At 62.6% G+C, this 57,671-nt stretch carries 48 protein-coding genes and 1 riboswitch (1 of these 49 cut by a window edge); of the genes, 24 read left to right on the top strand and 24 right to left on the bottom strand.

Going from position 1 to position 57,671, the window contains the following annotated elements; all coding sequences use genetic code 11:
- The 4 genes from FEZ63_RS08505 to argE form a co-directional block, all read right to left on the bottom strand.
- Window positions 1-664, bottom strand: the 5' portion of a protein-coding gene (locus tag FEZ63_RS08505) for an ABC transporter permease (RefSeq protein WP_150943304.1). It extends 293 nt beyond the left edge of the window; 664 of the gene's 957 nt are visible here — the first part of the coding sequence; its start codon is at window positions 662-664; the stop codon falls past the left edge of the window.
- A gap of 10 nt (window positions 665-674) precedes the next feature.
- Complete coding sequence (locus FEZ63_RS08500) at window positions 675-1,655, bottom strand: ABC transporter permease (protein WP_150943302.1); 981 nt, start codon at window positions 1,653-1,655, stop codon at window positions 675-677.
- Window positions 1,656-1,763: 108 nt separating this feature from the next.
- Window positions 1,764-3,359, bottom strand: a complete 1,596-nt coding sequence (locus FEZ63_RS08495) for an ABC transporter substrate-binding protein (protein WP_150943300.1) — start codon at window positions 3,357-3,359, stop codon at window positions 1,764-1,766.
- 153 nt (window positions 3,360-3,512) lie between these two features.
- Window positions 3,513-4,667, bottom strand: a complete 1,155-nt coding sequence (gene argE, locus FEZ63_RS08490; RefSeq protein WP_150943298.1) for an acetylornithine deacetylase — start codon at window positions 4,665-4,667, stop codon at window positions 3,513-3,515.
- Between the two features lie 144 nt (window positions 4,668-4,811).
- Here argE and FEZ63_RS08485 point away from each other — a divergent pair, with 144 nt between their 5' ends.
- The 3 genes from FEZ63_RS08485 to FEZ63_RS08475 are packed head-to-tail and all read left to right on the top strand — an operon-like array spanning window position 4,812 to window position 6,982.
- Window positions 4,812-5,192 (top strand): RidA family protein, encoded by a 381-nt coding sequence (locus FEZ63_RS08485; RefSeq protein ID WP_150943296.1) that lies wholly within the window; start codon window positions 4,812-4,814, stop codon window positions 5,190-5,192.
- A gap of 33 nt (window positions 5,193-5,225) precedes the next feature.
- On the top strand, window positions 5,226-6,194 hold the full coding sequence (locus FEZ63_RS08480; RefSeq protein ID WP_150943294.1) for a threonine ammonia-lyase: 969 nt from the start codon (window positions 5,226-5,228) through the stop codon (window positions 6,192-6,194).
- A 23-nt stretch (window positions 6,195-6,217) separates the two neighbouring features.
- Window positions 6,218-6,982, top strand: coding sequence for an LOG family protein (locus tag FEZ63_RS08475; protein WP_150943292.1), 765 nt, complete (start codon window positions 6,218-6,220; stop codon window positions 6,980-6,982).
- Window positions 6,983-7,059: 77 nt separating this feature from the next.
- Here the strand turns inward: FEZ63_RS08475 and FEZ63_RS08470 are convergent, their stop codons facing one another.
- The 4 genes from FEZ63_RS08470 to FEZ63_RS08455 form a co-directional block, all read right to left on the bottom strand.
- A complete protein-coding gene (locus FEZ63_RS08470) occupies window positions 7,060-7,836 on the bottom strand; it encodes an SDR family oxidoreductase (RefSeq protein ID WP_150943290.1) in 777 nt (258 codons plus the stop codon).
- A gap of 91 nt (window positions 7,837-7,927) precedes the next feature.
- Window positions 7,928-8,236 (bottom strand): plasmid stabilization protein, encoded by a 309-nt coding sequence (locus FEZ63_RS08465; protein WP_150943287.1) that lies wholly within the window; start codon window positions 8,234-8,236, stop codon window positions 7,928-7,930.
- A gap of 102 nt (window positions 8,237-8,338) precedes the next feature.
- Window positions 8,339-11,107 carry a phosphoenolpyruvate carboxylase gene (gene ppc / locus FEZ63_RS08460; protein ID WP_150943285.1) on the bottom strand — a complete coding sequence of 923 codons (2,769 nt, stop codon included), beginning with the start codon at window positions 11,105-11,107 and terminating at the stop codon, window positions 8,339-8,341.
- Window positions 11,108-11,192: 85 nt separating this feature from the next.
- Window positions 11,193-12,500 carry an Hsp70 family protein gene (locus tag FEZ63_RS08455; protein ID WP_150943283.1) on the bottom strand — a complete coding sequence of 436 codons (1,308 nt, stop codon included), beginning with the start codon at window positions 12,498-12,500 and terminating at the stop codon, window positions 11,193-11,195.
- Window positions 12,501-12,671: 171 nt separating this feature from the next.
- Here FEZ63_RS08455 and FEZ63_RS08450 point away from each other — a divergent pair, with 171 nt between their 5' ends.
- Complete coding sequence (locus FEZ63_RS08450) at window positions 12,672-14,996, top strand: Tex family protein (protein ID WP_201274120.1); 2,325 nt, start codon at window positions 12,672-12,674, stop codon at window positions 14,994-14,996.
- Window positions 14,997-15,001: 5 nt separating this feature from the next.
- On the opposite strand, the gene solA is transcribed toward FEZ63_RS08450, so the two are convergent.
- A complete protein-coding gene (gene solA / locus FEZ63_RS08445) occupies window positions 15,002-16,189 on the bottom strand; it encodes an N-methyl-L-tryptophan oxidase (protein ID WP_150943279.1) in 1,188 nt (395 codons plus the stop codon).
- 100 nt (window positions 16,190-16,289) lie between these two features.
- Window positions 16,290-16,394: riboswitch (TPP riboswitch) on the top strand.
- 68 nt (window positions 16,395-16,462) lie between these two features.
- Between solA and thiB the strand changes: the two genes are divergently transcribed.
- The 10 genes from thiB (at window position 16,463) to nagA (ending at window position 28,602) form a co-directional block, all read left to right on the top strand.
- Window positions 16,463-17,467, top strand: coding sequence for a thiamine ABC transporter substrate binding subunit (thiB, locus tag FEZ63_RS08440; protein WP_150943277.1), 1,005 nt, complete (start codon window positions 16,463-16,465; stop codon window positions 17,465-17,467).
- Window positions 17,468-17,479: 12 nt separating this feature from the next.
- Window positions 17,480-19,048, top strand: a complete 1,569-nt coding sequence (locus FEZ63_RS08435) for an ABC transporter permease subunit (protein ID WP_244622742.1) — start codon at window positions 17,480-17,482, stop codon at window positions 19,046-19,048.
- The gene (locus FEZ63_RS08430; RefSeq protein ID WP_150943273.1) at window positions 19,035-19,733 is read left to right on the top strand and encodes a thiamine ABC transporter ATP-binding protein; all 699 of its coding nucleotides are present in this window, start codon (window positions 19,035-19,037) and stop codon (window positions 19,731-19,733) included. Before FEZ63_RS08435 ends, FEZ63_RS08430 begins: the two co-directional genes overlap by 14 nt.
- Before the next feature lie 175 nt (window positions 19,734-19,908).
- Window positions 19,909-22,209 carry a putative bifunctional diguanylate cyclase/phosphodiesterase gene (locus tag FEZ63_RS08425; protein WP_150943271.1) on the top strand — a complete coding sequence of 767 codons (2,301 nt, stop codon included), beginning with the start codon at window positions 19,909-19,911 and terminating at the stop codon, window positions 22,207-22,209.
- Between the two features lie 159 nt (window positions 22,210-22,368).
- Window positions 22,369-23,196: a chromate resistance protein ChrB domain-containing protein gene (locus tag FEZ63_RS08420; protein ID WP_150943270.1), complete on the top strand. Its 828-nt coding sequence runs from the start codon at window positions 22,369-22,371 to the stop codon at window positions 23,194-23,196.
- Window positions 23,153-24,601, top strand: coding sequence for a chromate efflux transporter (gene chrA, locus FEZ63_RS08415; protein ID WP_150943268.1), 1,449 nt, complete (start codon window positions 23,153-23,155; stop codon window positions 24,599-24,601). Before FEZ63_RS08420 ends, chrA begins: the two co-directional genes overlap by 44 nt.
- A 160-nt stretch (window positions 24,602-24,761) precedes the next feature.
- A complete protein-coding gene (locus FEZ63_RS08410; protein ID WP_150943266.1) occupies window positions 24,762-25,646 on the top strand; it encodes a glucosamine kinase nucleotide-binding domain-containing protein in 885 nt (294 codons plus the stop codon).
- Window positions 25,624-26,424 carry a GntR family transcriptional regulator gene (locus FEZ63_RS08405; protein WP_420846266.1) on the top strand — a complete coding sequence of 267 codons (801 nt, stop codon included), beginning with the start codon at window positions 25,624-25,626 and terminating at the stop codon, window positions 26,422-26,424. Before FEZ63_RS08410 ends, FEZ63_RS08405 begins: the two co-directional genes overlap by 23 nt.
- Window positions 26,414-27,469 carry an SIS domain-containing protein gene (locus tag FEZ63_RS08400; RefSeq protein ID WP_150943264.1) on the top strand — a complete coding sequence of 352 codons (1,056 nt, stop codon included), beginning with the start codon at window positions 26,414-26,416 and terminating at the stop codon, window positions 27,467-27,469. Before FEZ63_RS08405 ends, FEZ63_RS08400 begins: the two co-directional genes overlap by 11 nt.
- A complete protein-coding gene (gene nagA, locus FEZ63_RS08395; protein WP_150943262.1) occupies window positions 27,469-28,602 on the top strand; it encodes an N-acetylglucosamine-6-phosphate deacetylase in 1,134 nt (377 codons plus the stop codon). Before FEZ63_RS08400 ends, nagA begins: the two co-directional genes overlap by 1 nt.
- On the opposite strand, the gene FEZ63_RS08390 is transcribed toward nagA, so the two are convergent.
- From FEZ63_RS08390 to FEZ63_RS08375, 4 genes are all read right to left on the bottom strand, one after another.
- Window positions 28,599-29,048 carry a GNAT family N-acetyltransferase gene (locus tag FEZ63_RS08390; RefSeq protein ID WP_162419707.1) on the bottom strand — a complete coding sequence of 150 codons (450 nt, stop codon included), beginning with the start codon at window positions 29,046-29,048 and terminating at the stop codon, window positions 28,599-28,601. The two genes, nagA and FEZ63_RS08390, sit on opposite strands and share 4 nt — an antisense overlap.
- Window positions 29,045-29,869: an ABC transporter permease gene (locus tag FEZ63_RS08385; protein ID WP_150943260.1), complete on the bottom strand. Its 825-nt coding sequence runs from the start codon at window positions 29,867-29,869 to the stop codon at window positions 29,045-29,047. The genes FEZ63_RS08390 and FEZ63_RS08385 overlap by 4 nt, the downstream gene beginning before the upstream one ends.
- A 5-nt stretch (window positions 29,870-29,874) precedes the next feature.
- Window positions 29,875-30,822 (bottom strand): ABC transporter permease, encoded by a 948-nt coding sequence (locus FEZ63_RS08380; protein WP_150943258.1) that lies wholly within the window; start codon window positions 30,820-30,822, stop codon window positions 29,875-29,877.
- A gap of 66 nt (window positions 30,823-30,888) precedes the next feature.
- Window positions 30,889-32,388, bottom strand: coding sequence for an ABC transporter substrate-binding protein (locus tag FEZ63_RS08375; protein WP_150943256.1), 1,500 nt, complete (start codon window positions 32,386-32,388; stop codon window positions 30,889-30,891).
- Window positions 32,389-32,535: 147 nt separating this feature from the next.
- Between FEZ63_RS08375 and FEZ63_RS08370 the strand changes: the two genes are divergently transcribed.
- The 5 genes from FEZ63_RS08370 (at window position 32,536) to FEZ63_RS08350 (ending at window position 36,921) form a co-directional block, all read left to right on the top strand.
- A complete protein-coding gene (locus FEZ63_RS08370) occupies window positions 32,536-33,555 on the top strand; it encodes a serine hydrolase domain-containing protein (RefSeq protein ID WP_150943254.1) in 1,020 nt (339 codons plus the stop codon).
- An 85-nt stretch (window positions 33,556-33,640) separates the two neighbouring features.
- Window positions 33,641-34,543: an N-acetylmuramic acid 6-phosphate etherase gene (locus FEZ63_RS08365; protein ID WP_150943253.1), complete on the top strand. Its 903-nt coding sequence runs from the start codon at window positions 33,641-33,643 to the stop codon at window positions 34,541-34,543.
- A 45-nt stretch (window positions 34,544-34,588) separates the two neighbouring features.
- Window positions 34,589-35,491, top strand: coding sequence for an N-acetylglucosamine kinase (locus FEZ63_RS08360; RefSeq protein WP_150943250.1), 903 nt, complete (start codon window positions 34,589-34,591; stop codon window positions 35,489-35,491).
- Between the two features lie 157 nt (window positions 35,492-35,648).
- A complete protein-coding gene (locus FEZ63_RS08355) occupies window positions 35,649-36,551 on the top strand; it encodes a sugar kinase (RefSeq protein ID WP_150943248.1) in 903 nt (300 codons plus the stop codon).
- A gap of 22 nt (window positions 36,552-36,573) precedes the next feature.
- The gene (locus tag FEZ63_RS08350; protein WP_150944121.1) at window positions 36,574-36,921 is read left to right on the top strand and encodes a DUF3088 domain-containing protein; all 348 of its coding nucleotides are present in this window, start codon (window positions 36,574-36,576) and stop codon (window positions 36,919-36,921) included.
- Window positions 36,922-36,942: 21 nt separating this feature from the next.
- On the opposite strand, the gene FEZ63_RS08345 is transcribed toward FEZ63_RS08350, so the two are convergent.
- The 11 genes from FEZ63_RS08345 to FEZ63_RS08300 all read right to left on the bottom strand — a co-directional run bounded on the left by FEZ63_RS08345 (window position 36,943) and on the right by FEZ63_RS08300 (window position 51,550).
- Entirely contained in the window at window positions 36,943-38,526 is a 1,584-nt protein-coding gene (locus tag FEZ63_RS08345; RefSeq protein WP_150943246.1) for a peptide chain release factor 3, read from the bottom strand.
- 291 nt (window positions 38,527-38,817) lie between these two features.
- Entirely contained in the window at window positions 38,818-39,933 is a 1,116-nt protein-coding gene (locus FEZ63_RS08340) for a succinylglutamate desuccinylase/aspartoacylase family protein (RefSeq protein WP_150943244.1), read from the bottom strand.
- Window positions 39,934-39,964: 31 nt separating this feature from the next.
- Entirely contained in the window at window positions 39,965-41,014 is a 1,050-nt protein-coding gene (locus FEZ63_RS08335; RefSeq protein ID WP_338042205.1) for a glucokinase, read from the bottom strand.
- Window positions 41,004-42,812 (bottom strand): glycoside hydrolase family 15 protein, encoded by a 1,809-nt coding sequence (locus FEZ63_RS08330; protein WP_150943242.1) that lies wholly within the window; start codon window positions 42,810-42,812, stop codon window positions 41,004-41,006. Before FEZ63_RS08330 ends, FEZ63_RS08335 begins: the two co-directional genes overlap by 11 nt.
- Window positions 42,813-42,816: 4 nt before the next feature.
- Window positions 42,817-43,590: a trehalose-phosphatase gene (gene otsB, locus FEZ63_RS08325; protein ID WP_150943240.1), complete on the bottom strand. Its 774-nt coding sequence runs from the start codon at window positions 43,588-43,590 to the stop codon at window positions 42,817-42,819.
- Window positions 43,591-44,052: 462 nt separating this feature from the next.
- Window positions 44,053-45,372, bottom strand: a complete 1,320-nt coding sequence (locus FEZ63_RS08320) for an HlyD family type I secretion periplasmic adaptor subunit (RefSeq protein ID WP_201274119.1) — start codon at window positions 45,370-45,372, stop codon at window positions 44,053-44,055.
- On the bottom strand, window positions 45,372-47,141 hold the full coding sequence (locus FEZ63_RS08315; protein WP_150943238.1) for a type I secretion system permease/ATPase: 1,770 nt from the start codon (window positions 47,139-47,141) through the stop codon (window positions 45,372-45,374). The genes FEZ63_RS08320 and FEZ63_RS08315 overlap by 1 nt, the downstream gene beginning before the upstream one ends.
- A 527-nt stretch (window positions 47,142-47,668) precedes the next feature.
- Window positions 47,669-47,791, bottom strand: a complete 123-nt coding sequence (locus FEZ63_RS25915) for a hypothetical protein (protein ID WP_275552342.1) — start codon at window positions 47,789-47,791, stop codon at window positions 47,669-47,671.
- Window positions 47,791-48,834, bottom strand: a complete 1,044-nt coding sequence (gene cydB / locus FEZ63_RS08310; RefSeq protein ID WP_150943236.1) for a cytochrome d ubiquinol oxidase subunit II — start codon at window positions 48,832-48,834, stop codon at window positions 47,791-47,793. Before cydB ends, FEZ63_RS25915 begins: the two co-directional genes overlap by 1 nt.
- Window positions 48,835-48,845: 11 nt before the next feature.
- Complete coding sequence (locus tag FEZ63_RS08305) at window positions 48,846-50,261, bottom strand: cytochrome ubiquinol oxidase subunit I (RefSeq protein ID WP_420846269.1); 1,416 nt, start codon at window positions 50,259-50,261, stop codon at window positions 48,846-48,848.
- A 113-nt stretch (window positions 50,262-50,374) separates the two neighbouring features.
- On the bottom strand, window positions 50,375-51,550 hold the full coding sequence (locus FEZ63_RS08300) for a DNA topoisomerase IB (RefSeq protein ID WP_150944115.1): 1,176 nt from the start codon (window positions 51,548-51,550) through the stop codon (window positions 50,375-50,377).
- 124 nt (window positions 51,551-51,674) lie between these two features.
- On the opposite strand from FEZ63_RS08300, the gene FEZ63_RS08295 reads away from it, so the two are divergent.
- From FEZ63_RS08295 to FEZ63_RS08275, 5 genes are all read left to right on the top strand, one after another.
- Window positions 51,675-52,826, top strand: a complete 1,152-nt coding sequence (locus tag FEZ63_RS08295; protein WP_150943232.1) for a glycosyltransferase family 4 protein — start codon at window positions 51,675-51,677, stop codon at window positions 52,824-52,826.
- Window positions 52,823-53,509 carry a class I SAM-dependent methyltransferase gene (locus tag FEZ63_RS08290; RefSeq protein ID WP_150943230.1) on the top strand — a complete coding sequence of 229 codons (687 nt, stop codon included), beginning with the start codon at window positions 52,823-52,825 and terminating at the stop codon, window positions 53,507-53,509. The genes FEZ63_RS08295 and FEZ63_RS08290 overlap by 4 nt, the downstream gene beginning before the upstream one ends.
- Before the next feature lie 92 nt (window positions 53,510-53,601).
- A complete protein-coding gene (gene ispG, locus FEZ63_RS08285; protein WP_150943228.1) occupies window positions 53,602-54,897 on the top strand; it encodes a flavodoxin-dependent (E)-4-hydroxy-3-methylbut-2-enyl-diphosphate synthase in 1,296 nt (431 codons plus the stop codon).
- Between the two features lie 200 nt (window positions 54,898-55,097).
- The gene (locus tag FEZ63_RS08280) at window positions 55,098-57,029 is read left to right on the top strand and encodes a potassium transporter Kup (protein ID WP_150943226.1); all 1,932 of its coding nucleotides are present in this window, start codon (window positions 55,098-55,100) and stop codon (window positions 57,027-57,029) included.
- Between the two features lie 41 nt (window positions 57,030-57,070).
- Window positions 57,071-57,622, top strand: a complete 552-nt coding sequence (locus FEZ63_RS08275; protein ID WP_150943224.1) for a GNAT family N-acetyltransferase — start codon at window positions 57,071-57,073, stop codon at window positions 57,620-57,622.
- Window positions 57,623-57,671: the final 49 nt, after the last annotated feature.

Raw genomic sequence — 57,671 nt, 5'->3', positions numbered from 1 at the left:
TGGGGGGCAGCCCGATAAGGCGCGCCGCCGCGATGTAGTCCTTGCTTTTTTCCACCATGACCGAACCGCGCACGGTGCGGGCATACTGCACCCAAAAGCTCAATCCGATCGAAACCACGAGGACCGATAATGTGGTGCCGGCGTCGAGATTCCCGCCGAGAACGGCCTTCACGACACCGTCGATGAGAAGCGCGATGAGGATCGCCGGAAACGTCAGCTGCACGTCCGCGATCCGCATGATGATGGTATCGGTAATTCCGCCAAGATAGCCCGCGAGCAGGCCGAGCGTGATGCCGAGCGTCGCCGAGAAAGCCACGCCGAGGAAGCCGACCAGCAGCGAAATCCGCAAGCCATACAGAATGGCTGACAGAATATCGCGGCCCTGTTCGTCGGTCCCGAGCAGGAAGGGCGATTGGCCCTCCGCATTCCACAAGGGGGGAAGCCGACTGTTCATCAATTCGAGCTGGGCGGGATCAAACGGATCCTGCGGCGAAAGGAAGCCTGCGAGAAGAGCGCCCAGAAAAAACATCAGCGTCAGCGTCGCCGCCACCATGGTCAATTTGGAACGCTTGAAACTGGCCCACACATCACCGTCGAAAAAGCGCACGAGCCATGAGGGGGAACGGGAAGAAACGGCAGGGTCCACGCGAGAGACGTCCGACATCAATCTCTCCTCAAGCCGGTTGCCGGATGCTCGACCGCAGGCGCGGATCGACCACCGTGTAGAGAATATCAACGGCCAGATTGATGACCACGAAGATCAGCGCCACCAGCATCAGGTACGCGGCCATGATCGGGATATCGACGTTCTGGACCGCCTGCACAAACAGCAATCCCATCCCGGGCCATTGGAAAACGGTCTCGGTGATGATCGAGAACGCGATGACGGAACCGAGCTGCAAGCCCACGATCGTGATCACCGGAACCAGCGTGTTCTTGAGCGCATGGCCGAAATTGATCGCCCGGGTCGTCAGCCCGCGGGCGCGGGCGAACTTGATGTAATCAGTCCGAAGGACCTCAAGCATTTCCGCCCTGACGATGCGCATGATGAGCGTCATCTGGAACAGGCCGAGCGTGATCGAGGGCAGGATGAGAGCCGTAAGACCCGACTTCGTCAGGAAACCCGTCGACCACCAGCCGATACGGATCGTGTCGCCACGGCCGTATGAGGGCAGCCATCCCAGCGTCACGGCAAAGAGATAGATCAGCAGGATACCGATCAGAAAGGTCGGCAGCGAAATGCCGATGAGAGAGATCGTCTGAAACACCTTCGCCATGAAGCTTTCGCGATTGAGCCCGGAGAAAACGCCCATCAGGATACCAAATACGATGGCGAACACCGTGGCGCAGAAGGCAAGCTCGAGGGTCGCTGGCATCCGCTCAGCAAGGAGATCGGAAACGGGCTGGCGAAACTGATAGGAGACCCCGAAATCGCCCTTTGCGCCTCGTGCGAGATAGCGAGCAAATTGTATCGGCACAGGATCGTCGAGACCCAACGACCGTCGCACCTCCTCGCGCTCGGCCGCCGGCGTGTCGATGGAAACGATCTGGTTCACCGGGTCGCCGGCGAAACGGAACATCGAAAATGCGATCAATCCGACGGTCAATAAGACGCCGAGTGCCTGAAAGGCACGGCGCACAATAAATGCAAGCATCAAATAACTCTCATAGATCCTGCCAGACCGTCACGAAACAGGACGGCATGGTCGTACGAATGATCCCGGATGCGGCAGGCCGCATCCGGGAAACGGATCAGGAGGAGATTACTCCTTGCGTGCCCAATAAAGCAGGACCGAATTGTCGGCCCGCTGGCTGAGCTTGACCTTCTTTGAGACGCCCCACGCGAGCGATTGCTGGTGGAGCGGGATGTAGCCGAACTCGCTGGTGGTCAGCTGGAAGGCTTCCTTGATCATCTGGTCGCGTTTCGCTGTGTCGTTCTCGACGAGAATCTTGTCGGCCAACTCATCGTGCTTCTTATTGCAATAGTTGCCGAGGTTCGATTCCCCGCGGGACGATTTCGCATCGTCGCGGCACCCTTCGATATCGAAGAGGACGTTGTGACTGTCGAACGTTCCGGGGGTCCAGCCGAGCAGATAGAACGAGGTCTGGTAGTTGCCGGACTTCAGGACCTTGGCGAAATACTGCGCCTTCGGCTGAGCCATCAGATTGATCTTGACGCCGACGCGGGCGAGCATGCCCACCACGGCCTGGCAGATCGCCTCGTCATTGACATAACGATCGTTCGGGCAGTCCATGCCGACCTCGAAACCATTCGGATACCCCGCATCCGCCAGGAGCTTCTTGGCTCCTTCGGGATCGTATTTGGGACGAACGAAGTCCTTCGAGAACGGGAAGAGTTCAGGCGCGATCATCAGGGCCGATGGTGTGGCCAAACCGCGCATGACGCGAGATTTGATGGTCTCGATGTCGATCGCCTGAAAAAACGCCTGGCGAACCTTCGGGTCCTTGAACGGGTTCTTGCCCTTCACATTCGAATAGAGCAGCTCGTCGCGAGTTTGATCGAATCCGAGAAAGATCGTGCGAAGTTCCGGACCGGTCATGACCTGAGCGTTCGGGGTGCCGTTGACGCGAGCAATGTCCTGCAGTGGGACCGGCTCGATTACGTCCACTTCGCCGGACAGCAAGGCGGCCACGCGCGTTGCGTCGGAATTGATCGGCGTGAAGATGATTTCGTCAAGGTTGTGCTCAGGCTTCGTCCACCAGTCGGGATTGGCCTTGAACACCGTCTTGACGCCCGGTTGATGGCTTTCAATCTTGAATGCACCGGTGCCGTTCGCGTTGAGCGCCGAGTAGCTCGGAGTGGTCGCTGCGGCGGGCGTCGGCCCTGCGGTGTTGTTCGCCTCCGCCCATTCCTTGTCCATGATGTACCAGGTGTCCCACTGGTAGTTCAGGATCGGGTTGGGCGATTTGAGCTTCACGTCCACCGTATAGTCGTCGACTTTGACAAATTCGGCGCTGCTGGGGACGCGGGTCTGGAAATTGGACCCAGGAGCGCGAACCCGTGTCGCCGAAAAGACGACATCATCGGCGGTGAAAGGATTGCCGTTGTGAAACTTCACGCCTTTGCGCAGGAAGAAGCGCCAGGTGAGCCCATCGTCGCTGATTTCCCACTTCTCGGCGAGACCCGGCTGCACCGCGAGATCTTTGCCGCGCCGCGTCAGGCCCTCGTAGACGTGGCCGAGATGGGCATTCGTGGTGGTTTCGTTTAGCGTGTAGGGGTCGAGCGACTTGAGGTCGCCCTGGTTGGCATAGCGGAGCGTCGTCGCCATGGCGGGCAAGGCGGTGCCCGCCAGCAGCACGGCGGCTGACACCGCCAAATATCGTGTCCGGATCGTCATTTGTTGTCGTTCTCCTCTGGAAGCCCGCGTCGATGCGCGAAGTCTTTTTTCTCGCAGGTCCCGCATCGTGGCGGTTGTTCCTCCGATAGCGCTGGAGGTTAGACAGGTAATAGGTCCACGGTCTAGCCCCATCTAAAGGCGAACACTCGCCGATCAGCTGGCGAGTTCGGCGATCACTCGACGAAGCAGGCGCTCGCCAGCCTCGAATTCGCTTACCTCGATGTATTCGTCCGGCTGGTGGGCCTGGGCGATATCGCCGGGTCCGCAGACGACCGTCGACCATCCGGCTTGCTGAAAGAGCCCTGCCTCGGTGCCATAGGAAACCACATGGTTGCCGTTGTCGCCCGTCAACCGGCGCATCATCCGCTCGGCAGAGCCATCCTGTTCCGGCCGCAGACCAGGAACGTGGGACACCAGTTCGACCTCGACGCCCGTTTCGGGCGCCACCATGCGCATGCCCGGCACGACCTCCTCGGCGATATGGGCTTTGTAGCGGGCGAGGTATTCGGTCGGATCCTCCGTCGGAATGGCGCGGATATCCGTGTAGAACCAGGCGGAGGATGCAACAATGTTGGCAGCCGTTCCTCCCTCCATCACGCCGCAATGTAAAGTCGTGTAGGGCGGCTCGAACGGGTTGGAGGAATCCAGTCCCGCACGGTTGCGGTTCATGATGTCTTCCAACCAGACGATCAGACGGGCGCCCGTCATGACGGCGCTGACACCCTGATCGATCCGGCTCGAATGGACGGCGTGGCCGGTAAGACAGGTCCGCAATTGCACCGACGCTTTGTGACCGGTGACGACGGCGTGTCGCGTCGGTTCACCGACAATGACCGCTGAAGGCGCCGGAATACGATCCACCATCGCGCGCACCATGGAAGGCGCCCCGCGACAGGCGAGTTCCTCATCATAGGACAGCGCAATGTGAATGGGTCGCTTCAGGCGTGCCTCGAGCATGTCGGGCACGAGCGCGAGGACAAGGGCGTCGAAACCTTTCATGTCGGTCGTGCCGCGTCCATAGAGCCGGCCGTCGCGTTCGGTCAGCGTCCAGGGATCGCTCGTCCAGACCTGGCCTTCGACCGGCACCACATCCGTGTGCCCGGATAGGACAACGCCCCCTTCCACGCTTGGGCCGACCGTCGCGTAGAGATTGGCCTTGTCTCCTTCAGGACTGAAGATGAGGTTGCTTTCCACCCCGTGGCTTTTCAGCCATTCGCGACAAAAATGAATGAGGTCGAGATTGCTGGATGTCGAAACACTCGGGAAGGCAATCAGGCGCGCGAGCATTTCGCGGGGAGACAGCGGCATCGGCAAACAGCTCCTTGAGGGCGGGAGCAACATCCGACCGTATGTGGTCTCCGGTCAAGGTGCATTCGCATGGATGCGACGGTGACGATTGACCTTTGCGCCGCGAGCGGCTCATGATCCGCGCCCTGCCACCGAACTCAGCCCATGATCCGCGACACCATTCTCAGCCCTGACGCACCCAAACCTCTCGGCCCCTATTCGCAGGCTGTCAGAGCCGGCGGCCTCTTGTTCGTTGCGGGACAACTTCCGCTCGACGATAAGGGCGTCCTCGTTGGCGAAAATGACGCGGCCCAACAGACCGAGACGGTGTTGGCCCATATGGCGGCGATCCTGCGGGAAGCCGGATCGTCGATGGACAAGGTGGTCAAGACCACCGTGTTCCTGACCAACCTCGATGACTTCGAGGCGATGAACGATGTGTACGCACGCCACTTCAGCGCGCCGTTTCCCGCACGCTCGACGGTGGGGATCAGCCGGCTCCCGAAGGGTATGCTCATCGAGATCGAATGCATCGCTCTCGCCTGACCTCTTGCACCCCAAGCCGTTCAAGGACCTTTCATGAAACCGTTCGACGTATCCCTCTCCGATATCGAAGCCGCGAGACAACGCGTCTCCGGCCTCGTTCGCCGAACGCCGGCTTTCGAGAGCGCCGACGTGTCCACACGGCTTGGTCGCCGCACTGTTCTCAAGCTGGAGGCTCTGCAGATCGCCGGCTCGTTCAAGGTGCGCGGAGTCTTCAACAAGGTTTTGAGCCTCTCCGAGGCGGAGCGCGCTGCCGGTCTGGTGACCGTATCAGGAGGCAATCACGCGATTGCGCTGGCAAAGGTTGCGGGGACTTTGGGAATCGACGCGCTCGTGCTCATGCCGAAGATCACGCCGCGCTTTAATATCGACCTGACGGAAAAATACGGCGGACGTGTCGAACTCTGCGAGGATGCGGCGGAAGCCTTTTCCAAGGCCGAGGCCTATGGCCGGGCCGGAATGCTGTTCGTCCACCCCTATGACGATCCGGCCATCATTGCGGGGCATGGCACCGTGGGGCTCGAATTCATCGAGGATTTCCCCGATCTCACCCATGTGTTCATGTCGATCGGCGGCGGCGGGTTCATCGCTGGGAGTGCGGCGGCGCTGAAAGCTAAGCGTTCTGCGCTTGCGGTCTATGGCGTCGAGACGACGGGCGCGCAGACGATGACCGAGGCATTGAAAGCCGACGCGCCTGTGACAATCCGCGCGACCTCCATCGCCCGGACCCTGGGTGCGCCCTTCGTCACGAATCGGACGTTATCGGCCGCGAAAACTTTCCTCGAGCGGGTGATCCTCGTGGAGGACAAGCCGGTGGTCGATGATCTCCTGTGGCTTCTACAGACCGAGAAGATCCTTTGCGAACCCGCCGCAGCCTGCGTGCTGACAGCCGCGGAAAGCATCGTGCAGACCCTGCCGAAGGACGCCGTCATCGGCCTTGTGCTGTGTGGCTCGAACGTGGCACTCGATGATATTGCCACGTGGCGGCGCCAATTCGCCCTCTGAGGATTCCTGAATTCGAGGATGCTATGAGCGATGGAAAGAAACCCAACGCCGCGCAAATGAGCTCTCCGTCGTTCCGCCTTCCGGCGCTCGACCAAGATTTTCTCCTGGGCGATTCCATGCGCGGCCTCCGCTTTCAGCTCGAATACGCCAAGGCCGAGGAAAGCCTGAGGATCTGGGGCGTTCGATCCACGATCGTGGTTTTCGGCAGTGCGCGGATTCGCGAAGATGGAGTGGGTCGTCACGCTTTCTGGTATGACGAGGCACGAGCCTTTGGCCGCATCGCATCGGAACGCGGCGGTTCGCTAAGGGCGAGAGAGGGCGTCAGGGACAACGTGATCGCCACCGGCGGAGGACCGGGGTTGATGGAAGCCGCCAATCGTGGCGCCGCCGATATCGGGGCCCCGTCCATCGGCTTCAACATCACGCTTCCGCGGGAGCAGGAGCCCAACGCCTATTCGACTCCCGAACTGACGTTCCGCTTTCACTACTTCGCCATGCGCAAGATGCATCTGGCCATGCGTGCCAACGCGCTCGTGGTGCTGCCGGGCGGGTTCGGTACGTTCGACGAACTGTTCGAAATCCTCAATCTTCGCATCACCGGGAAAGCGCCGCCCTTGCCGATCGTTCTTCTCGACCGGGCCTATTGGGAAAGCGTCATCAACTTCGACGCCTTGATCGAAAACGGCATGATCACGGCGGCCGAGCGCGATATCATGCAGTTCGCCGAGAGCGCCGAAGAAGTCTGGGAAAAGCTGGTCGCGGGTGGCGTGCTGACGCGGTTGCCGTAGGACGGCTCGCGCGTTCGCGGCCCGCATTTTGCGCTGCCAGCTGTCGGCATCTCTCTGCCGACAGCTGGCCTGGCAACTCAGGTCGCCGAAATCTGACCGCCATCAACGCGCAGGATTGAGCCGGTCATGAAGGATGCCTTCTCGCTCGCGAGGAAAACAGCCGCGGCGCCGAATTCTTCAATTTCGCCATAGCGGCCGGCCGGAATGCCGCCGCGCGCGGCGGTCGCCACGTCCTCGATGGAACGGCCGGTCCGCTCCGCATTGGCGGCGTCGAGCTGCTTGAGCCGGTCGGTCGCGATCCGGCCCGGCGCGATGGCATTGACGGTCACGCCGGATGAGGCCACCTCGGCCGCCAGGGTCTTGCCCCAGCCGACAAGCGCCGGCCTGATGGCATTCGAGATGGCAAGGTTCGGAATCGGTTGGATGACGCCCGATGAAATCACCGAGATGATGCGGCCGAATTTGCGCTCGATCATGCCGGGCAGCATTTGATCGGCAATGCGCACCAGATTGACGAACATCGCCTCAAAAGAGTTGCGCCACTGATCGGACGAGACGCCTTGGGCTTTTCCGGGAGGTGGGCCGCCGCTGTTCAGAATGAGAATGTCGACGCCGCCGAGAGCCGCCGTGACATCGCGCACCAGAGCATCCACCTGATCGGCCTTGCCGGTGTCGCAGATGAACGGCAACACGCCCTTGCCGATTTTTTCGGCGGCGGCCTTCGAGCCGTCCATGGTGCGGCTCGCGATCGCGACGCGCACGCCTTCATCGGCCAAGCCCTGTGCGATCCCGAAACCCAGTCCCTTGCTGGCGCCAAGGACAAGTGCTCGCTTGCCCGTCAAACCCGTATCCATGCCCCGAGGCTCCTCTGCGTTTCCTGACTTCGCATATCACGCGGTCAACAGGCTGCACAAGGAAACATGAGTTGCGGCTATGCCGACATCGTCAGGACTTGGCGGCGTTGCGCTTTCGGGTCGCCGCCGCTTTTTTGGCCGATGCCGATCGCGCAGCTGCCGGCCTTGCTGCCGAGGCTGCGCCACCTATGCGCCCGCCCTTCGCGGAGGACACGTTGGTGTCTTTTTTGCCGCGACCGGAGCCGCTCTTGTTCCCGCCTCCGGTCTCCTTGTTGACCGTGGCCCAGGCGCGACTTTCCGCAACCTTCTCGGGCACGCCGCGGCTCTCATAGGATTCCTCGATGTGCTCGGCCTTGCGTTTCTGCTTGTCCGTATAGCTTGATTTGTCTCCACGGGGCATTCTCGGCTCTCCTGTGTGTCGCGGTGGGCGTCGCCACTGCGAAGCCTTTGCCGACAACCAACAAACCGGCTGCGGATTGAGTTCCCGTCGCGCCGTCGCACGCTATCCGCTGTTGCGCAACCCGGCCGCGATACCGTTGATCGACAGGTGAATCCCCTCCACGACCCGTTTGTCACCATCGCCGGCGCGATGGCGCTTCAGCAACTCGATCTGAAGATGATTGAGCGGGTCAAGATAAGGGAACCTGTTCCTGATCGACCGCGCAAGCAACGGATTGCCGTCGAGCAGCGCGTCCTGCTCTGAAATTGCCAGGAGCTTGGCAATGGAGCTTTCCCATTCGAGTCGGATGCGCGGAAAGATGGCGTCCCGTAGCGCGACATCCTCGACGAGCTTGGCATATTGCGACGCGATAGCGATATTGCTCTTGGCGAGCACCATGTCCATGTTCGAGATCAGCGACTGAAAGAAGGGCCACTCGCGATACATCTCCTGCAGCAAAGCCAGACCGTCGTCAGGATGGGCGGCGAGCCAGGCCTCCACCGCAGAGCCGAAGCCGTACCAGCCTGGCAGCATCAAACGACATTGCGCCCAGCCGAACACCCAGGGAATGGCGCGCAAATCCTCGATGCGGCGGGAATTGGTGCGCGAGGCCGGTCTGCTGCCGATATTCAGGTTTGCGATCTCACCGATCACAGTGGATTCCCAGAAATATCGCTCGAACCCCTCGGTTTCGTAAACGAGCCCCCTGTACGCCTTGAAAGCCGCGTCCGATAGCTCCCCCATCGCCGCGAGATACGCGTCGCGCGGAGCCGATTGTCCCGAATGCATGAGCGAGGCTTCGAGTGTGGCGGCCGCGAGGATTTCCAGATTTCGCCGGCCGAGATCGCGATTGGAGTATTTGCCCGCGATAACCTCACCCTGTTCGGTGATACGGATCGCGCCCTGGACCGCGCCGCCGGGTTGCGCCAGAATAGCCTGATAGCTCGGCCCTCCCCCACGTCCCACGGATCCGCCGCGTCCATGAAATAGCCGCAGCCCGACAGCGTGACGCTTGAAGACCTCGATCAACTCGATCTCAGCCTTGTAGAGTTCCCACCCGGACGTGAGAAATCCACCATCCTTGTTGCTGTCCGAGTAACCCAGCATGACCTCGTGCGCCTGGCCCCGGCTGCGCAGCAATCGCATGTAACCCGGCAGCGAGAACAATGCATCCATGACCGCGCCGGCATTGCGCAGATCGTCGATCGTCTCGAAGAGCGGAACGATGTTGACGCTCATCTCGCCTTCCCGCGGTCGCAGGAGGCCGGCCTCCTTCAGAAGCAGCGCCACTTCGAGGATATCCGAAGGGTCGCTCGCCTTGGAGATCACGTAGTTTGGAACCGAGACCGGACCATAGAGCCGGTGCGCATTCGCAGCCTCTCGTGCGATGGCGAGTTCCGACGCCGTCTCGTCCGAGTACTCGATATAGGGCGACGCCAGGAGCCGCGGTGTGCGCAGTTCCTCCAGCAACAGCGCCACGCGCTGGTCCTCCGGAAGGCCCGCATACCCGGTGCCCGGAAGCGCCTTTTCGAGAAGTTCATCGATCACCCGCTCATGCACATCGGAATTCTGCCGCAGGTCCAGGCTTGCGAGATGGAAGCCGAACACATCGACGGCTCGACGAAGCTTGCGGAGTCTTCCGCGCGCAAGCGAGCCCGACCCATTCGCGAGGAGCGAGCGATGAAGAACCGCCAAGTCCCCGGCCAAACCCTCGACATTCTCATAAGCGGGCGCCACGCCGACCGCATGGCGGGTGATTTCAGCGTGACCCAGTTTCTCGGTGGTCGCCACGAGGCGGGCATAGATGCCTGACAATGCTCGGCGGTAGGGCTCGTCCTGGCGGTGCGGCGAATGATCCGGCGAGGAATCCGCGAGAGCTTGCACCTGTTCCGACACCGCCACATAATTGCCGTCCAGAGAAAGCTCACCTCCGAGAAGGTTCACTTCCTCGAGATAGAATGCCAGCGCGCGCTGGCTCTGCAGCAGCAAGGCTTGGCGCAGAGCCTCGGCCGTCACGAACGGGTTTCCATCGCGGTCGCCGCCGATCCAGCTGCCCATTCGGAGAAAAGACGGCAACTCGACTGTGTTCCAGGCCGGATCCATCGCCGTCAACTGATCTTCCAACGAGGCGTAGAGGCGCGGCAACTCCTCAAAAAACGTATAGTCGTAATACGACAACCCGTTCATCACCTCGTCGATCACCTTGAGCCGATTGCGGCGCAGAATGCTGGTCTGCCAGAGCGTCAAAATCGCGCCGCGCAACGCCTCCTCGCTGGCCGCGACCTCCGCCGGCGTAAGATGCTGCCGGTCACGCACCGCAAGAATCCGGGACACCTCCATCTCGCGGTCGATGGTGCTCTTGCGCCGCACTTCCGTTGGATGCGCGGTCAGAACCGGCGAGACCAGCGCCGATGCGAAGAAAGCCGCGAGCTCCGTCTGTCGAACGCCTGTGTCCTGCGCCGCCTTGAGCGCATTCGCCAGTGTTCCCGGACGTGGGCCGGATTGCGCCATCGCATGCGCCCGCGAGCGTCGAACGTGATGCTGATCCTCGGCGAGGTTCGCGAGGTGAGAAAAATAGCTGTAGGCGCGGATGATCTGGTTTGTTCTCCCGCGCGAAAGGCTGTTCAGCGTTGTCTCGAGTTCACGCTGGGCGGTCTCGTCTTCCTCGCGGTGAAACCGGATCGAGGTCTGGCGGATGCGCTCGACGATTGCGTAGACCGGCTCGCCCTCCTGCTCCCGGATCGTATCGCCAAGCAGCCGACCAAGAAGCCGGATGTCATCACGAAGCGGGAGATCCTTGGCAGGTGTAGTATCGAGAAGGTTTGCCGACACGGTTCAGGCCTCGCTGGAATGCTGCACCTGCGAATAAACCCCCTCCCAAACCTTCCGGCAAGCGGCAACTTGACGATGCTGGCGATCAGGCGGCCCATCGGCCGGGCTCTTCCGTCTGCCCGATCAGCGCCAGCCCATAGGCGATGGATTCGAACTGGTCGGCGGATGTCAGCTTTTCTTCGCCGAACCGGTTGACGAAAAGACGGCGAATGGCGGGAACGAAGGAGGTGCCGCCCGTGAGGAAGACCCGTTCGATGTCGGCGGCGTCGACACCTGCGGCGGCCAGGGCCTCATCGACCGTCGCGGCAATTCGCGCCACATCATCCGCGATCCAACCCTCGAATTCACCGCGCGTGATGGTCGCCCGGATATCCACGCCCTCGCCGTTGAAATGGAAGGTGGCCTCCTCGTCAGTCGACAAGGCCATCTTGGCAGAGGAAACGGCGCGGTAGAGCGCAAAGCCGAGATCGTATTCGACGATATCGATGAATTTCTCCAAGGGCGCAGGATCGAGGGCAACGCGCGCCAGTTCGCGCAGCTCCTTCAAATCTCCACTCCCCTTCATCAACGCGAGCTGGTTCCAGCGTGCGAAATTGGCATAGTAGTGGTTGGGCATCGTCAGGATCTTGTCCATCGACCGGTAGAAACCACCCTTGCCGAGGCGAGGTGACACCACGCGGTCGACAACGCGGTAGTCGAAAGCGTCTCCCGCTATTCCGATGCCCGAATGCCCGAGCGGTTCCGCTTTCAAAACTCCGCCTTGGTGCGAAAACCGCATCACCGAGAAATCGCTCGTCCCGCCACCGAAATCCGCCACCAGCACAGTGGCGTCGTGATCGAGCTGGCGCGCGAAGAAGAATGCTGCGCCGACGGGCTCGTAGACATAGTTCGCCTCCTCCGCGCCGAGCTTCGAGAAGGCCGCGCGATACCGCTGCATGGCCAATTCGTCGTTGGGATTGTGCCCGGCGAACTGCACGGGCCGGCCAACCACCACGTTGCGCGCCGCAAAATCGAGCTTCGAACCGCCATGCCGGACAAGTGTGCGTAGGAAAGCTGTGAGAAGGTCCTCGAAGCGATAGCGCTCGCGGAAGATGCGGGTTTCCTGAAATGTGGCGCTCGCAGCGAAGGTCTTGAAGGATTGGATGAAACGATGTGCGTTCAAGCCCTCGAGAAACTGTTCGATGGCCCATGGCCCGCCTTCCACATGGGTGCGACGCCCATTCCCGTGGCGCTCGTCCCAAAAGCACATCGCCGTGACATAGACCTTCAGCGCCGCGCCGCCATGATCGAAGGTGACGGCTTCGACGCGTCCGCTGGAATCGGCGATCGCCACCACCGTGTTGCTTGTCCCGAAATCGATTCCGACGGAGAGGTCACTGGAGAGGGCGGACATGGGGAACTCGCGGGGGCGTGGCGGACGGGGGCCGCATCGTCTATATCCGCTCGCCCGCGACGCCAAGCAGAATCGCCCTTCCGCAACGGCATTCCGTTCGCGGCAGGCCATGACCGTTGACCGGAGACGCCGGCACACCGTAGAAGCCGCGCCTTACGCTCGGAGGTTTTGATGCAATCTATCGGCCAGCGCATCGCCGCGGAACTGAACGCCCAGGAATGGCAGGTCAAGGCCGCCATCGACCTGCTCGACGCCGGCTCCACGGTTCCCTTCATCGCCCGCTACCGCAAGGAAGTGACCGGAACGCTCGACGACACACAGCTCCGCGCCCTGGACGAACGCCTGCGCTACCTGCGCGAACTGGAGGATCGCAGGAAAACGATCCTTGACAGCGTGCGCGAACAGGGGAAGCTCACCGACGAATTGCTGGTGCAACTCAGCGCCGCCGACACCAAGGCGCGGCTCGAGGACCTTTACCTCCCCTTCAAGCCAAAACGTCGCACCAAGGCGCAGATTGCCCGCGAGGCCGGACTTGAGCCGCTAGCGGACCTCTTGCTCACCGAGCCGAGCCAGGATCCGAAGACCTCCGCACAGGCCTTCGTCGCTGCGGAGAAGGACGTGGCAACGGTCGAGGCTGCGCTCGAAGGCGCTCGGGCGATTCTCGTCGAGCGGTTTGCGGAACATGCCGAGCTTCTGGGCGCACTGCGCGAGATCTATTGGCAACGCGGACGGCTCACTTCGACCGTCCGCGACGGCAAGACGACGGACGGTGCCAAGTTCTCGGACTATTTCGATTTCGCCGAACCGCTCCCCAAACTCCCGTCCCATCGCATTCTCGCGCTTTTCCGCGGCGAGAAGGAAGAGATCCTCGATCTTCGCATGGACGAAGACAAGGATAGCGCCGAACCGGGATACGCGAGCTCGTATGAAGGCCGCATCGCGACCACGTTCGGCATCGCCGACAAGGGGCGGCCCGGGGATCGATGGCTCCTCGATGCGGTTCGTTGGGCGTGGCGGACGAAGCTGCGCTTCTCGATCGAACTCGACATGAAAATGCGATTGTGGCAGCTCGCCGAGGAGGAGGGCGTAAAAGTCTTCGCCGGCAACCTGCGAGATCTTCTGCTCGCCGCTCCCGCCGGAGCCCGTCCCACGCTCGGCCTCGATCCGGGATTTCGCACGGGCGTCAAGGTGGCGGTGGTGGATGCCACCGGCAAGGTTGTGGCGACCGACACGATCTACCCGCATGAACCGAAGCGGCAATGGGACCAGTCGCTTGCCACCCTCGCGAGGTTGTCCCGTGAGCACAATGTGGAATTGGTGGCGATTGGAAACGGCACCGCATCGCGCGAGACCGACAAGCTCGCGGCCGAACTCGTCACAAAAAATCCCGATCTCCCGCTGACGAAGATCATGGTGTCCGAGGCGGGGGCGTCGGTCTATTCCGCGTCGGCCTATGCGAGCCAGGAGTTGCCCGATCTCGACGTCTCCATCCGCGGTGCCGTATCCATCGCGCGGCGTCTGCAGGACCCGTTGGCCGAGCTCGTAAAGATCGATCCGAAATCGATTGGCGTCGGACAGTACCAGCACGATCTTGCGGAACACAAACTTTCACGCTCGCTCGACGCGGTAGTGGAAGATTGCGTGAACGCCGTCGGCGTCGATCTCAATACCGCCTCGGCGCCACTGCTCGCGCGCGTGTCAGGGCTTGGTGAATGGGTGGCACAGAACATCGTGAGCCACCGCGACGCCAATGGACCATTTCGGACGAGAAAAGCGCTCTCCGGGGTGATGGGCCTCGGGCCGAAGTCGTTCGAGCAGGCGGCGGGGTTCCTGCGCATTCCGGGCGGGGACGATCCGCTCGATGCCTCAGGCGTCCATCCTGAAGCCTACCCTGTTGTGCGGCGCATCATCGAGGCGACCAAGAGCGACATCAAGGTTCTGATCGGCAACGGTCCAGTGCTGAAAACCCTCAAGCCGGAGCGTTTCACCGACGAGACGTTCGGCGTTCCGACCGTGAAGGATATTCTGGCGGAGCTCGAAAAGCCCGGTCGCGACCCGCGTCCTGAATTCAAAACAGCAACCTTCATGGACGGTGTCGAGAAGATCAGCGACCTGAAGCCCGGCATGATGCTCGAAGGCGTCGTGACGAACGTTGCGGCCTTCGGCGCGTTCGTCGATATCGGCGTCCATCAGGATGGTCTCGTTCACATCTCGGCTCTGGCCGACATCTTCGTCAAAGACCCGCGCAGCATCGTGAAGCCGGGCGATGTGGTGCGGGTGAAAGTTCTCGAGATCGATCCGGCGCGCAAGCGCATCGCGCTCACCATGCGCATGAGCGATCCGGTTGAAAAGAAGCCTGCCGGACCACGGCCCGACGAACGCGCGTCGTTCCAGCGCTACGCGGACAAGAAACCGGCAGTCGCGAAGGAGACATCAGGCGGCGGCGCGCTCGCGGACGCGCTGCGGCGGGCAGGCCTGTCGGACAAGCGCCGGTGAGTGGATTACGCAGCAGCTGACGCGAACCGCGCAAGCGCGAACGGTTCGAGATTGAACGCACTCTGACCCTCCGTCGCGAGATCCGCGACGGCTTCGCCGATCCCGGCCGAATGTTTAAAGCCGTGTCCGGAGCACGGCGAGACAACGAGAACCCGATCATTTCTCGGATGCCTGTCGATGAGGAAATGCGAATCCGGCGTGACGGCGTAGAGGCAGGTCACGGATTTCTCCGCAACAGGTCCAAGACCATGAAGCCTGCCGGCTATGTGAGCCGCGCGCATGGCCCGCGATTCATCAGCCGCAACGTCACGCTCGACAATGTCCGGCTGCGTGGTCTCGTCATATTGCTCACCGGCCGTCTTGATGGCGCGGTGCCCTTGCAAAGCAGGAAATCCATAGAACATGTCGGATGGCGATGGCCCGTGCGTCCAGATGAAAACCGGGCTTCTCCGCCAATCGGCAATCCTGTCCTCTTCGACCGGAAACCAGTGCATCACCTGGCGGCTGGGTGACAGCACCGCGTCGAACGGCGAACCGACCAAGGACGGCGCCCATGGTCCGGCCGAAACGACGACCTCGGCGGCCAGGATATCGCCCGTGTCGGTTTTGATCCGAACACTTGCGGTGTCGTCCTCAATCGCCAGCACGGTCGTCCCCGTGCGAAGCACCGCGCCCAGTTCGCCGGCGCGCCGGAGTTGTGCCGCCACACAGCGCTCTGGATCGACGAACCCACCGCCGGGCTCGAAATAGCCGATCTCATGATCCTGCGGTGTGAATTGGGGAAACCGGGCGCGAATTTCCGCGGCGGTCAGCATCTCGTGCGCGATCCCGTAGCGCTCGGCAGCCCGCCGGGTCATCGCAAAAAATGCAGCGCGACGACTCCCCGAAGCGCCCTCGCCCGACCCCACGATGAGGCAGCCGCACTGGGTCAGCAGCGTCTCGCCGGTCTCGGCCTCGAGTTCGCGCCAGATTTCGTGCGCTCGCAGGACCAGCGGCACATAGGCCTCGCCCTCGCCAACGGCCTGGCGGGTGATACGGGTTTCCCCGTGGGTCGATCCGCGATCGTGGGGCGGCGAGTGCCGGTCGATGCCGACGGCCCTGACGCCGCGCCGGGCAAGCTGGTAGAGCGTCGCCGCACCCATGGCGCCAAGGCCCACCACCGCAACATCGAAGGATTCAGGCCGGCCCGACATGGCAGTCTCCTTACATAGACATCGCATCCCAACCAGAATTCGCACGCCTCGGCAACTCCCCCGCCGGACTTGTGAGGGTGCAGGAACTGTTCTAGAAGCGGAATGTCTCACGGGGAGCCCTTCCGGGCTGAGAGGCGGCAAGGCCGCCGACCCGTTGAACCTGATCCGGGTTATGCCGGCGGAGGGAATGAGCATGCGATATCGCAGCCCAACGCTGCGCCCCTTGCGATTTGCGCCGCCCGCCCGGCTTGCCTCACGCATGGGAGCCTAAACATGATACGCGAACTTATCTTTGCCGCCACGTTGCTCGGCTTTGCGACGAGCCTCGCACATGCGCAGTCGAAACCACCGCTCACGGTCTACACCTACGGTTCCTTTGCGGGAAAATATGGTCCTGGAAAAACCGTCAAGGAACGCTTCGAGGCCGATTGCGCCTGCGAATTGAATTGGGTGACGGCGGAGGATGCCGGCAGCCTCGTCGGCCGCTTACGCCTCGAAGGCCAATCCACCAAGGCGGACGTCGTCGTCGGGCTCGACATGAATCTCGCGGCGGAGGCCAAGGCTCTCGGGCTCTTCGCGCCGCACGATATGGACGTCAAAAATCTGTCCCTACCGATCCAGTGGGCAGACGATACATTCGTTCCGTTCGATTGGGGTCACCTGGCTTTCGTTTACGATTCGAACAAGCTCGCCAACCCGCCGAAAAGCCTCAAGGAACTCGTGGAGAACCCCAACGGCCCCAAGATCGTGCTTCAGGATCCGCGCACCAGCGCGCCGGGTCTCGGCTTCATGCTCTGGATGCGCAAGATCTATGGCGATCAGGCAGGCGCAGCGTGGACGCAGTTGAAACCCCGCGTGGTGACGTTCACCAAGGGCTGGTCCGAAGCCTATGGTCTCTTCACGAAGGGCGAGGCCGATATGGTGATGTCCTACACGACCTCACCTGCCTATCATGTCGTGGCAGAGAAGAAGAACAACTTCAAAGCTGCGAACTTCGCCGAGGGCCACTATCTCCACGTCGAACTTGCCGGCATGACGCGCACGACCAAACAGCCTGAACTGGCGAAGAAGTTCATGGCCTTCATCCTGTCAGACGCGTTCCAATCCGCCATGCCCGAGGGCAATTGGATGATGCCTGCCAAAGATCCAGCCTCGGGCCTGCCTGCCGCTTTCAACGACCTGGTGAAGCCGGCAAAGACGCTTCTCTACACACCCGAAGAGGTCCAGCAGAACCGCCGAACCTTTACGGATGAGTGGCTGAACGCCACGTCTCGATAACGTCTCGTGCGTATGAAGCTGCCTCACCCCGGAAGCCTCGTCGCACTTGCGATCGTGGCTCTCGTGGCGGGCGGCTTCATTGCCCTTGCGTCCGTCGATGGCGGCAAGCCGGCGCTGTTGTCCATCGGACCCTATCTGGTTCGCGTCCTGCTCTTCTCGCTCGTTCAGGCCAGCCTCTCGACGATCCTTTCGCTTCTTTTTGGCATCGGCGTCGCGCTCGCTCTGGCCCGCCGTCATTTTCCGGGTCGCGAGGTGGTCCTCTCTGTCCTCGGCACGACGATGGTGATGCCGAGCATCGTTGCGGTGCTTGCCGTGCTCAGCGTCTATGGACGCAATGGTTGGCTTGCCGATGGTATTCGGGCACTCGGATGGACCGGCGACTTCAGCATTTTCGGATATCCGGGGATTCTCATTGCGCATGTGTTTCTAAACGCGCCGTTCGTGGCGCGGATCGTCCTCGATGGATTGCATGTCGTGCCGGCTGAACAATGGCGATTGGCGGCCGCGCTCGGGTTCACGCCAGGCCAGACCTTCCGGCATCTCGACTGGCCGGTTCTACGTGCGGAAGTTCCCGGCTTGGCCGGCCTGGTGTTTCTGCTCTGCTTCAAGAGTTTCGCCATCGTCCTGGCGCTCGGCGGTGGCCCCTCACGGGCAACCCTGGAGGTGGCGATCTATGAGGCGCTGAAGATCGAACTCGATTTCAGCCGGGCCGCTTGGCTGGCCTTTATCCAGGTTGCGATCTGCCTGTCGATCACCATTGTGCTGAACTGGACTTTCACCCGTCCGCCCGTCACGACGACAAGCCGGCCGCCGGCTCCCCGTCCGGATCGTGTGCATCGGGGATTAAGAGTTTTCGACGCGGGCGTGCTCCTCATGAGCGCAGCTTTCATTGTCCCCCTCCTGTTGAGCGTCCTGGCGGGCGCGCGTTACGCGGTTGAAATCCTCGACACGGATCTCGCCGCTGCTTTCGTCGTGAGTGTCGCCATCGCGACCGTTGCCGCCACGATCTCCTGTCTGCTCGCGGTGGCACTTGGTGCGGCGGCGCGGCGCCATCGCCTCGCCTTGCGGTCCCCGCGCGTGGCGGCCCTTTACGATCTGCTGCCAAACATGCTTCTGGCCGTCCCGCCTTTCGCCCTGACCGCAGGCCTATTCCTGATCATGCGGAAATTCGTCGATCCCGCGATGGCCGGGTTCGTCCTTTTGCCGCTCATCAACGGATTGGGCGCCCTGCCCTTTGCCTATCGGTCGATTGCGCCACGGCAATTGCTTGCGGGGGAACGATATGGCCGCTTGTCCGACTCCTTGGGTTTGTCCGGGATGACAAAGTTCAGGTTGATGGACTGGCCCCTGCTGCGACGGCCCTTTGCGGCGGCTTTCGCGCTCAGCATGGCGCTGTCATTTGGCGATTTCGGCATTGTGGCGCTCTTTGGCGGAACCGAACTTCGCACTTTGCCCTATCTGCTCTACGAACGTCTGGGCGCCTACAGGCTGGATGAAGCCTCCGCCGTCGGGCTGCTCATTCTCTTCACCGCCTTCTGCCTCGCCCATGTTTCAGGTCGGATGTCCTATGCTGACGATTAAGGATTGCCGCCTTGTCTGGCCTGATTTCACCGCCGACTATTCGCTGTCGGTGGAGAACGGCACACTCTGCGCCATCGTGGGACCGTCCGGCGGCGGCAAGACCACGCTGCTGCATATGATCGCCGGCTTCGAGACGCCGGACAGCGGTGAGTTGACCTTCGACGGCCAGGACCTTCGTCCATTGTCCCCTGCCGCGCGACCCACCTCGATTGTTTTTCAGGACCACAATCTTTTTCCGCATCTGACCGCGAGCGAGAATGTGAGCCTCGGGCTGCGCGCCTCGTTGCGGCTGACGGCCGAGGAGCGCACTCTCGTAGCGGACACGATGGAGGCCGTCGGCCTTCATCGGCTTGGTCATCGCAAACCTGGAGAGATGTCCGGTGGCCAGCGTCAGCGCATGGCGCTGGCGCGGGCGCTCATCTCGAGGAAACCGTTGATCCTTCTCGACGAACCCTTCAGCAGCCTCGATCCATCCTTGCGCCGAGACATGATCCTGCTGGTCGATGACATGCGCCGGAGCCGCCCCGTCACCATTCTCATGACGATCCATACGCCGGACGAGGTAGCCGACCTCGCGGACCAAATGGCCTTCGTAGCCGACGGCCGCGTTGTTGCCTCAGGGCTGCCGGCGGAGATCATGCAAGGCCCATGGGTATACCGCCATCGCCCGGAAAGCGCCGGCTAACCGAACCCGCCTTGACCGAGTCTCTTCCCCGATACGGCAAGGGAAGCGGTCGCCGACAAGTAACGTCTTATAGTCCTTGGGATCTCCACTTCTCCACTATTGTCCGACAGGATTGAGGGATAGCCTCTGCCTGAGCTTTAAAATTGAACCAGAGACCGAGCCAGTCGATCCCATCATGTCAGAGATACCCGCTCATCCGCTCACCCCCATGGGTGGTGAGTTTTATGCACCCGACCGAGAGCGGGCCTTTCAGGCGGAGCGTCTCGACGACACGGTCCGACATGTGCGCGTCCTCTTCCTGCTGTCGGCGGTCTTGAATACGCTTTTCTTTCTGAGCGACTGGCGTTTCTACGGCGACCCGCACTTCTACGTGGCAATCCCGGCCCGCGCGCTGGTGGTCATCATCTCCCTCATCTGCTTCTGGAGAATCCAGCGCGTCACCACCTTCAGGAGCGCTCAGAACTCCATGCTGACTTGGGAATTCGTTACGGCGATTGCCGTGGCGTTTCTTGTCAGTTCCCACAGCAACCTGGCGCTCTTCGTCGTGTTGCTGCTGCCCTCGATCTACTATTTGGTGGTCCCCACCTCCTTCCGTTGGACCGTGATCTCCGGCATTGCATGCAGCGTCTTACTTCTCGCCGGCTATCTGCTGCCTGCCCAGACGAGCCCGACTGATACCGGTCTCGTGCTCGCGATGATCATGCTCAATCTCGCGCTGGTGCTGGTGGTGACACGCTCAAATCGACTTCAGCGGACCGAGTGGGCGGCAACGCAGGCAGAGCGCAGGGTGAAGAACGAATTGCTCGAAAGCCGGGCGATGTTCGAGGCGATGTTCAAGACTGTGCCGATACCGCTGGTGGTGACCCGCCCAGACGGGACTCTGGTGACGACGAACGATGCCTCGATCAGGTTTTTTGGCCTTCAGCCGGAAACGATGCGTATTCGATCGATCAGTGAAGTTTATGCCGATCCACAGGATCGAAACACGATACTCGAGATGCTGGCACGCGATGGGCGCGTTGCTGGGTACGAGACGACCGCACGGGTGGCCGACGGCACGTCACGCACGGTTCTCATCGCCAGCAACATGTTGGAAATCGGCGGCGAGAACTACATCATGTCGGCTGTCGTCGACATCACCGAACGAAAGGCCGCGGAAGAACGGGTTTGGCGAGCCGCAAGCCACGATTCCCTGACCGACCTGCCCAATCGCGCGTTATTTCAAAGCCGCCTCGAACAAGCGCTGATCCAGGCCGAGCGGAACGGCACCCAAGTCAGCATTCTGCTCATTGACCTCGACAATCTCAAAAACGTCAACGACACGCTGGGGCATGACGCCGGAGACGCTTTGTTGATGGAAACGGCGAAGCGACTGAAGTCGATGATGCGGGATTGCGACACCGTGGCGAGATTGGGCGGCGACGAGTTCGTGGTCGTGCTGGTTGAGCCGATCCAGCTTTCCAATGCCATGAGCCTGGCCGAACAGGTCCTGACGGAGTTGCGCCGATCCTTCCGTCACAATGACGAAACCCTGTCGGGCCTCGCGAGCATCGGGGTGGCGGGCTATCCCGAGCATGATCGGAAGCCGACCGAGCTTCTGAAAGATGCGGATCTGGCCCTCTATGCCGCCAAGGCGCAGGGACGCAACCGCGCCGTCGCGTATACGCCCGACATGCGCCACCGAATCGAGCAACGCGCCACTGTCACGCGCGAGATTCAGGATGCGGTGCGCCGGGGTGAGATCGTTCCCTATTATCAGCCGAAAATCGATCTCGCGAGCGGACACGTTACGGGGTTCGAGGCGCTCGCCCGTTGGCAGCACCCGGAGCAGGGCTTCCTGACCCCCGCCTCCTTTCTCACCGCCTTCGAGGATCCCGAATTGTCGATCGCAGTCGGCGAACACATGATCCGCCGAGTCGCTAGCGACATCAAAGAATGGCTGGATGGCGGCGTCGATTGTGGCCGCATCGCCGTCAATCTCTCGACTGCTCAGTTCAACTGGATCGGTCTCGCACGACGCTTCATCGAGATCCTGCGGGAATCCGGAGTGCCGAACGAGCGGCTGGAGGTGGAGATCACCGAAACCGTCTTTCTCGGCCGCAGCTCGACCCATGTGGTCACGGCATTGAGGCAATTTCACGAGGCCGGAATTCGCATCGCGCTCGATGATTTTGGAACCGGCTATGCCTCGCTGCTGCATCTCAAGCAATTTCCTGTCGACGATATCAAGATCGACAAGAGCTTTGTGACCGATCTGGAAAACGATCTCGAAAACGCCGCCATCGTTCAGGCTGTCATCGAACTCGGCCTCAGCCTCGGCATGAATGTGATCGCCGAGGGCGTCGAGACCATCGAACAAGCGAATTTTCTGAAAGTGCGCGGGTGCGCGCAGGCTCAGGGCAATCTCTACGCCGCGCCGATGCCGATGGAGGACGTGCCGCGGTTCCTCGAATCGCAGCGACTGCAAAATGCCTGATGGGGTCGCTTTGGAATGGGTTCTGGCGGCGATTTGCGGGTCCGGGACTTGCCTTGACATCCCGAAGGATTGTGGTGTGTAATTCGCCCATGGGGACTTGCGATCTCCCCACGAGGCGACATGCCTAAGCATCGCGTCCGCTAACCTTACGGACGTATCATGTCGTCACTCAGCTCCATTTCACCGATGAAACTCGCCCGCCTCATTGGCCGGCCCGATTGCCCGGTCCTGATCGATGTTCAGACCGATGATGATTTCGCTGCCGATCCGCGCCTGATCCCCGGTGCGGTTCGGCGGCCCTTTGCCACTGTGTCCGAATGGGCGGCGGAATTCACCGCTCGACCGGTCGTGGTGATCTGCCAGAAAGGTCTCAAAATCAGTGCGGGCGTCGCGGCCTGGCTTCGGCACAGCGGTATCGCGGCCGAGAGTCTGGAGGGCGGGGCGCTCGCCTGGGCCGGTGAGGGATTGCCGATGATCCCCGCCGCCAAGGTGCCCCCAAGAGACGAGTGCGGTCGAACCGTGTGGGTGACCCGCGCGCGTCCGAAAATCGACCGGATCGCGTGCCCCTGGTTGATCCGTCGCTTCGTCGATCCGGCGGCCGTGTTTCTGTTCGTGCCGCCGAGCGACGTGGTCGGGGTCGCCGAGCGATTCAACGCGACGCCATTCGACATCGACCGGCCGGATATCTTCTGGAGCCATCGGGGCGACAGGTGCACTTTCGACGTGATGGTCGAGGAATTCTGCCTCGCCACAGAGCCGCTGCTGCACCTCGCCACCATCGTTCGCGGCGCCGATACCGCCAGGCTCGGTCTGGCGCCCGAAGCGCCTGGGCTTCTCGCCGCATCGCTCGGGCTGTCACGCATGTATGCTGACGACCTGGATCAGCTCGAGGCAGGTATGATTCTCTACGATGCCTTTTATCGATGGTGTCGCGATGCGACGGATGAAACCCACAATTGGCCCAGCACCAAGCCAGCAGGACACTGACCTCGTGGAGCCGGTGACGCCGCCTGTTCTGGCGAGCACTTCCGAGCGTCCGCGCCACGGCGTGACCTGGGGGGAAGCGTTCCGCGTGTGGTCGCGGATCGCCGCGCTGTCCTTCGGCGGTCCGGCAGGTCAAATCGCCGTCATGCATCGCATACTGGTCGAGGAGAAGCGGTGGATCTCGGAGAGCCGGTTCCTCCACGCGCTGAACTACTGCATGCTGTTGCCGGGCCCTGAGGCGCAGCAGCTCGCAACCTATATCGGCTGGCTGATGCACCGGGTGCCAGGTGGGCTGCTCGCGGGCGGCCTGTTTATCCTGCCCGGCATCGCCGCCATCATGGCCCTGAGCTGGATTTACGCACTTTACGGCAATGTCGGCGTTGTCGCCGGGCTCTTCTTCGGCCTCAAGGCTGCGGTTCTCGCCATCGTCCTCGACGCTGTCGTTCGAATCAGCCGCCGCGCCTTGAAGAACGCCCTGTTGGTTGCGATCTCCGTGGGCGCTTTTGCGGCCATCTTCGCGTTCAACGTGCCGTTCCCGCTGATCGTGCTGGGCGCGGGCATCATCGGCTTCATTGGCGGTCGAAGCGGCTCGCGCTTCTTCCTGTCCGGCGCGCCTGAACCTGAGACTGCTGGAGAAGCGCCTCCTCTTCTTGGCGAAGGCATTGAAAGTCGGGGCCCCTCCTGGCGCGAGGCACTGCGCGTCGCCGGCATCTGGCTTTTGCTTTGGCTGGTGCCGGTCGCGACGCTGATCGTCGTTCTCGGATCCGACAATGTCTTCAGCCAGATCGCCGTCTTCTTCTCCAAGATGGCCATGGTGACGTTCGGCGGCGCCTATGCGGCGCTGGCTTATGTGGCCCAGCAGGCGGTCGAGCAATACGGGTGGCTGAAACCGGGCGAAATGCTCGATGGACTTGGAATGGCCGAGACAACCCCGGGGCCGTTGATCATGGTGCTCCAGTTCGTCGGCTTTCTGGCAGCCTTCCGAGATCCGGGCCAACTCTCGCCGCTGATGGCCGGCACCTTGGGCGGACTGCTCGCGACCTGGGTCACTTTCACCCCCTGCTTTCTGTGGATTTTTCTCGGCGCACCCTACATCGAGAGGATTCGGGGAAACCGGGCGCTTGGGGGTGCCTTGTCGGCCATCACGGCGGCGGTCGTCGGCGTGATTCTCAATCTTGCGATCTGGTTCTTCATCCACACGATCTTTGCCCAGGTCTCGTCAGTGTCCGTGGGCATCTTGCGCTTCGACGTCCCGCTGCTGACAAGCATCAACGTCCCGGCTCTGATGCTGTCGGCTGCCGCGATCATCGCCATGTTCCGCTATAAGCTCGGCATATTGGCAACCTTGGCCCTGTGCTCACCGATCGGCATGGCACTGTATTTCTTCGGGGCAATCGGGCCGTCCTGACGTGACAAGTGCTCTTCTAGTGGTATCGCGTCGTCGCAGGACGCGTCGGGTCCCCACTGCACTTTACAGGCTGCCTCTTCACGAACTGGATATTAACTGGCATGGTTGATGCCTACCTTGCCTCCGACGTCCAGCAAGAGGATTGGCACCCGGTTTGACGATGAACGACCCTCTTTTTCTCGGCATAGATGGCGGCGGTACGAAATGCAGGGCGCGCCTGCACGACGCCCGGAGCGCGTTGCTCGGAGAAGGATCGGGCGGACCGGCGAATGTGCGGCTCGATCCTGAACTGGTGTGGGACTCCATTCTCATGGCGATCCGCGAGGCGATGGCTGCCGCGAGGCTCGGCGAAGCCGATCTCAAGCGAATCCATGTGGGAATGGGCGCGGCCGGGGCCGGACAGGCATCCTCGCTCAAGCGCTTCCTGTCGCGACCGCACCCCTTTGCATCGATGGCCGTGGAAACCGATGCGCATACGGCCTGGCTGGGTGCATTTGGCGGCGGCGATGGCGCGATCCTGATCGTGGGGACAGGCTCATGCGGCTACGGGAGCGTCGGCGGCAGGCGTTACTATGTGGGTGGCTGGGGCTATGAGATTTCCGACGAGGGCAGCGGCGCCGCCATAGGACGCAACGCATTGCGCCACGCCATCTGGGCCTATGACGGGCGCATCTCCGCCAGTGCTCTTTCCGACGCTCTTCTGAAGGAGTTCGACAACAACCCCGAAAGGTTGATTGATTGGGTCGGAACGGCGCGCGGCAGCGACTATGCGCGCTTTGCGCCGCTGGTCCTCGATCACGCCAACCGGCGCGACCCGCTTGGCCTCGCACTGCTCCAGAGCGCGACGGCGGATCTGGCTAAAGTCGCGATACGTCTCCTCGATCTTGGCGCTCCGGCTTTGTGCTTGGTCGGCGGCCTTGCCGAGCCCCTGCGGCCGTGGCTGCCGCCACCGGTCCAAGGTGCAATTACCACGCCCGCGGGCGACGCTCTCGACGGAGCCATTCTGCTCGCCCGAGAATCACATGAGCGAGGCGCGAATGCTTAATCTGACGCCGGATGCTCTGGATCTCACGCCGCTCGACGAAAGCAATCCGACGCCGCTCTACATCCAGCTGCAGCAATCGATCGAGGAGGCTCTGCGCCGGGGCGCGCTGAAGACCGCCGATGCGTTGCCGGGCGAACGCGACCTTGCCAAGCAGCTCGGCGTCTCGCGGGTCACGGTGCGCAAGGCCATCAATGGCCTCGTAAAAAAGGGCGTGCTCGTTCAGCGTTGGGGTTCCGGCACCTTCATTGCACCGCAATCGCGAATCGAGCAGCCGCTGTCGCGCCTCTCGAGCTTCACCGACGACATGTCGGCGCGCGGCTTGCCGTCGTCCGCGGTCCTGCTCAGCCGCTCGATCGGGCAGGCTTCGCCCAACGAACTGATGGCACTCGGGCTTTCACCCGGCGATCTCGTGAGCCGGGTCAACCGGCTCCGCCTCGCCGATGGCGTGCCCATGGCCATCGAACACGCGGTTGTTCCGAGCCGGTTTCTCCCCGATCCATCGCTGGTCAAACAATCGCTCTATTCGGTCCTTCACGATCAGGGCGTGTTGCCGAGCCGCGCGCTGCAGCGTCTCCACGCGGTTTTGCTGACCGAGGAGCAGGCGGTGCTCCTGAAAGTTCCGCCCTTGAGCCCAGCGCTCTATATCGAGCGTCGCTCATTCACGGGGTCGGGGGAGGCCGTCGAATTCACCTCGTCCTATTATCGGGGCGATGCCTATGACTTTGTGGCTGAGCTGACGATCGGCCAGCCGGACCGGATGACGACCGATGCCAATTGAGACGACCGACTTCGACCCGACCACCACCGCCATGCTGCGCGAAGCACATGAAGCCCCGCAGGTCGTCGCGCGCCTGCTCGACGCGAATGCTCCGCTCTGCCGGGATCTCGGCGCGAGACTGCGCGCTTCGCCGCCGCCCTTCGCTGTCACCTGCGCCCGCGGCTCGTCGGACAACGCCGCGACCTTTGCCAAATACCTGCTCGAGATCCATTCGGGACTCGTGACCGCCTCGGTTGGACCGTCCGTCACATCGGTCTACGCCGCGTCTCCGCGAATGCGCGACGCGCTGTTTCTCGCCGTGTCCCAATCCGGCCGCAGTCCCGACATTCTCCATCTTGCCCAAGCGGGCCGGGCCGATGGTGCCCTCACGGTGGCACTCGTCAACGACACCACCTCTCCGCTCGCCTCCACGTGCGAAGTCGTGCTGCCGCTCCACGCCGGCCCCGAGAAAAGCGTGGCGGCGACGAAATCCTTCATCGCCGCGCTCGCGGCAGGCCTGCAACTCGTTGCCCATTGGTCCCAGGATCGGGACCTTCTGGCCGCGCTGGACCGATTGCCCGACGTGCTCGAGAAAGCCGCCGCGACAGATTGGTCGGCGGCGCTACCGCTCCTGTCGCGCGCCGACAATCTTTTCGTCGTCGGACGCGGCGTCGGCTTTGCGGTGGCGCAGGAAGCGGCTTTGAAACTCAAGGAAACGTCCGGTGTGCACGCGGAGGCGATGAGTTCGGCCGAGCTGATGCATGGGCCATGGACACTGGCGGGAGAACACTTTCCGATCCTCGTTCTCAGCCAGCGTGACGAAACCCTGAATGGCGTGAATGATCTCGTAGGGAGGTTGAACAGCCAAGGAATACCGGTGGTCGTGGCGGGTGCGGCGGAAGGTCCGGCCAGCATCATGTTGCCGTCGGTGGAAGGCATTCACCCCTTCGTTGCACCCATCGCGCTCATCCAGAGTTTCTACCCGTTGGTCAATGCCATCGCGCATGCCCGCGGTCGCAACCCCGATAACCCGCCGCGCCTGCTCAAAGTCACGGAGACGGTGTGATGGTAGTCGCGCTGACCGGCGCTCGGATCTTCGACGGAACGCATATTCTCGAAGGACGCGCGGTGATCCTGGACGGTGCCCGCATTGTCGGCGTGCCGTTGGAGAAGGACCTGGGTGCGGGCCTCAAGCGCCAGCCCATCGAGGGTCTGCTCGCTCCCGGCTTTATCGACACGCAGGTGAATGGCGGCGGCGGCGTGCTGTTCAACGACGTCAGGACAATCGACGGCATCAGGACAATAGCCTCGGCCCATCGGGCCTACGGCACGACAGGATTGCTGCCGACCTTCATCACCGACACGCGCGAACGGATGATCGAGGCCTTGGAGGCGATGCAGGATGCGCTTGCGGCGCGCGTGCCCGGAATCCTCGGCATTCACGTCGAAGGCCCTTTCATCAACCCGGAACGAAAGGGCGTTCACAACCCAGCCTATATGCGCCCGATGGAGGACGAGGACATCGCAATCCTCACTTCCCTGCAGCAGGGCCGCACGATCGTCACGCTTGCGCCCGAGAAAAACGACATGGCGGCGATCGCGCGCCTCGCGGCCTCGGGTGTCCTCGTCTGCGCGGGCCATACCGCCAGCGACTATGCCACCATCCTGGAGGCCTGCAGCCACGGCTTGCGCGGCTTCACGCACCTGTACAACGCGATGCCGCCCCTCGCAGGCCGCGAGCCCGCCGTTGTCGGCGCGGCGCTCGATAGCAACAGCACCTGGTGCGGTGTGATCGTCGACGGGCATCATGTGTCGGATGCGTCGCTGCGCATCGCCATCGCGGCGAAGGGCAAGGAGCGCATCATGCTGGTGACCGACGCGATGTCAGTCACCGGCACCGACTTGACGAAGTTCGAGCTGCATGGCCGCACGATCTACCGTCGGGACGGAAAGTTGACGACCGAAGACGGAACGCTCGCGGGCTCGGATCTCGACATGGCGGCCGCTGTTCGCAATGCGGTGAATCGATTAGGCGTGGCGGTTCCGGATGCGTTGCGGATGGCGTCGCTCTATCCTGCGAGCTTCCTCAAGCTCGATCATGAACTCGGCCGCATCGCGCCGAACTATCGCGCCAGTCTCGTTCTGCTCAACGATGATCTCACGGTGCAGCGCACGTGGATCGACGGCGCCGAGAACTAGGGCGCGGTCTCGCCCTTGACGTAGAAGACGAAGCTGCGGTTTCGGCCCGCGAATTCACGGTCGTATTCACGATCGAGCCGCCAGCCGTACCGCTCGTAGAAGCGGCGCGCGCCGTGATTGTCTCGAAAGCATTCGAGACTTTTCGCCCCCTTCCTCTCCGCGTAGTCGAGAAGCCGGGACCCCACGCCCTTCCCGGTCGATCCCGGGTCGATGAACAGCATGTCGATGTGGCCGTCCGTCATAAGAAGAAATCCGAGTGGATTCTCGTTATCCACCGCAACGATCAACGCTTCAAGACTGGCGGCGAACCGGGCTGCAAAGAATTCCGCATCGCGGCTTGCCAGCACGTCGTCCTCAAGAATGCCCGCAAAGGCGAATTGATAAGATCGTTGCGCGACACGGGCGAGCGCCGGCACGTCGGCTCCGGTCGCCGCGCGTAACTTCAAGGTTGGCCCCTCAGGCGCGGATCGAGCGTATCGCGCAGAGCGTCCCCCAGAAGATTGAACCCGAACGAGAGGAACAGGATTCCAAACCCGGCAAAAATGGCGCTCCAGGGCGACAGCAACAGAAAGTTTCTGCCCTCGGACAGCATCAACCCGAGCGACGGCGTCGGCGGTTGCGTGCCCAGGCCGAGGAAGGACAACGAGGCTTCGACGAGGATCGCGGCCGAGAGCAGCAAGCTCGTCTGAACGAGAATGACCGATGCGAGGTTCGGCAGGATATGCATGAAAATGATGCGGCTGTCGGAGGCTCCGATAGCCCTTGCGCCGGCGACATACTCGCTCTCGCACAGAACCAGCGCCGGCCCGCGCAGCAGCCGGGCGAAGATCGGCGTATAGACGACCGCGATAGCAGCCGCAGCGCTGTAGGTGTGCGGGCCGAGCACCGCGATGATGCCGATGGCCAGCAGCATGACCGGAAAGGCAAAAAGCACGTCCATCAAACGCATCACGATCCGGTCGAGCCAGCCGCGATAGTACGCGGAGACCAGTCCAAGCGTTCCACCAGCGAGCAAAGCCACGCCGACAGCGATCACGCAGGCAATGAGCGACGTCCGATAGCCGTAGAGAATGCGCGTCAGGACATCGCGTCCCAATTGATCGGTGCCGAGCCAGTTCAGAACAGTCGGCCCTCGCAAGCGGCGGGCGACGCTCTGCGCCATGGGATCATAGGGCGCGATCCACGGGGCGCCGAGCGCGAGGATCAGTTGCACCGCAACGAGGACGAGCGCGAAGGTGAGAAGTTTGTTTCGGGCGAGACGCGACACTGGATCTAAGCTCTCACGCGCGGGTCGACGAGCATATAGAGCATGTCGACGATGAAGTTCACCAGCACGAAGCCGGCCGTGACCACCAGGATGGTTGCCTGAATGAGCGGATAGTTGCGCTCCGCAATGGCGCCGAGAATGAGCCGGCCGAGGCCGGGAATCGCAAATACCTGCTCCACCACGATGGCGCCGCCGAGCAGATAGCCGGTCATGATGCCGACGCTGGTGAGGAACGGAATCAGCGCGTTGCGCAAAGCATGCTTATAAACCACGCGCCGCTCGCTCAAACCTTTCGCCCGCGCTGTTCGCACATAATCCTGGCCCAGCGCATCGAGCATCGCCGAGCGTACCAGGCGCGAAAGGTTCGCAAGAATCGGCAGCGCGAGCGCGAAAGCCGGAAGCAGCATCCGCTCCAGATTGCCGAGCGGGTCCTCGGAAAACGGCACGTAGCCGAGGGAGGAAAACCCCGGCGCGAGACTCGAGAGAAGCAGGATCAGCACGATGCCGAGCCAGAAGGACGGGATCGTCAGCCCGGCGATAGCGCCGACACGCATTGTCACATCCGCCATGCCGCCACGCGTCTGAGCCATCAGGCAGCCGACGGGGACTGCCAACAGGGCGCCGATGAACAACGCCAGAAACGTCAGTTCAAGGGTCGGCCAGAGATGGATCAGGATCTCGCCCGCGACCGGCCGGCCGGTCCAGAGTGATGTGCCGAAATCCCCGCGCAACGCTGCGCCGGCCCAGATCAGATATTGCTCGATCACCGGCCGGTCGAGGCCGATACGCCGGTTGAGTTCCGCGAGGCGCTCAGGCGTGATCTCGGTGTTGGCCCCCAGCATGATCGCAACCGCATCGCCGGGGATGAGCCGGATCATCAAAAAGACGATGATCGACACGCCGAAGAGAACGACGAGGAGATCGAACAGACGTGTGAAGAAAACGCGGCTCATGAATGTGTGTTCATTCTAAAAGCTTCGGCGCGCCGGGCCGGCGCGCCGAAGCGTTCTTCGGGACGATCAGTAGCTGGCGTTCTTGAGGTTCACCAGCGAACGGTTCGCCATGATGTCGAAGCCCTGCATCTTGTCGCGCATGGCCGAGAACAGCGTGCTGTAGGTAAGATGCGCAACGGGTCCCGAGCAGGCGAGCTTCTTCTGCACCTTGTCGTACGCAGCCTTCCGAGCAGCCTGATCCTGCATGGACCGGGCGCTGTCGAGCAGGCCGTCGATCTCGCTGTCGGAATACTTGTAGACGTTGGTCGAACCGCCGGTGCGGAACGTGCGGAAGAAATATTCGTCCGGATCGGGACTGCCCGCGTTGGTTGACGCGAACAGGTCGAAATTGCTGTTGCGCCAATCTTGGATGAACTGCCCCTGCTCCTGGTTTTTCAGTTCAACTTTGAAGCCGGCTTTGTTGAGCTGCTCCTGCACGACTTGGGCCACATCCTTGATGTCCTGCCGCGGCAGCACGTTCATGGTGACGGTGACAGGAAGGGTCACGCCGGCTTCCTTGAGCAACGCCTGGGCTTTCGCCGGATCGGTGGTGTAGCAGGGATACTCCTTCACATCGAGCGCCCAGGACTTCAACGCCGGCGACAGCGGCCCGCCGGGCACGCCCGCGCCGAACAGCGCCGCATCCACGATCTCCTTGCGGTTCAGCGCATAGTTGAAAGCCTCTCGCACTTTGGGGTTATCGAACGGCGGCTTCGACACATTCATGCCAATCAACGCGTAGGCCAGCTCCAGCGTCTCGGCGAGCTTCACGCCCGGCTTGCCCTTGAGCTGCAGAGCAGTCGCCGCATCGATGTTCGGCAGCATGGCGTATTGGCCATTGATAAGGCCGACCTGTCGAGTCGCCGATTCCGGCACGATGTTGAACTTCAGGCCGGTGAGTTTCGGCAGGCCTTTCTCCCAATAGGCGTCGTTGCGCGAGAGCAGCACGAAACCGTTCGGCTGCCATTCGGTAAACTTGAACGGGCCGGTTCCGATGGGTTGTTTCTGCAACACATCCTTGTCGGTCTCGACCGAGCTCGGCACGATCGCGATGGTAGCGAGCGATGCCAGCAACGGCGCGGAGGGTTCCTTCAGTGCCAATTCGACGGTCTGCGGATCGACCGCCTTTGCACCCTCGATGCTCGCAAGGCGGCTTGCCAGGGGTGAGGCGATTTCCTTGCTCTGAACGCGCTTGATGGAGGACACCACATCCTCCGCTTCCATCGCGGAGCCGTCGTGGAATTTGACGTTCGGTCGGAGCTTGAACGTGTAGGTCTTGCCATCAGGAGAGACGGTCCAGGATTCGGCGAGCCCCGGCGTCACCTTCAGGTCTTTGTCGATCGCCGTCAGACCCTCATAGATATTGCCGTTCACGATCATGAAGCTCGGAAAGGCCGTGATGAGATGCGGGTCGAGACCCGTCGGACTCAAATCGGTCCCGATCTCGAGAACCTGCGCCGAGGCCGAGGCCATGGCCGTCATAAGGAAACCGGCGCCAATGGCGCAGCGAAGTGCCGACCTGATCATTCTTTTTTCTCCCCTGGAAAGTCGCGGTTGAAATTATAGGCGATCGCCGCGGGCCTGTCATGGTCCAATATCATACCACTCTGGACGCTCTTTCGGTCTATGGTATGGTCCTCGCATCATTCGCCTCGCAGCCCGCCGCCAGCAGCCATGCACATCAACCACCTGATCGACCCTGCCTTTGCGCCAGCCTCCGCGGCCGTTCGCGCCGGGGATATTCCCGGCGCGGTCCTGGGCGTCGTCACCGCCGCCGGTGAGCGCGCCGTGCGGGCGGAGGGATCAGCCCAGATCGAGCCGGATCATGTCGGCGTGACTCGGGAGACGTGGTTCGATCTGGCCTCGCTCACCAAGGTGATTTTCACGACCACGAGAATTCTGCATTACGTCGAACAAGGCCGCATCGCCCTCGACGATCCGTTGACGAAGGTCATTCCGGATCTGCGCCAATACGACATGAATGCCGCGGAACGCCGCCTCACCTTCCGCCAATGTCTGGCGCATGACACGCATCTTCCGGCGGTTGAGCCGCTCTATACCTACGGGCAGGACCCGCAGACCCTGCGCGCCTTCGTGCTCCAGCGTGTATGGAAACCGGGGCCGCCTGTTTATTCCGACATCAACTTCATCCTGCTCGGCATCGCCATCGAACGTCTCTCGGGCCTCCCCGTCATCGACCAGGATTTGGCTGAGGGCCTGACATTCCGACCCGACGCGCTCCAATGCGCCGCCACCGAGCGCTGCACCTGGCGCGGACGCGTGATCCGGGGCGAGGTGCATGATGAAAACGCCTTCGCGTTAGGGGGTGCTGCTGGTCATGCGGGATTGTTCGGAACCATCGGTGGCGTCCTCGACTTCGCACGAGGTCTTCTCGACGGGTCCCTTCTCGCCGCAGCCTCGATCGATGCAATCCGTAGCCGGCAGACGGCGACCCGGAGCGTGGGCTGGGAATGCCGTCATGCCGGCTGGCACGGCGGCGACATATGTTCGGATTCGACCATCGGTCATACGGGCTTCACGGGAACCGGGCTCTGGTTGGATTTCGACCGCGGCATTGCATGGTCGCTTCTCACCAACCGTGTCCATCCGACGCGCCACAGGGACAGCGGGATCCTGGCGCTCCGGCGCGCAACCGGCGAGCGTGTGAGCGCGCAATTCAACCCGGCGCATTGAACACGAAAGCGCCCGTTCTGCCGCCTCCGCAAGATTGCCCCGGGAACCAACTGGACCTATAGTGGTCTGCAAGAAAGATCACATCATGACCACCGAACATTTCAGTCCCCGTTTCCAGGATCTCGATGCCTGGCCCAGCCTCGACATCCTGTCGGCCTTCTATGAGGGCCAACTGAGCGCGGTTGCGGCCGTGCGGTCCGCGCTTCCCGCCATAGCGGCGGCAGCCGAAGAGGCCGTCATGCGTCTTCGGCGCGGCGGCCGTCTTGTCTATGTGGGCGCCGGAACGTCAGGACGCATCGGCGTTCAGGACGGGACCGAATTGCCCCCCACCTTCAACTGGCCGGACGACAAGCTCGTCTATCTCATCGCCGGCGGCGAAGGGGCTTTTTTGAAAGCGGTCGAAAACGCCGAAGATTCCGTCGAACAGGGGATCGCGGGCATTCGCGACGCGCAGATCGGCCCAGACGACGTAGTGATTGGCGTGGCGGCGAGCGGCAGGACACCGTTCACCATCGCGGCGCTCGAGGAGGCGCGGTCTCGCGGGGCACAGACCATCGGTATCTCCAACAATGCCGAGGCGCCGATCCTTGCGGTCTGCTCGCATCCCATTCTCGCCGAGACGGGGGTTGAAGTGGTGGCGGGCTCGACCCGCATGAAGGCCGGCACGGCGCAGAAAGTGATCCTCAACCTGCTGTCGACGCTCATCATGGTCCGCCTGGGACGCGTCTATCGCGGGCTCATGGTGCACATGCGCGCCACCAACGCGAAGCTCCGTCGACGCAGCGAGATCATGGTGTCGCAAATCACCGGCTGTGACGATGCCACGGCCATCGAGGCCCTGCGGCAGGCGGATGGCGACATGAAGGTCGCATCCATGGTGGCGCTCGGCATCAATGCCACGGACGCGCGGCAGGCATTGTCCCGAAGCGATGGCAATTTGCGCGAAGCCCTGTCACAGTTCGGCACGAAAGCCGGGTCCAAAACATAAGGGGCCCGACCAACCGCCGAGGCCGTTCAGGGGACACGACGCACGATGACGCTGGGACTTGGCATCGACGCGGGTGGAACAGCAACACGCTGGAGATTGGTCGAGGAAGACGGTAAATGCGTCGCGCAGGGTTCGGTCGATCCGCTGACCGGACATCTGTTCTCCGCCGCAGCGGAGGACCGCGCGCGACAGATCGTCGACGCGATGGCAAAGGCCGTCCTGCACTCCGGCCAGCCGATGGGGATCGTCGCCGGAATTACCGGGCTGACCCGGGACACCCCGGCCGAAGCGACCATGCGCGCGCTTCTTGGGACGGCTTTCAACCTCGCACCCGCCAAGGTCTTCGTCGCCGAGGATATGTGGATTGCCTACCTGTCCTATTTTGCGCTCGGCGAAGGCATCCTCATCTACAGCGGCACGGGTTCGATTGGGTATTATCTGTCGCCGGACAAAGAGGTGATCCGCGTCGGCGGGCGCGGCAATCTCATCGACGATGGCGGGTCCGGTTTCTGGATTGCGCGGGAGGCTCTGAAGGCGATCCTTCGCACGGAGGAGGAAACGCCCGGCGAAGGCTGGTCGACGACCCTGGGCACCTGCATGGCAGGCGCCCTGGGCGGAACCGACTGGAACGTGGTGCGGGCGTTCGTCTATGGCGGGGATCGCGGCAAGATCGGTGAACTCGCCCGTGTGGTCGGAGACGCCGCCGAGCGTGGCGACAAGACCGCCGAGGGAATCCTTCGGGCGGCTGGAACCGAGCTCGCGCGCCTCGCCAACGCGCTTTTCAGACGTCTTGCGCCGCGTCCGGTCGCTCTCGTCGGCGGCGCATTCCGCATCCATCCAATGATCGGCGACGCATTCCGCCGGGATCTTCTGGCGCCTGTGGATGTGATCAACAGCGATGTCGATGCGGCGCTTACCGCGGGACGGCTAGCCGCTCTCGTGCGGTGAGAAGCAGGCCGTATCCCAGCCGCTGGCGGACGCATTGCTCATCATGGCGATCGCGCCGCAGACCCGTCGAAACCCGAGCCCGGCCGGACTTGCGCGGAGCCCCCGTCTTGCTCCACACTTCGCCCGCCCTTGCTTTTCACAAGATAGAATATCAGAGATGCACGCTCTTTTTGTCGGCCAAACCTATATCGATGTGACGTTTCTGGCGGACGAGATTCCGACCGGCGACGAAAAGACGGTCGCGCGGGATTACGCGATCTCGTTTGGCGGAAATGCCGTTACGGCAGCTTTTGCCTGTGCAAAGCTCGGCATCGCGCCGGATCTCCTGACCTCGATCGCTGACGATTGGCTCGGGCGCATGTTTATCGACATGGCGGCGAAATACGGCATCTCCGTCCATCACCGCAAGGTGAAGGAATCCTCACTCTCCTTCATCATGCCGCAGGGCGGCAAGCGCGCAATCGTGCGCTGCCGCGACGATCATTATCTTCATCCCGTGCCCCCGCTGAACATTGCTGGATGCCGTGCGCTGCATCTCGATGGCCACCAGGCCGATGCGGCGATGCATTACGCAAGGATCTGCCGCGAGGCCGGAATTCTCACGTCGCTCGATGGCGGCGGTCTTCGCTCCAACACACACGAATTGCTCGAACTCATCGATGTGGCGATCGTGGCCGAACGTCTGTGCGAGCAAATGAATCTGAGCGCGTCGGAGATGCTTGCTTATCTAAAGGGGCGCGGTTGCAAGATCGGCGGCGTGACGATGGGCGAGCGCGGATTGCTCTGGTACGACGAGGCTGGAATCGAGAGCGTGATGCCGGCTCTCGCGGTTCCGGCCAAGGCAGTCGTCGACACGAACGGTGCGGGTGATATTTTCCACGGCGCCTATGTGTATTCGGCAATGGCGCGTCCGGACTTCCCATGGCGCGAGCATTTCCTGTTTGCGCGCGCGGCATCAGCCTACGCTATCCAGCATCTCGGCAACGAGGCAAGCCTGCCGACGCTCGGCGACATCACGGCGACGCAGCAGCGTTTCGGTGAACGCAAGCTCGCCGCGTGAGCCGGCGGTGGGTGACGCAATCGTGACACGGGACAGGCTGTTCATCCTCAAACCGGATTTTGCGGATCCGGCTTATCCTGGCAAACGTTTCTACTGCTGGCATTGCGCCCTGATCGAAGGCGTCCTTGCGTCTTTTCCGGACCTGGCGAGGCGACTGGATGTGGAGCGCGTTGCTTGGCCGCGCCCGCGAGCGGACGTCATCGCTCTGGTGGGCGAGGACAATCAGTCCTTGCCGCTTCTCGTGCTCGCCGGTGACGCCGAGGACACGCTTCCGGCGCGCCGCTATGGTCACCATCGATTCATCGCCGACAAGGACGAGATCTTGCGGGTCTTGAGCCTCCGCCACGGTTTTCCCGAGCCGCATCCTTAAGTCTGGCTGCCCAACCGTCTCCTAGGCGGCTTTCTTCTGATAATCCTTCACGTCCGAGAACCTGATGCCCTTGGCGCGGTCCATCTCGTATTGGAGATTGAAATTGTTGGCGGCCATGAAGACCGGCGCGCCGTCGAGATCGCGCGCCATCGACGACAAGTGCGAGTCGATGAACTTGTCGAGCTCGATCCTGTCGCTCGAGTCGATCCAGCGGCAGATCGTGAAGCGCGTCGGCTCGTAATCGATGGGCAAGCCATATTCTCCCATGAGCCGTTCTTTCAACACGTCGAGCTGCAGCGCGCCAACGACGCCGACGATGGCGCCCGAACCGTCCTGCGGAACGAAGAGCTGAACGACGCCTTCCTCGGCCATCTGCTGCAAGGCCTCGCGCAATTTCTTGGCCTTCATCGCATCCTGCAGCTTGATGCGGCGCAGGATTTCCGGCGCAAAACTCGGCACGCCGCGGAATACGATGTCTTCCCCCTCCGTCAGCGTATCGCCGATGCGCAAGGTGCCGTGGTTGGGCAGGCCCACCACATCGCCGGCCCATGCCTCGTCGGCAATCGCGCGATCCTGCGCGAAAAAGAACTGCGGCGCGTTGAGGCTCATGGGCTTGCCGGTCCGCACGAGCTTCGCCTTCATGCCGCGCGCGAGCCGACCCGAGCAGATCCGCATAAAGGCGATGCGGTCGCGATGGTTCGGGTCCATGTTGGCCTGAATCTTGAACACGAAGCCTGTCATTTTGGGCTCGCCGGCCTCGACCAGTCGTTTGTCTGAATCCTGGCCGCGCGGCGGCGGCGCGTAGGCGGCCATCGCATCGATGAGATCGCGCACGCCGAAATTGCGCAGCGCGCTGCCGAAGAACACCGGCGTCAGATGACCTTCACGGAATGCCGCGAGATCGAACGGCTTGCAGGCTTCCTGCGCCAGCGCAATCTCATCCTGCCACGCATCAAGTTCTTCGGGCGGCAGCAGATTTGTCACGAACGGGTCGGTGGGACCGGAGACCTTCGTGGGCTCCTCGTCCGCGTCGATGCGCCTCACCAGATCACGGCGGAGATCATAGGTGCCGGCGAAGGAACGCCCCTGGCTGATCGGCCACGTGACCGGCGCGGTGTCGAGCGCCAGGGTCTTTTCGATCTCATCGAGGAGATCGAAGGGGCTGCGCGCCTCGCGGTCCATCTTGTTGATGAAGGTCACGATGGGAATGTCGCGCATCCGGCAAACCTCGAAGAGCTTGCGGGTGCGTGCCTCGATGCCCTTGGCGGCGTCGATCACCATGATGGCGGAATCAACCGCGGTGAGCGTGCGGTAGGTATCCTCCGAGAAGTCCTCGTGGCCGGGCGTATCGAGGAGATTGAAGACGCAGTCGCCATATTCGAAGGTCATCACCGAAGTGACGACGGAAATGCCGCGGTCGCGTTCGATGCCCATCCAGTCGGATCGAGTCGAGACGCGGTTCTTTTTTGCCTTCACCTCACCGGCAAGCTGGATCGCGCCACCGAACAGCAGCAGCTTTTCAGTCAGCGTGGTCTTGCCCGCGTCGGGGTGAGAGATGATCGCAAAGGTGCGGCGGCGGCCCACGGGGGCCGGAAGATCGGTCATGTGCGGTCTGTTCTCCGGGCCGTGACAGCCGGGATTGGAGGTAAGGGCAACACGCCGCAGCGCGGCCCCTTTACGTCATACGGGGTTTCAACCCATATTGGACTTCCCCGTCAACAACGAAAAGGAGGTGATCAAGTGTCTCATTGTCATACCCTGCGGTCCCCGGTTGCCGTGACCTTGATCCTGGCCTCTGCCGAGATCGGTGCGTAACGCACAATAGGACGGTCCACCGGACCGCGGACCAAAGACAATGGAAAGGCCGCCCGTTCGAGGCGGCCTTTCTTTTATGAACTACGCTCCAAGGAGCTTGCCCGTCCGGGTGACGGTCGTGCCCGCCACCTTGGCGATGCGTTGCCCCTCGCTCGCAAAGCGCAGCAGGATCCTGGCGAACATGATGCCGTCGGCGGCAGAATGGGCCTGGAGCGCGTTGCCCGTGAGGGGATCGACGATATCGGCCACCACCTCCCCTGCCTTGACGGTGTCGCCGACGTTCTTGCGGAAAATTACCATGCCGGAGGCCGGCGCAATCACCGGCTCGGAGCCGGCCAGAGGCGTCGGCGCGCATTGGGCCGGCGGCACGACGGGCACCGCTCCGGCGATCACCCCGCGCAGGATCAGGAACGAGATGAGCGCCGCCGCGTCGGGACGCGCGAGTTCATCGCTCACATCCATCTCACCTCGGAACTCCAACGTCGTGGCGTGGCACGCCATCGGAATTGGCCGATCGGGGAAGCGCCCGGCAAGTTCCGCCCAGGGACGGCTGCACGCCTCATCGAACGGATCATCACCCGAAACATCCGCCACCAGCACCGCCTTCGCCCCAAGGAAAGCGGCCAGCGGGGCGAGTTCGTCAGAGGAGAGCGGGTGCGTGTAGAGGTGCATCACCGCCTCGGAATCGCAGTGCAAATCGAACACGTAATCCGCGTCGATGGCCAATTCCAACAGCGTCTTCTTCAGCACTTCGGCCGCGCTGGCGGTCTTCCACTCGGAAAGCTCAATGAGCAGGGCGTCGCGGATCACGCGCACATTGGTATCGGCCTCCCCCGTCAGCAACGCTTCGACGCGGGCTGTCGCCTCAGCAATTACGTTGGGGTAGCCTCGGTTGAAATTCATCCCGTTCGAAAGATCGAAGCGGCCAACGGGTTCTCCCAGAACCTTCTGGGCGAGCCCGATGGGATTGGCCGAGGGGACGAGCACGATCTCGCCCTCGATCCGGCCTTCGGCCTCCAGCGCGAGCAACTGCTCGCGGAGGTGATGGGCCACGATCATGCCGGGAATTTCATCCGCATGGAGCGCCGCCTGCACATAGACACGTGGTCGCGCGCCCGCGGTGCCGAAGCGGTGGATCGTAAGCGAAAGGTTGGCCCCGGGGGCGAGCGGCGAGAGCCTGATCTGTTCTGTTCTCATGCGTCGGCAATACGCCGTCGGGCGAAGCGACTCAAGCCTGCTGCCACCCTTGCGATCCGAAGACGAAACGGGCCGGGTCGGTGACCAGCGCGGCGAGCCCGTGCAAAGCCGGCTCGGGATTGACGATCACGAAGGCGGGAACAGAGCGCGCCCACGCATCATGAGGCGCCTTGCGGTCGAAGGAAGCCCGAAAGCCGCCCTTTTCGAGAATATCGACCATGCGCGGCGCGATGCCGCCGGCGATGAAAACGCCGCCCGAGGCCTCGAAGGTGAGCGCGAGATCACCTGCGAAACGGCCAAGCCAAGAGGCGAAGATGTCGAGTGTTTCACACGCCAGGGCGTCCCCTTCCCGCGCGGCGGCAAGCACGTCATTGGGGACCGAAAAGGGGCATACCAAACCTTGTCGCGCCGCCAAAGCCCGCGACAGCCGGAACAGGCCGGGGCCGGACAGGACGACTTCGGCAGTGACTCGCCCGCCGACCCGTTCGAGATGGGGCCAAAATTCCGCCTCGCCTTCGGTCGTCGGGCCAAACTCCACATGGCCCGCTTCGGTCGCCAGGATGGCGAGCTGCTGGCCGACCGGCACCAGGGCCGCAACCCCAAAGCCCGTGCCCGGGCCCAAGACCACCCGCGTGCCGGTCCCCGCCGACCCGGACCCACCAAGCGGCACAAGATCGCCCCGTGCTGCATCGAGAACCGTGACCGAGGCCGCAACCGGCGTGTAATCGTTGACGAGCGTCACCCGTTCAAGGCTCAGCGCCGTGCCGATGGCCGCGGCATCGATGGTCCAATGGGCGTTGGTCAGCCGGATCACCGATTTGTCGACCCGGGTCGCTACCGCGATCATGGCCGAGCGGGGTGCGTCTCCTTGATAGACCTTGAGGGCGATGCGAATGGCCTCGATCGGATCGGCGGTCTGCGCCGTGAGGGTTCGCGGCAGAAACCGGATCGGCTCTCCGGGGCCGGGCAGAACGGCAAACCGGGCATTCGTGCCGCCAATGTCGCCGAGCAGAACGGGAAACGCGTACATCAGACTTGGCCGACCTTTCTGGCTCTTGAAGCGGCCCGGATCAGAACGCATTCTCCCAGCTTCGACTCAGGCGCACGGCAGAATTGATGAGCCCCACCATCGAGTATGTCTGGGGGAAATTGCCCCATAACTCGCCGGTCGTGAAGTCGGCATCCTCGGAAAACAGGCCGAAAGAGTTACGAAGCTTGAGGATCCGCTCGAACAATTCGCGCGCCTCTTCCTTGCGGCCGATGACATTCAGCGCGTCCACGTACCAGAACCCGCAGATCATGAAGGCCGTATGCATCAGGCCGAAATCGTCTTCCACGTCGTAGCGCAGAAGAAGATCGCCCCGTCTCAATTTTTGCCCGACCGCATCCACGGTCGCAATGAAGCGTGGATCGTCGGGCGAGACAAAATCGATCTCCGCCAGCAACAGCAGCGTGGCGTCAAGATGTTCGCCGCCGAACGAGGAAACGAAGGTTCCGGTCTTCGGATTGTAGGCCCGTTCGTCGATCACCGCGTGCATCAGGTCCGCCTGGGCACGCCAGAACGCCGCCCGATCCGGCCGGTTCATCGCCTGGGCGATCTTGTCGAGCCGATCGCAGGCCGCCCAGCACATGACGCTTGGGAAAGTGTGAACCGCCGCCATGGTGCGCAATTCCCACGGCCCGGCATCCGGCTGATCGAACACCTCGATGGCGCGCCGGCCCAGATTCTCGAGATGCTCGAACAATTCCTGATTGCCCGGGCGGATCATCCTGCGGTCGAGAAAGGCGTGCGTCGACGCCAGAACGATGCTGCCATAGGCGTCGTTCTGGATCTGGGTGTAGGCCGCGTTGCCGACACGGACCGGCCCCATGCCGCGGTAGCCCGCCAGCGCCTCGGCCTGCCGCTCCTCGAGATCGGGCGATCGGGTGATGCTGAAGAGAGGCGGCATGTCGCGCTGATGAGGATCCGCGTCGGAATCGTCGACGATGTTGGTGATGTATGTCAGGTACTCTTCCATCGTGCGCGTGGTGCCGAGCCGGTTGAGCGCCTGAATGACGAAATAGGCGTCGCGCAGCCAGCAGAACCGGTAATCCCAATTGCGCTGCGTGTGAGGCGCCTCGGGCACCGAGGTCGTCAGCGCTGCCACGATGGCACCGGTTTCCTCGAAATTGCAGAGTTTGAGCGTGATAGCCGCACGGATCACCGCCTCCTGCCACTCGAACGGAACCGAGAGCGAGCGCACCCAGTCGCGCCAGAAATCGATGGTCTGATCGAGGAATTCCCGTGCGGTCGAATCGGCGTCCGAGCGCAGCGGCTCGTCCTCGCCGAAGAAGAACGACAACGGCCTGTCGACGACGAAGGGCCGCTCCTGGGCCACGTAGGTGATGGGTGCGTCGGTGGTCAGTCGCAAGGAATGATGCGGACCGACGAATCGCATGTGATTGCTGCCCCGCGTTGTCGACGGTTGCTGCTCGCCCCATGCGAAATGCGGCCGAATCCGGACGCGGATACGCGGACGTCCCTTGATGGCCCGCACACGCCGGATCAGTTGAGGCGGCCGGAAGGTCCGGTCGAAATGTTTGAAACGCGGCGCGAAATCCGTGACCTCCAGAATATTGCCGAACGAATCGGTCATCGTCGAAATCAGGACGGCGGTGTTCTCCACGTAGACCTGTTCGCAGGTCTGCATGCCGATCTGGTCGATGGCGAAGACGCCGCGCTGCTCTTCGTCGGATCGGCCCTCGGGGCTATCGAGGAGGGCGGAGAAAACAGGGTCGCCGTCGAAGCGCGGGAAGCAGCTCCAGACGATCTGCGCGCGCCGGTCGACCAGCGCCGAAATCATGCAATTGCCGATAACGGCAAGGTCAAGCGAGCTCATGTGGTCAGATGTTCCGTTCGAAAGGGAGAGGGCCGCCGGCGGCCCATTCGAGGAGTGAATGCCGTAATTCGGCAGGCGTTCCGAGACGCTGGTGAGCGACGGTGTCGCCAAGGCCGATGCGAACCGAGATGCCACCTTGGGCATTCACGGCCTTGAAGCCGCTTTCATCCGTCAGATCGTCGCCGATGAAGACGGGACGACGCCCCCGGTAAGGCGGTTCATGCAGGAATGATTCGATCACCTTGCCCTTGCCGGCAGCCGAGGGAAGAATCTCGGCCACGGCCTTGCCGAATTGCACCCGGTAATCGGGACCGAGGCTTTCGAGAGCCGCATGGGCGGTCGCGATGCAGAACTCTTTCTCGTGTGCCGCCAGCCGCCAGTGGAGCGCCACCGAACAACCCTTGTCCTCGATTATAAGGCCGGGCTTGGCACTGACGATTTCGCGCAACCTCTCGACGACGGCGCGCAAGGCCGGGTGATCCTCGGCCTGGCAGAGATAGAGGTCGTCGCCGATGCGATGTTCCAGCCCGTGCAACCCGGCGCTATCGAAGCGCGAGGACCCAAGGCGTTCATCCAGAAAGGCGATCGGTCGCCCGCTGATGATCGCAAGCGCCCCGTCGAGCTTTTCCTGCAGACGCGCAAGGACCTCCGGCAGTTCCGGATCAACCACGACTTCGCTCGGGCGTTCGACAATGTCGACGAGGGTGCCGTCGAAATCGAGGAAAAGTGCCCATTTGTCTCCGCCGCCCTTCAACCGTGTCTCCAAACCTTCGCTCATTCTCCGCCGGTTTCTCGTTCTCATCGGCGCAGGAGCGTCCATACCAACATTATGCTTCAGGACGCGATAACCCATCGGGCAGACGCCAGGCTCAGGGAACTCCCGCGGCGCTGCGCCCGCTTAATTGCTAAGCTTGAACTCGCAAGCCGCGTGAAAGTTTCCTCCCAGAATACGCGAGGTGGGGCGCTGTGCCGCTCGGATCAACCGAGCGACCGCCCCCATGGTGATTCCCATTCATAATCGGCCAAATCTGAACCGGACATGCACCGGTTCGCTCCAGCTTGACCGTGTGGCGGGCTGGTCAAAAAAAATCCGCAGCGGGCTTGAAAGCAACCGCTGCGGATGACGATCAGAGTCGGATTCAACTTTAACTTCTTCGAATTTAATCCGCTCTGTCTCGCGTGTGGCACATGATCTTCGGCGAGACCCAGGGATCCTTCGCCGGATCGGCTTTTGGAGGTTTCAGTGCTCGCGGAACGCGCGGGCGATCTGTTCCTCGAGCGGCTTGACGAGATATTCGAAGGGCGTGCGTTCATTCACCTGAACGAACACTTCCGCCTGCATGCCCGCGATGAGCCGCAGATGGCCCAGGCGCTTGATCTCATCGGCCGGCAGCGCGACGCGGATCGTGTAGTAGGATGCTCCGGTTCGCTGGTCGTTCGTCACATCGGCCGAAATTCGCGAGACCGCCCCGTGCAATTCTGGAATCGAACGGGCGTGAGACGCGTGCACCCGGACGGTGGCCTTCTGTCCGATCGCAACCTGATCGATATCGGAGGGCTGGACGCGCGCCTCCAGATCGAGGGTGTCGTTGTCCGGCACGATGAACATCACCGGCTCGGCCGGCGAAATGACGCCGCCGACGGTGTGGACATTGAGCTGATGGACGAAACCTGGAGAAGGCGAGCGGATGTCGGTGCGCTTCAGTTGGTCTTCGGCTGCGACCCGCCGTTCGGTATATTCGGCGATCTTGCCCTGCATTTCGCGAAGCTCCTGCATCGCTTCGGCGCGCATCTGCTCGTCCACCTGGATCATCTGGAACGATGTTTCGGCGATGCGGCCCTCCGCTTGGGCAACGGCGGCGATCAACTGCCCGCGCTGGCCGTCGATGCTGGCGCCATCGCGTTCAAGAGCGTTGAGGCGCGGAAGCTGCACGAGATTCTTCTCGTAGAGCTCGCGAACGCCTTTCAATTCCTCGGTGATGAGGGTGGCCTCGCGGGCTTTTGAGGTCTGCTGGGCGCGCAATCCCGTAATCTCGTCCTGCGATTGCGAAATCCGCTTCTTGAGCTGGTCCTTCTGCGCATCGCGTGCGGCCCGGCGGGCTTCGAACAGGGTGCGCTCGGAACTCATGATCTTGGCGATGGCGGGCTCGCTCATGCGGTCGGCGAATTCCGGTGGGGTCGGAACCGCCGGCAAACTATCTCGCTCCGCCTCGAGCCGGGCTTGGCGAGCGACGAATTCGTCAAGCTGCTTCGACACCACCTGCAGGTTGGCGCGGGTCACCGTCTCGTCGAGGCGGACGAGCAATTCGCCCTCGCCGACGCGCTGGCCTTCGCGCACGTTCAATTCGCCCACGATGCCGCCGGTCCCGTGCTGAATCTTCTTGATGCTGGAATCGACCACGAATTGACCACCCGCCATGACGGCGCCGGATAAGGTCGCGGTGCCGGCCCACAAGCCGATGGTGCCGCCGAACAGGGCGATCATGGAGGCGCCCGCGATCGTCGCCCGGCGGATGGCCGCCTGGTGCTTCGACTTCTTAGGAGCTTGCTGGATCAACATTATCCGACCTCCCGCAGGGACGTGCCCGGCGCAGCCCGCGGTGCAGCCGGAGGGACTGCAGGCGTGGCGTTACGTTTCATGACTGATTGCAGGACTTCATCGCGGGGGCCGAGGGCCTTGATGCGGCCCTCTTCCATGATGCCGACCATATCCACATTGCCGAGGGCGGCGGGGCGATGTGTGATGACAATCACGATGCCGCCGCGGTTGCGTACGGATAGAATGGCGCCGTTGAGAGCCTCGTCGCCAGCGCCGTCGAGACTGGCATTGGGCTCGTCGAGGACGACCAGGAAGGGATCGCCGTAGAGCGCCCGGGCCAGGGCCACGCGCTGACGCTGGCCACCGGAGAGCGAGGCGCCGCCTTCGCCGATATGCGTGTCGTAGCCGTCGGGCAGGCCGAGGATCAACTCATGGGCGCCGGCGGTCTGCGCCGCTTTGATAATCGATTCCGGCGAGGGCTCGTGCCGGAAGCGAGAGATGTTCTCCGCCACGGTGCCGTCGAAAAGCTCGACATCCTGCGGCAGGTAGCCGATGTGGCGACCGAGATCGTCCGATTCCCATTGCTCGACGGCGGCGCCGTCGAGGCGGATATCGCCACGCAAGGTGGGCCAGACGCCGACGATGGCACGGGCAAGGGTCGATTTGCCGGAGGCGCTGGGTCCGATGAGGCCAAGGCCCTGACCCGCACGCAACTCGAGCGCTGCGGCCTGAACGATCGCCTGTTGGCCGCCCGGAGCGCCCACATAGATGTCGTCGAGCACAATCCGCTGCTTCGGCCCCGGAAGCGGCATACGCTGCTCCTGTGCGGGTACCACCGAGAGGATGTGCTCGAGGCGATGATAGCCCTGGCGCGCCGCCGTGAAGCCTTTCCAGTTCGCCACCGCGATCTCGATGGGGGCGAGCGCCCGCGACATCATGATGGAAGCGGCGATCATGGAACCGCCGGAAACCTCGCCCTGGATCACCAGATAGGCGGCGAGGCCGAGAATGCCGGATTGCAGCACCATGCGGAACACCTTGGCGAAGGCGCTGATGCCCGAGGTCGATTCACTCGAAACCAGCCCTGCATCCACGTGTTTGGTGTGAACCTTCGCATAGCGGATACCGAGGAAATTCGTCATGCCGAGCGCGCGGATGACTTCGGCATTGCGTCGGCTGCTCTCGGCCATCATCTGGCGTTCGGCGCCGCTCTTGGCGAGTTCGTAGGCCGGCCCCTTGCTCTTGGCATCAGTATAAAGGGTCAGCAGGATGATCACGACGCCGCCGATGACGGACATCCAGCCGAGCCACGGGTGGATGATGAAGCAGCCGACGAAGAAGATCGGCATGAACGGCATATCGAACATCGCCGTCGGACCGAGGCTCGACAGGAAGCCGCGGATCTGATCGAGGTCGCGGATCGGCTGGAGGCTCTCGGACGATTTCGCGCCCTTTAGCGGCATCGCCGCCACGAGGTCGAACACGCGCCGGGACAGCAATTCGTCGAAGCGGGCGCCGATGCGCGCGAGCATCTTGCCGCGGAGCGCATCGAGGCCGCCCTGCAGGAGATAAGCCGCCAACACGATCAGCGACAGCCCCACCAGGGTCGAAATGCTGCGGCTCGACAACACCCGGTCGTAGAGCTGGAGCATGTAGATCGAACCGGTGAGCGCCAAGATGTTAACGACCGCCGAGAAAGCCGCCACGCCGCCGAACGACGGGAGGCAGACCTTCAATGCGTCGAGGACTTCGGAACTCTCTTGCCTGCGGCTTCGCGCTGCCTGCTTCATAATTTGTATCCCATGGCGGGTCGTAGCCGACGCCGCGCGGTATCGGTTGCGGTACATCGGGCAAGATCAAAGATCCTACCTGAAATGAGCCGCCTTGTGACGGCCTCTAAGTGGTTAGGTTTGATAGCGAGGATATCGTTCGAACGACGCTGGCTCCCTGTCGTGGGGACCCGGAGAACCCCGACGACAGTTTACGTTACGCCAAGTGATTTGTAACCCTATTCCATGTAACTCTGTCAACGAAAAGAATCCGCGACCATATGTTCCAGCCCGTTTGAAGGGGAAACTATGGCCAATAATGCACCAATATAACAATTTAATCAATGGACGTGGTCAATCGATGCCTGCGCGCCTGCGGCGCACAAATTTCGGGTGACGTGGGGACTGACCGGGCGGGGAAGGCTGCCCGTTCGCCGGGGAACCTCATGGGGATTCGTGGCGATCTTGAGGCTTTGAAAAAATACCGCCCTTCCCACAGGGACTTAGGCAAATTTACCGAGGAATTTCGCTCTTTTTGACCACCCCGCCTAATGCGGAACGAGCGCCCGGAGCCCATAAACCAGAATCGTGAAGGCCGCGAGGCTGGACACATAGATCGCCGCAAACCAGGCGAGCCTGCGGGCACCGGACCGGGGGACCTGCGCGCTCATCAATGATACCCGCCCCCTTTGATGTCCTCCGCCACCTTTCCGCGGAACACCCAATAGGCATAGGCCGTGTAGGCGAAGGTGAATGGCAGGACGATGGCGAAGCCGACGAGGGCAAAGAGCTGCGAACTCACCGTATTGGCCGTATCCCAGATCGTCAGCGACGGCGGCACGATGTAGGGAAAGAGCGTCACGCCGAGTCCCAGATATCCCAGCAGAAACAACCCGATCGCGAGAAAGAACGGCCGCATGTGCAGCCCGAGATCGAGATCGCGATAGAGCCGGTAGGCCACAAAAGCCGTGATCAGCGGGATCGGCGCCAGAAAAGCGATGTTGGGCCAGGAAAACCAGCGCGCCTCGAGCTGCCGGCCCAGGAACGGCACCCAGATCGATACCAGCGCCATGGCGATGACGGTCGCAATCAAGTACCGGATCGCCATCCGGCGCGCCCAGATTTCCAGTTCGCCCGTGGTTTTCATCACACACCACGTTGCGCCAAGCAGTCCGTAGCCGCAAACAAGGCTTACGCCGGTCAGCACGCTGAAGGGGGTAAGGAAATCCAGGGTGCCGCCGGTAAACTGGCGTCCATCGGTGGAAAAGCCCTGCACAAAGGCGCCCAGCACCACTCCTTGTGAGAACGTCGCCACCAGCGAGCCGTAGTGAAATGCATTGTCCCAGAGGAATTTCGAGCGGTCGGACTTGAACCGGAACTCGAACGCCACGCCGCGGAAGATCAGCGCAATGAGCATGAGGGTGATCGGCACGTAGAGCGCCGGCATCATCACCGCATAGGCGATATGAAAGACCGCAAACAGCCCGCCGCCGCCGAGGATCAGCCATGTCTCGTTGCCGTCCCAGATGGGCGCGACCGAAAACATCATCCGGTCGCGCCAGTTCTCGTCGCGAGCTCCCCTGAACAGGATGCCGACGCCGAGATCGAAACCGTCGGCGATCACATACATTGCCACTGCGACGGCGATGAGCACCGCCCAGATCACCGGTAGCCAGAACGCCAGCCCTTCGTATTCCATTCCGAAACCGAACATGGACCCCGCTCCTATCTGGCCATTGGCGCTTCGTGACCGGGCCGGCCCTCGAGCCCTTCATCGGGCACGGAAAGCGGACGCCTGACGGTTTTTGTGGGATCGTCTTCCGGCAGATCCTCCACTGGTTCGGGTCCTTTTCTCAGCAGTTTTGCGAGGTAATAGGACCCGAAGCCGAACACGAACGCATAGACAACGACGAAAGTCAGGAGCGACGCCGTGACGGCGCCGGCCGATACCGGCGACACCGCATCGGCCGTGCGAAGTTGTCCGTAGACGACCCAGGGCTGACGACCGATCTCGGCCGTGAACCACCCGAACAGGACGGCGCCGAAACCGGAGGGCGTCATGATCATCGCGGCGCGAAGGAACAGCCGGTTGGAGAAGAGCGTCCCGCGCCAGCGCAGATACAGGCTCCATACGCTCAGGCCCAGCATCGCGAAGCCGATGGCGACCATGATGCGGAAGGAGAAAAAGACCGGCCAGACCGGCGGCCGATCCTGCGGCGGCACATCCTTGAGACCCGGCACCACGCCGTCGAAGGCGTGCGTCAGCACGTAGCTTCCAAGTTTCGGAATCGCGATCTCGTAATCGTTCTTTTCGCCCACCTCGTCGGGAATCGCGAAAAGCCGAAGGGGCATGTTCGCCTGGCGATCCCAGTTGCCTTCGATGGCGGCGAGTTTGACCGGCTGATGTTCCATCACCACCAGCCCGTGCAGGTCACCGATGAAAATCTGGATCGGAACAACGATGACGGCGAACCAGAGCGCCATCGATAGCGATCGGCGTGCTCCCGCAAGTCGCGTTTCCGGTTCTTTCCATGAGCGGAACAGCATCCACGCCGACATGCCCGCGACAGCAAACGCGGTGGTGAGGTAGCACGCCATCACCATGTGGGCGTAACGCAACGGGAATGACGGATTAAAGACGATCTTGAACCAGTCCGTCGGCACCGCATTGCCGTTCTCGATGGCAAACCCGTCGGGGGTCTGCATCCACGAATTCGCCGACAGAATCCAGAACGCCGAAATCAAGGTCCCGAGCGCAACCAGGCAGGTGGCGACAAAATGCAACCTGTCGCCGACCTTTTCCCAGCCGAACAGCATGATGCCCAGAAACGACGCCTCGAGGAAGAAGGCGGTCAGCACCTCGTAGGCGATGACCGGGCCGATCACATTGCCGGTGAATTCGGAATACCGCGACCAGTTCGTCCCGAACTGGTAGCTCATGACAATCCCTGACACGACGCCGAGACCGAACGAGACTGCGAAGATCTTCACCCAGAACCGGAAGAGGTTCCGGTAGAGCGCGTTGCCGGTGCGCAGCCAATTGAACTCGAGCGCCACCAACCAGCTGGCGAGCCCGATCGTGAAGGCCGGGAAGATGATGTGGAACGCAATCGTGAAGGCGAACTGGATGCGCGACAACATCAGGGCGTCGAGGTCCATTCCAATCTCCACCTGGATCACGTCGGAGCTTCAAGCCAAAAACGTGATCGACTGCCATCGATGGGGCACATATTCCCACGAAGCTCGGCTTCTGGCTACGCGGTCAATGTCGCAGATGCATTGCCTGCCGCCTTCCTCGTCCTGCGCTGTTTCACGTTGCCGTTTTGCGGAGTTTTCTGGCGCGCATCGAGTTCCCGCTCGAGACGGGCCTTGAGCAGCGTCAGCACCGCCGCCTCCTCCGGTTTGAGACCCTCGAGGTCCCGGCGCAACTCGGCTTCCACCTCCTCCTTCACGTCCAGCAAAAGATCGCCATCGAGATAGGAGGAGAGAATTTCCGGGTGGACATAGCACTTGCGACAGATCGTCGGTGTGTTGCCGAGCCGGGCCGCGACGGTCTCGATCGCCGCCCGGATGTTCTTCTTGGCCTTCGCCTCGTCGTCGAACTGCTCGAATTCCGACAGGGCGAGCGCCGCGAGCACCGTGCCGGCCCAGGTGCGGAAATCCTTGGCGGTAAAATCCTCGTCCGTGATGTCGCGGAGATAGGCGTTGACGTCCGAGGACGTGATGGTCTGTCGCTGGCCCTCGTCGTCGAGATATTGAAAGAGGTCCTGCCCGGGCAGATCCTGACAGGCTTTCACGATTTTGGCGACGCGGCGGTCCTTGACCTTGAGGCTCCATTTCTTGCCGCTCTTGCCCTTGAACTCAAAGCGCAATTCCGCGCCATTGATCTCCACATGGGGATCGCGCAGGGTCGTCAGGCCGTAGCTCTTGTTCTGCTTCGCGTAATCGGAATTGCCGATGCGGATCAGCGTGTTTTCGAGAAGATGAACCACCGTCGCCAGCACCTTCGCGCGCGGCAGGCCCCGCAGGCTCATATGGTCGTCGATCGTCCGGCGGATGGCCGGAAGCGCCTGGGCGAAAGCCAGCATGTGCTCATATTTGGTGCTGTCCCGGACTTCGCGGAAAGCCGGGTGGTAGCGGTATTGCTTGCGGCCTTTCGCATCTCGCCCGGTCGCCTGAATATGGCCGTTCGGCTTCGGGCAGATCCACACATCCGTATAAGCCGGGGGAATTGCCAGCGACCTGATCCGCGCGAGCGTCGCCTTGTCCTCCACCTTGTCGCCGCCGGCCGTCATATAGGTGAAGCTCTTGCCCGCTTTTTTGCGCCGGATGCCGGGCTGCTCGTCCGACACATAGACCAGACCTGCCGTCTCGGCCGCATCGCGGGGATCGACGACATTCGGGAGGGGAGCGGTCTGTTCCAGCAACATGAGGGCCTTGGCTGAAGAGCGAGAGGTCAACCGCACCCGCTCCCTTCGGTTCCGGGCGATCGGCCGGGTTTCCTCGCGGCTGCGCGGCGGCTAGAAGAGCCAGGCCTTCTCATCGGGATCATCCGTGACACTTTCAACGTCCAGCACCCTCTCGGGCCGCAAGCTCGTCTTCGTCGTGACCGAGGACTGGTTCTTCGCGTCTCATTTCCTGCCGATGGCGCGAGCCGCGCGCGAGATCGGCCTTGATGTGGCGGTCGTCACGCGGGTTCGCTCTCATCGGGAGATCATCGAGGCTTCAGGCGCGCGGGTGATCCCTCTCGAGGCGGAACGCCGGAGCCTCAATCCCCTGACCGCCGGCTATGCTGCCGGCCAGCTTGCGTCGGTCTTGCGGGCGGAGAAGGCCGATCTGGTTCATTGCATCGCCCTTCGAGGCATCCTGATCGGCGGTGTCGCGGCCGCGATGGCGGGTATCGACCGCCGGATTTATGCGTTGACGGGACTCGGCTTTCTCGGCGCCAGGCAGGATCACGTCGCCCGCCTTGCCCGGCGTGCGGTCCGGCTGCTCGTTCGGGCACTGGCAACGGGACGCACGCGCTACCTGTTTGAAAACGAGGACGATCCGCAATTGCTTGGCCTGGATCCGACCGGTCCCAAGATCACCATCGTGGGCGGAGCGGGCGTCGATGCCGACGTCTTCAAGCCCGCGCCTCTACCAGCCGTTCCGCCCCTTCGCATCGCCGTGGTGGCGCGCATGCTGTGGTCGAAGGGCATCGATCTGGCGGTCGAGGCGACCCGGGCTGCGCGCCTGAAGGGCGCCAGCGTGGAATTATCGCTCTACGGCGCCCCCGACCCTTCCAATCCCAAAGCCATTCCTGAAGAGACCTTGCAAGCCTGGAGCGCCGAGCCCGGCATCACGTGGCACGGCGCGACCAGCGATGTCGCCGCGGTATGGCGGGATCATCACGTGGCTTGCCTGCCGTCTCGTGGCGGCGAAGGGCTTCCGCGAACCCTGCTCGAGGCTGCCGCCTGCGGCCGCGCCATCGTGACCACGGACGTGCCCGGTTGCCGGACCCTGGTGCGCGACCAGGTCGAGGGCTTCGTGGTCCGGCCGGACGACGTGGATGCGCTGACGGCAGCATTCATTGGGCTGACGGAGGCGCCCGATCTGGTTGCCCGCATGGGCGTGGCGGCGCGGGCCCGCATCCTCGATGGGTTCACGGAGCGGGATGTGATGGAGACGGTGAAGCGGCTCTACCGCGACATCCTCGCCGCATGATCGCCGATCGCACGGCCTTCATCCGGGCCGAGACGCGGCTTCTGCCGGTGCCCCATGCGCCGGAAATCTCACTCTATCTCGCCGACGAGGCGACGGCGCTCTGGCAGAAGACCGAAGACGAGCTTGGCGCCATCGGCCTGCCGCCGCCGTTCTGGGCCTTTGCCTGGGCCGGCGGGCAGGCCCTGGCCCGCTACGTGCTCGATCACCCGGAGACGGTGCGCGGGCGCCACGTGCTGGATTTCGCATCGGGCTCGGGCCTCGTCGGCATCGCCGCCATGAAAGCCGGGGCCGCCCAGGTGATAGCCTGCGACATCGACGACTTCGCGATTGCGGCGATGAGCCTGAACGCCGCGGCCAATGGCGTCCCGCTGACCTCGTCGCAGGACGATCTGGTCGGGCAGGACCAAGGCTGGGACGTCGTGCTCGCCGGCGATATCTGCTACGAGCGCGACCTTGCGCTGGCGGTGACCGACTGGCTTTTCGCCCTGCAGCTCCGGGGCGCCGCAATCCTTATCGGCGATCCGGGCCGCAGCTACCTGCCTGTCGCGCGGCTCCAGCACCTAGCCGAATATGAGGTGCCGGTGACGCGCACGCTCGAGGACGCGGACGTCAAGAAGACCAGCGTCTGGCGTTTCGCCATGCCTGACCGGATACCGGGCGACGACCTGCCGTGCAGGCGCTGACGCCATGGTGTATAAGGCAGCGCTTGACCCTTGGTGAATTTGGCCCCAGCTAATCGGCGGCAGCAGCGCGTTGCCGGCCCCTGGATCGTTTCATGACTGTTCTTTCTCCGTTGGTGCCCGCACAGTCTTCCCCTCCGCCCGAGGCCCTTGCCGGGCCATCGCCGCGGCACCGCAGCGTCGGCGTCCGCGTCGGTTCGGTGATGGTGGGCGGTGGTGCGCCGGTGGTCGTGCAATCGATGACCAACACGGATACGGCGGACGCGGATGCGACGGTCGCCCAGGTCGCCGCTCTGGCGCGCGCGGGCTCGGAAATCGTCCGCATCACGGTCGATCGCGACGAGGCTGCCGCCGCCGTCCCCAAAATTCGCGATCGCCTGCACCGGCTCGGCGTGACCGTGCCGCTGGTGGGGGATTTTCACTATATCGGCCACCAATTGCTGGCGGATCACCCGGCCTGCGCCGAAGCGCTCGACAAATATCGCATCAATCCGGGCAATGTGGGCTTCAAGGAAAAGAAGGACCGCCAATTCGGCGCCATCGTCGAGATGGCCATCCGGCACGGCAAGGCGGTGCGCATCGGGGCTAACTGGGGCTCGCTCGATCAGGACCTCCTGACCCATCTGATGAACGAGAACGCCGCCTCGGAATCTCCGCGCGACATGCGCTGGGTCACCCGCGAGGCGATGATCCAGTCGGCGCTGCTCTCCGCGGCCCGAGCGGAGGAAATCGGCCTGACGAGAGACCGCATCATCCTGTCCGCCAAGGTTTCGGCGGTACAGGATCTGATCGCCGTCTACCAGGACCTCGCCCGCCGCTCCGATTATGCGATCCATCTCGGCCTCACCGAGGCCGGCATGGGCAGCAAAGGGATCGTGGCATCTTCGGCCGCCATCGGCATTCTGCTGCAGCAGGGCATCGGCGACACGATCCGCTTCTCGCTGACGCCGGAGCCCGGCGGCGACCGCACCGTCGAGGTCAAGACAGCCCAGGAGCTTCTCCAGACGATGGGCTTCCGCACCTTCGTGCCGCTCGTCGCCGCCTGCCCCGGCTGCGGCCGCACCACGTCCTCGGTCTTTCAGGAGTTGGCGCGGGACATCCAGAACTGGATTTCCGCATCGATGCCGGAGTGGAAGCGGCAATATCCCGGCACCGAGAACCTGACCGTCGCCGTCATGGGGTGCATCGTGAACGGCCCAGGCGAATCAAAGCACGCCAATATCGGCATTTCCCTGCCCGGAACCGGCGAGCAACCGGCGGCGCCGGTTTTCATCGATGGCCGGAAAGCCATGACGTTGCGCGGGCCGACCCTTGCGACGGATTTTCAGGCCATCGTGCAGGATTACATCGAGAAGAACTACGGCCAAGCACGGGTGGACGCCGCAGAATAGCGGCGTCGTAAGGCTTTGAGGGGGTTGCGCGGTCCGGGAACCTGCCATCGAATTCGGTTTTAAGCCTGAGCGCGACGTGTTAGAGAGCCGCCGCGTCGGCACGACGGCCGCCGCATCGAAGAGGAGTGGCCGCCCTTTTTTGCACCCGAAGAACTACGAGCAAAGGGCCGTCCGCGGATTATCCGCAAAGAAAAAATCACATGGCAGAACAGCAAGCTGTGGCGTCCGGGCACGCCGATTCCGCGTCCCCAGAGGCGACCCTCCCCGAGACGCACAAGAAGGCGAGCTTCTGGACCCTCATGATGGGTTCGATCGGCGTCGTCTTCGGCGATATCGGCACGTCGCCGCTCTATGCCTTCAAGGAATCGATGGCGGCTGCCGCCGACGGCGGCCCGGTCACCCGCGACATCATCATGGGCGTGCTCTCGCTCATCCTTTGGTCTCTCGTCCTGGTCGTGACGGTCAAATACGTCTTCATCCTGCTGCGGGCCGACAACAAGGGCGAAGGCGGAACGCTCACCCTCGTGGCGCTGGCCCAACGGGCGACGGGCAAGCGCCGGGGGATCGTCCTAATGCTGGGCATCGGCGGCGCGGGCCTCTTCTATGGCGATGCGGTCCTCACGCCGGCCATTTCAGTGCTGTCGGCGGTCGAAGGCCTCAGGCTCGCAACGCCGACGCTCGGTCCTTACGTGGTGCCGATCACGCTCGCGATCCTGACCGCACTTTTTGTTGTCCAGAGCCGGGGGACAGGGCGCGTGGCGACGTTCTTCGGGCCTGTCATGCTGATCTGGTTCGCGACGCTGGCTTTTACCGGCTTGCTCCATATTGCCGACGACCCGAGCGTGGTAACGGCGATCAACCCCGTTTACGCCGTGATGTTCTTCTTCGATCATTCGGGCGTGTCCCTCGCCGTCCTCGGCGCGGTGTGTCTGGCCGTCACCGGTGCCGAGGCGCTCTATGCGGATCTCGGGCATTTCGGCGGGAAGCCGATCAGGACGGCATGGCTCTATCTGGTGTTTCCGGCGCTCGTGATGAATTATTTCGGGCAAGGCGCGCTCGTCCTCGCCCATCCCGACGCCGCCGAATCGCCGTTGTTTCGGCTGGTGCCCGATTGGGCGCTGCTCCCGATGGTGATCCTCGCGACGCTTGCGACAATCATCGCCAGTCAGTCGGTGATCACCGGGGCCTTCTCGCTGACGCGGCAGGCAGTCCAGCTCGGCCTTCTGCCGCGCCTTGAAATCCGGTTCACGTCGGCCGCCCATCAGGGTCAGATCTATGTCCCCCGGGTCAACATGCTGCTGTTGATCGGCGTCATCATCCTGGTGCTGATCTTCCAGTCGTCGAGCAATCTGTCCCATGCTTATGGCGTCTCGGTCTTCGGCGCCATGTCGGTCGATGCGATCCTCGCCATCATCGTGATCTGGAAGGGCTGGCGCTGGTCGCTCGGCCTGACGCTGGCGCTGATGCTGCCGTTCCTCTTCATCGACCTGTCGTTCTTCGGCGCGAACCTGCTGAAGCTCTTTACCGGCGGCTACGTGCCGGTCATTCTCGCCTCGGTGATCATCATGATGATGTGGACCTGGGTGAAGGGAACCACCATCCTGTTCGAGAAGACGCGCAAGATCGACGTGCCCTTCCTCGAACTCGTGAGGATGCTCGAGAAGAGCCCGCCCCATCAGGTCAAGGGCACAGCGGTTTTCCTGACCAGCGATCCCGACACCGCGCCCGCCGCCCTCCTGCACAATCTCAAGCACAACAAGGTGCTGCACGAGAAGAACGTGGTGCTGACCGTGCGCTCCGAGGATGTGCCGCGGGTCGAGCCGGAGGATCGCGTCCGCATCGAAAATGTGGGCAACTCGTTCTGGCGCATCCAACTGAGCTACGGCTACATGGAGACGCCGAATATCCCCCGGGGCCTCGCGCTCCTGCGCAAGCAGGGCTTCAAGTTCGACATCATGGCCACGTCGTTCTTCCTGTCGCGTCGCTCGATTAGGCCCGCCTCGCATTCGGGCATGCCGCTGTGGCAGGACAAACTCTTCATCGGCCTTGCCAAATCCGCCAGCGACGCGACGGACTTCTTCCAGATCCCGACCGGCCGCGTCGTCGAAGTCGGCACGCAGGTCACCGTCTGAGGTTGTTGTCGGATGGTAGCCGCGATGCCAGTTTGAGCGTCATGACGTCATCCATCGCCCTCATCCGCCCGAGCCTCGAATGGCTGCCAGCCTACGAGCAGGCGCTGGCGCGCGGCTGGTCGCCGAATACCGATCAGGATGTCAGCCGCGATCAGCTGTTGCAGCTTCGCCGCGATCCGGCGCGTTTCCTGCACGATCTTTACCATTCGCCGACGCTGCGATTGCCCGACGGACGCGAGGTCCGGCGCCTCCCGGCGCACGATTTCTGGATCAGCGACGGCGAATTCTGCGGCCGGATCGGCTTTCGCTTCCAGCCTGGAACCGAGGATCTGCCGCCGACCGCCATGGGCCATATCGGCTACACAATCGTGCCGTGGAAGCAGGGCCGCGGCTATGCGACCCAGGCTTTGCGCCTGATCCTGTCGGTGGCGCGTAAGGAGGGCTTTGCCCGCGTCCTGCTCACCTGCGATGACGACAACGAAGCCTCGCAGAAAGTCATCCGCGCCAATGCGGGCCTTCCTGAAGGTCACGTGCCGCATCCCAGCCGCCCCGGTCACGTCAAGCTGATGTTCTGGGTGCCGACTGTCGACTAGTTCACCGGGGAATGGTGCGCACTAGGTTTCACGCTCCACCACGAAGCGA

It is taken from the genome of Microvirga brassicacearum, assembly GCF_008757455.1.
GTDB classification, from domain to species: Bacteria; Pseudomonadota; Alphaproteobacteria; order Rhizobiales; family Beijerinckiaceae; genus Microvirga; species Microvirga brassicacearum.
The sequence above is the reverse complement of the archived record's forward strand: the minus strand, read 5'-3'. Positions and strand labels throughout refer to the sequence as shown.

Bases quoted from the DNA above. Each gene is read 5' to 3' on its own strand.
- FEZ63_RS08345 (WP_150943246.1), bottom strand. From the start codon at position 38,526: ATGACCGATCTTCCGGCCCCCGTGGGCCGCCGCCGCACCTTTGCGATC.
- FEZ63_RS08450 (WP_201274120.1), top strand. From the start codon at position 12,672: ATGCAATCTATCGGCCAGCGCATCGCCGCGGAACTGAACGCCCAGGAA.
- FEZ63_RS08320 (WP_201274119.1), bottom strand. From the start codon at position 45,372: ATGTTGATCCAGCAAGCTCCTAAGAAGTCGAAGCACCAGGCGGCCATC.
- FEZ63_RS08500 (WP_150943302.1), bottom strand. From the start codon at position 1,655: ATGCTTGCATTTATTGTGCGCCGTGCCTTTCAGGCACTCGGCGTCTTA.
- FEZ63_RS08410 (WP_150943266.1), top strand. From the start codon at position 24,762: ATGAACGACCCTCTTTTTCTCGGCATAGATGGCGGCGGTACGAAATGC.
- FEZ63_RS08495 (WP_150943300.1), bottom strand. From the start codon at position 3,359: ATGACGATCCGGACACGATATTTGGCGGTGTCAGCCGCCGTGCTGCTG.
- FEZ63_RS08425 (WP_150943271.1), top strand. From the start codon at position 19,909: ATGTCAGAGATACCCGCTCATCCGCTCACCCCCATGGGTGGTGAGTTT.
- FEZ63_RS08335 (WP_338042205.1), bottom strand. From the start codon at position 41,014: ATGCGTTCTGATCCGGGCCGCTTCAAGAGCCAGAAAGGTCGGCCAAGT.
- FEZ63_RS08315 (WP_150943238.1), bottom strand. From the start codon at position 47,141: ATGAAGCAGGCAGCGCGAAGCCGCAGGCAAGAGAGTTCCGAAGTCCTC.
- FEZ63_RS08380 (WP_150943258.1), bottom strand. From the start codon at position 30,822: ATGAGCCGCGTTTTCTTCACACGTCTGTTCGATCTCCTCGTCGTTCTC.
- solA (WP_150943279.1), bottom strand. From the start codon at position 16,189: ATGTCGGGCCGGCCTGAATCCTTCGATGTTGCGGTGGTGGGCCTTGGC.
- FEZ63_RS08275 (WP_150943224.1), top strand. From the start codon at position 57,071: ATGACGTCATCCATCGCCCTCATCCGCCCGAGCCTCGAATGGCTGCCA.
- FEZ63_RS08470 (WP_150943290.1), bottom strand. From the start codon at position 7,836: ATGGATACGGGTTTGACGGGCAAGCGAGCACTTGTCCTTGGCGCCAGC.
- FEZ63_RS08360 (WP_150943250.1), top strand. From the start codon at position 34,589: ATGACGCTGGGACTTGGCATCGACGCGGGTGGAACAGCAACACGCTGG.
- FEZ63_RS08300 (WP_150944115.1), bottom strand. From the start codon at position 51,550: ATGTTGCTGGAACAGACCGCTCCCCTCCCGAATGTCGTCGATCCCCGC.
- thiB (WP_150943277.1), top strand. From the start codon at position 16,463: ATGATACGCGAACTTATCTTTGCCGCCACGTTGCTCGGCTTTGCGACG.
- FEZ63_RS08355 (WP_150943248.1), top strand. From the start codon at position 35,649: ATGCACGCTCTTTTTGTCGGCCAAACCTATATCGATGTGACGTTTCTG.
- ispG (WP_150943228.1), top strand. From the start codon at position 53,602: ATGACTGTTCTTTCTCCGTTGGTGCCCGCACAGTCTTCCCCTCCGCCC.
- FEZ63_RS08340 (WP_150943244.1), bottom strand. From the start codon at position 39,933: ATGAGAACAGAACAGATCAGGCTCTCGCCGCTCGCCCCCGGGGCCAAC.
- FEZ63_RS08280 (WP_150943226.1), top strand. From the start codon at position 55,098: ATGGCAGAACAGCAAGCTGTGGCGTCCGGGCACGCCGATTCCGCGTCC.
- FEZ63_RS08430 (WP_150943273.1), top strand. From the start codon at position 19,035: ATGCTGACGATTAAGGATTGCCGCCTTGTCTGGCCTGATTTCACCGCC.
- FEZ63_RS08420 (WP_150943270.1), top strand. From the start codon at position 22,369: ATGTCGTCACTCAGCTCCATTTCACCGATGAAACTCGCCCGCCTCATT.
- FEZ63_RS08485 (WP_150943296.1), top strand. From the start codon at position 4,812: ATGATCCGCGACACCATTCTCAGCCCTGACGCACCCAAACCTCTCGGC.
- FEZ63_RS08370 (WP_150943254.1), top strand. From the start codon at position 32,536: ATGCACATCAACCACCTGATCGACCCTGCCTTTGCGCCAGCCTCCGCG.
- FEZ63_RS08405 (WP_420846266.1), top strand. From the start codon at position 25,624: ATGAGCGAGGCGCGAATGCTTAATCTGACGCCGGATGCTCTGGATCTC.
- FEZ63_RS25915 (WP_275552342.1), bottom strand. From the start codon at position 47,791: ATGAGCGCGCAGGTCCCCCGGTCCGGTGCCCGCAGGCTCGCCTGGTTT.
- FEZ63_RS08475 (WP_150943292.1), top strand. From the start codon at position 6,218: ATGAGCGATGGAAAGAAACCCAACGCCGCGCAAATGAGCTCTCCGTCG.
- FEZ63_RS08290 (WP_150943230.1), top strand. From the start codon at position 52,823: ATGATCGCCGATCGCACGGCCTTCATCCGGGCCGAGACGCGGCTTCTG.
- FEZ63_RS08480 (WP_150943294.1), top strand. From the start codon at position 5,226: ATGAAACCGTTCGACGTATCCCTCTCCGATATCGAAGCCGCGAGACAA.
- cydB (WP_150943236.1), bottom strand. From the start codon at position 48,834: ATGTTCGGTTTCGGAATGGAATACGAAGGGCTGGCGTTCTGGCTACCG.
- FEZ63_RS08435 (WP_244622742.1), top strand. From the start codon at position 17,480: ATGAAGCTGCCTCACCCCGGAAGCCTCGTCGCACTTGCGATCGTGGCT.
- FEZ63_RS08365 (WP_150943253.1), top strand. From the start codon at position 33,641: ATGACCACCGAACATTTCAGTCCCCGTTTCCAGGATCTCGATGCCTGG.
- argE (WP_150943298.1), bottom strand. From the start codon at position 4,667: ATGCCGCTGTCTCCCCGCGAAATGCTCGCGCGCCTGATTGCCTTCCCG.
- FEZ63_RS08455 (WP_150943283.1), bottom strand. From the start codon at position 12,500: ATGTCCGCCCTCTCCAGTGACCTCTCCGTCGGAATCGATTTCGGGACA.
- nagA (WP_150943262.1), top strand. From the start codon at position 27,469: ATGGTAGTCGCGCTGACCGGCGCTCGGATCTTCGACGGAACGCATATT.
- chrA (WP_150943268.1), top strand. From the start codon at position 23,153: ATGAAACCCACAATTGGCCCAGCACCAAGCCAGCAGGACACTGACCTC.
- FEZ63_RS08375 (WP_150943256.1), bottom strand. From the start codon at position 32,388: ATGATCAGGTCGGCACTTCGCTGCGCCATTGGCGCCGGTTTCCTTATG.
- FEZ63_RS08305 (WP_420846269.1), bottom strand. From the start codon at position 50,261: ATGTTGTCGCGCATCCAGTTCGCCTTCACGATTGCGTTCCACATCATC.
- FEZ63_RS08330 (WP_150943242.1), bottom strand. From the start codon at position 42,812: ATGAGCTCGCTTGACCTTGCCGTTATCGGCAATTGCATGATTTCGGCG.
- FEZ63_RS08400 (WP_150943264.1), top strand. From the start codon at position 26,414: ATGCCAATTGAGACGACCGACTTCGACCCGACCACCACCGCCATGCTG.
- FEZ63_RS08465 (WP_150943287.1), bottom strand. From the start codon at position 8,236: ATGCCCCGTGGAGACAAATCAAGCTATACGGACAAGCAGAAACGCAAG.
- otsB (WP_150943240.1), bottom strand. From the start codon at position 43,590: ATGAGCGAAGGTTTGGAGACACGGTTGAAGGGCGGCGGAGACAAATGG.